We start from the raw sequence: 57,671 nt of genomic DNA on the forward strand, positions 1-57,671 counted from the left end.
CATTTGCATATTTAATTGGTCATTCAAACCCGGAACCTGAGTAAAGTAAATCCCTAACTGCAAATTTCCTAGAGAGAAATTTTTACTCAAAGTATTTGTTTTAAATAAATCAATTTCAATTAAATCTGCGGTTACAGGTTCATTTAATCGTTTATTAAAAAGTTCCAAATTACGAACCAATCCAGTGACTCTAAATTCCTCAGAATTTAGATGACTGACAGCCCTTCTACCCAAATACGTGTTTAAACCAGTAATTAATACTTCCATGAATGAACCATTCAAATTTCTTTAATTAGAGATTAAACAAATAAAAAACACTAAGGTTTAATTACCACCATTTTTTTACACTTACAATTATTGTCCTTTTATTGTCAATATGTAAATAATGTCCATAAAACAAACAATAACCTTATATATTTGTACTTCCTATAAGCTTTTTCGAGGAAAATAATACAAAAAAATTATATCTGTATGGAAAAAAGGGCCGCGTTGATCTGGTTTAGAAATGATTTGAGGCTTCATGACAATGAAGTGTTTTTAGAAGCATCCTCAAAAAGTTCCTTTATCATCCCTATCTTTTGTTTTGATCCCAGATATTATGCTAAAAACCAATACGACTTCTTAAATACAAATGTTATAAGAGCTGCTTTCCAACTAGAAACAGTTAAAGCCCTCAAAGAAAAATTACAGTCCTTAGGAAGTGATTTGATTACTTTTGTCGGCTATCCTGAAGATATTATTCCTCGCATTGCACAAAAATATGAGGTCGATGAAGTCTATCATCATCGTGAAGTTGCTAACAGAGAAACTACAATATCCGAAAAAGTAGAAGGAGAACTCTGGAAAAGTAAAATTAATTTAAAGCATATCATCGGTCACACCCTCTATCATAAGGAAGATTTACCTTTTCCAATCCGTGATATACCAAATTCATTTGCAACATTCAAAAAGAAAATAGAACGGGAAAGTTTTGTAAGAAGATCAGCAGATTACCCTACTAATTTTGTAACAGCCCCTCATCTCGAAAAAACAGCTCTACCTACTTTGGAAGAGTTAGGTTATAGCAAAGAAGAAATAGAACTTGTTAAAAACAAATTCATCGAAGGTGGAGAAGATCTAGCACTTGAGATGATGCAGGCTGTACTGGATGATCCTAGAGGGTCAGAACATGACTATACATTACTATCTCCTTTTATAGCTCTTGGCTCATTATCGCCGATAAACCTATATCATGAAATTAAGAAAAGGGAAAACGGTAAGAAAAACAAACGTTTTGACAAAATCATAGATATGTTACTCTGGAGAGACTATTTCAGATTCATGTTAAAAAAATATCCAAATGTTTTCTTTAAGGAGAAAGGATTTAAAAAAGAACAAATAATGAGTAAAAATGATCAATTACTCTTTGATAAATGGAGATTTGGAGAAACAGAAAATGATTTTGTTAATCAAAGCATGATCTTACTCCAAAAAACAGGATACCTCCCTTACTTTGCTAGAATTATTGTATCGAGCTTTCTTGTGCAAGAATATAATATTAATTGGCTAAAAGGCGCATATTGGTTTGAACAAAATATATTCGACTACAGTCCCGCAACCAACTATGGCAATTGGTCGCATATAGCAGGGGTCGGCACAAGTGAAAAAGATAATACACCAATAGATTGGCAAAAGTTAATTAATACACATTATCCAAAAGGAATTCAAGAACCAGAGGATTATTGGGGTTAATAATAAAATGGCTTATTTGAATAATTAAATAACAAATCATCATATAGAGTCAAATTTTTATTCACAATAAAAACAAGATTAAAATTGAAATTCGTTACTAAAATAATCAATCACAGTACCTAAAACTCTATTTTTATTCCTAACTTTGACACATTCATATTTTTTCAAATAGATGGACAAACTTACATATTTGAGTAACGCTGATTCGAGCTATATCGACGGCTTATATCAAGCGTACAAACAAGATCCAGAATCCGTAGATTTTGGATGGCAAAAATTTTTTGAAGGTTTTGACTTTGGTCAAAATGCTGGCGAAAGTGTTGGTGTTTCTGGAGATGCAACACCAGATCATGTTTTAAAAGAGATTAATGTCTTGAACATGATTAATGGCTACAGAGACCGTGGTCATTTATTTACGCAAACAAATCCGGTACGTGAACGTCGCAAATATTATCCTGGAAAAGAATTAGAGACATTTGGTCTTTCTGAAGCTGACATGAGCACAATCTTTAATGCTGGTGTAGAAGTTGGCTTAGGTCCTGCCAAATTAAAAGATATTAGACAATTAATTGAAGATACTTATTGTCGCTCAATTGGTGCAGAATTCAAATACATCCGTAACCCGGAAAAAATTAAATGGCTACAAGATCGTATGGAGGCTGATCGTAACAAGCCTACCTATTCTTTAGACATCAAAAAAAGAATCTTAGACAAATTAAACCATGCAGTTGCTTTTGAAAGTTTCTTAGGAACAAAATTCTTAGGTCAAAAACGTTTCTCTTTAGAAGGTGCAGAAAGTTTAATTCCAGCTTTAGATGCTGTTATCGAAAAAGGTTCTGAATTAGGTATCCAAGAATTTGTAATCGGAATGGCTCACCGTGGCCGTTTAAATGTACTAACAAATATCATGGGTAAACCTTACAAAACTGTTTTTTCAGAATTTGAAGGTAAAACTTATGCCGAAGACCCTGAAATTAACTTTGGTGGTGACGTAAAATATCACTTAGGCTATTCAACAGATGTTAAAACAGATGACGGTAAAACAATCCATTTGAGTTTAGCTCCAAACCCATCTCACTTAGAAACCGTAGATCCAATTGTTGAAGGTTTAGTTCGTTCAAAAATTGACATGAAATATGAAGGCGATTCTTCTAAAATCGCTCCTATTGCTATTCATGGTGATGCTGCTATCGCTGGTCAAGGTGTTGTATATGAAGTAACACAGATGTCCAAATTGGATGGTTATAAAACAGGTGGTACAATCCACATTGTCATTAACAACCAAATTGGTTTCACAACAAATTATAAAGACGCCCGTTCAGGTACATACTGTACAGATGTTGCAAAAATTACTTCTTCACCTGTGTTCCACGTGAATGGTGATGATGCTGAAGCTTTAGTATATGCCATTAAATTGGCAGTTGAATACCGTCAAAAATATAAAACTGACGTTTTCATTGATTTATTATGTTACAGAAGATTTGGTCATAATGAGGCTGATGAACCTAAGTTCACGCAACCATTACTCTACAAATTGATCGAAAAACATCCTAATCCAAAGGAAGTTTATGCTAAAAAATTAATCGAAGAAGGTAGTATAGATGAAGCTTATTCTAAAAAAATAGAAAAAGACTTCAAAGCAATTCTACAAGAGAAATTAGAAGAATCAAAAGAAGTTGTTAACTTAACAGAAGAAACTCCAATGTTCTCAGGCGCTTGGAAAGGTCTTCGTCCCGCTAAAAAAGGTGAGTCTTTCAAACCTGTAAAAACTAATGTATCGGATAAAACATTCTTACAGTTAGCAAAAGAAATTACAACACTTCCTAAAGATAAAAGCTTCTTCCGTAAAATCTCTCGCTTATTCGAAGATCGTGCAAAGATGATTGAAAAAGATTCTTACGATTGGGCAATGGGCGAATTAATGGCTTATGCTACATTATTAAATGAAGGAAGCCGCGTACGTATTTCTGGTCAAGATGTACAACGTGGTACATTCTCTCACAGACATGCTGTATTAACATTAGAAAATTCAGAAGAAACTTACACACCATTAGCAAATATCAATGGTGGAGATAAATTCTCAATCTACAACTCCCTACTTTCTGAGTATGCAGTATTAGGTTTCGAATATGGTTATGCTTCAGCTAACCCACATGCATTAACAATTTGGGAAGCACAATTTGGAGATTTCTACAATGGTGCACAGATTATTGTGGATCAGTATTTATCATCTGCAGAAACGAAATGGAAACGTTCTAATGGTTTAGTAATGTTATTACCTCACGGTATGGAAGGTCAAGGTCCTGAGCACTCTTCAGCTCGTATCGAAAGATTCTTAGAGCTTTGTGCGGACGAAAACTTGATCTTAGCAAACTGTACAACACCTGCAAATTACTTCCATTTATTACGCCGTCAACAAGTTCGTGAATTCCGCAAACCATTAGTAGCGTTTACTCCAAAATCGTTGTTGCGCCACCCTAAAGTTGTTTCTTCATTGAAAGATTTTACGACCAGCACTTTCCAAGAGGTAATTGACGATGCAAATGTAAATGCAAAAGATGTAAAACGTGTGTTGTTCTGCTCTGGTAAAGTATACTACGATTTATTAGAAAAACAAGAAGCTGATAAACGTAAAGATATTGCAATTGTGAGGTTAGAACAATTATTCCCTATTCCTGAGGAACAGTTGAAAGCTATCCGTAAAAAATACAACAAAGCAAAAGAATTTATTTGGGTTCAAGAAGAAAACGAAAACATGGGAGCTTGGTCTTACTACTGTCGTAAACTAATGAATACTGAAATTGCATTCACTGGATTTGTAGCACGTAAGGAAAGCGGTAGTACTGCTACTGGCTATATGAAACAGCACGTAGCACAACAAGCTAGCATTTTAAATAAATCATTCGAATAAAAACAATTTTTATCCAATTGCGTCTTTTATCAAAAAGACGCAATTGTCTGTAAAGAACATTATATATGAGCTTAGAAATTAAAGTACCAACCGTAGGTGAATCCATTACTGAGGTAACCTTGTCACAATGGTTGAAACAAGATGGCGATTACGTCGAAATGGACGAAAACATCGCTGAATTGGAATCTGATAAAGCAACTTTTGAATTACCAGCAGAAAAAGCAGGTATTTTAAGAATCATTGCTCAAGAAGGTGATACTTTAGAAATTGGTGCTGTAGTATGTACTATCGAAGAAGGTGGTGCTCCTGCTGGTGATGCAAAACCTGCAGCTGCTGCTTCTGAAGAAAAAGCTAGCACTCCTGCTGCAACAGCTAATGTTGCTGATGAGAATCCTGATTCTTATGCTGCTGGAACTGCTTCCCCTGCTGCCGCTAAAATTTTAAGAGAAAAAGGAATTGATCCTGCTACTATTAAGGGTACAGGTAAAGAAGGCCGTATTACAAAAGAAGATGCTGAAAAAGCACAAGTAGCTCCTAAAGCAGCTGCTCCTGCTAAAGAAGCACCAAAGGCTGCTGCTCCAGTTGCTGTAGCTGGTTCACGTAACGAACGTCGTGAAAAAATGACTTCATTGCGTAAAACAATTGCGAAACGCTTAGTTTCTGTTAAAAATGAAACAGCAATGTTAACAACTTTCAATGAAGTTAACATGCAACCGATCATGGATCTACGTGCTAAATACAAAGATACCTTCAAAGAAAAGCATGGTGTAGGTCTAGGCTTCATGTCATTCTTCACTAAGGCTGTTACAACAGCATTAAAAGAATGGCCTGCAGTAAACGCTAGAATTGAAGAAAATGAATTAGTATATTCCGATTTTGCAGATATTTCAATCGCAGTTTCTGCTCCTAAAGGATTAGTAGTTCCTGTTCTTAGAAATGCAGAGTCAATGTCATTACATGAAATCGAAAAAGGAATTGGCGCATTAGCTGTAAAAGCACGTGACAACAAATTAACGATCGACGAAATGACTGGTGGTACATTTACAATTACGAACGGTGGCGTATTTGGTTCAATGATGTCAACTCCGATTATCAATGCTCCACAATCTGCTATCCTAGGTATGCACAACATCATCCAACGTCCAGTTGCAGAGAATGGTCAAGTCGTTATCCGTCCAATGATGTATATCGCACTTTCATATGATCACCGCGTGATTGATGGTCGTGAGTCTGTAAGCTTCTTAGTACGTGTAAAACAGTTATTAGAGGATCCTGCTCGTTTGTTATTAGAAGTTTAATAACAAATAAAAGCTATTAAATAGAAAATCCCGATGAGAATAATTCTCATCGGGATTTTTTATTTAATAAAACTTAAACCCTTAACCTAATAGTGTTCTAATTTATTTACGCTCTTGCCTGCAAAGCCAAGGCGTACAATTTCATTTGTTTCACCATGGATAGCAATCCATTGGCACGAGTCGGCGAAAGATGTTCATTAAGACCGATCTGATTAATAAAATATAAATCAGCATCCACAATTTCTTTTGCTGTATGACCAGACAAAACCTTTACCATCAAACTCACCAAGCCTTTTGTAATGATTGCATCACTATCAGCAGTGAAATAAACTTTTCCATCTTTCACTTCAGGAAATAACCAAACTTTCGATTGGCATCCTTTAATGATGTAATCATCTTTTTTATGTTCTTCACTTATTAATGGAACTTCCTTTCCTAATTGAATGATATATTCATATTTCTCCATCCAATCTGTAAAAAAAGAAAAATCCTCAATTAACTCATCTTGTATTTCGTTAATAGTCATTACTATTTATATTTTTTAAACTAACATATTTGCAGCCCTCTTTAGACCAGCAACTAAAGTATCCACCTCTTGTTTCGTATTGTACAAGGCAAATGAAGCCCTTATTGTACCTGGAATACCGAATTTGTCCATAACCGGCTGCGCACAATGATGTCCTGTACGAACTGCAATTCCTAACTTATCTAAAATAACCCCAACATCATAAGGGTGAGTACCATCAATCAGAAAAGAGATTACCGAACTCTTATGAGCCGCTGTACCAATAAAACGGATTCCTGGTACAGTTTCCAATTGCTCTTGTGCGTAAGTCAATAATTCTTCCTCATAAGAAGCAATCTCATCAATACCGATAGCATTAATGTACTCAATAGCAGCATTTAAACAAATACCTGCTTCAATATTTGGTGTCCCCGCCTCAAACTTAAATGGTAATTCATTATACGTTGTCTTCTCAAAAGTCACTTCTTTAATCATATCTCCCCCACCCTGGTAAGGAGGGATAGCATTCAAAGCATCCTCTTTTCCATATAAAACTCCAATACCCGTAGGGCCATACATTTTATGTCCAGAAAAAGCAAGAAAATCGACATCTAGATCTTGTACATCAATTTTTATATGTTGAATAGCTTGAGCTGCATCTAATAAAACAGGAACATGATGTTCATGTGCTATAGCAATCATCTCTTTAATAGGATTGATCGTACCTAATGAATTTGAAACATAAGTAAAAGAAGCAATCTTAGTTTTTTCAGAGAACAACCCTTTATAAGCTTCGATATCCAGTTCCCCCTGCTCATTCATAGGAATAACCTTTAAAATAGCACCTTTCTCTTCACAGATCATCTGCCAAGGAACTATGTTCGAATGATGCTCCATTGCAGAAATAATGATCTCATCACCAGAACCAATATTCGCTTTACCAAAACAAGTCGCAATTATATTAATACTATGGGTAGTACCTGTAGTGATAATGACTTCATGCTCATGCTTAGCATTTATAAAAGACTGAATATTCCTTCTAGTCACTTCAAAAGCGTCCGTGGAAATTTGACTTAAATAATGAACTCCTCGGTGAACATTACTATTCATATCTGAATAATAATGAGTTATTGCATCAATAACAGACTGCGGCTTTTGAGTCGTCGCTCCATTATCTAAATAAACTAAAGGCTTTCCATTGACTTCCCTTTTAAGTATTGGAAAGTCTGCTCTTATCTTACTTACATCGAAATCTTTCAATTTGTTTTGCTCCATGATATGAGCAAAGTTAACAGTATTTTAGCGAAAAAATGTCTTCGTTATCTACTTTTTAAATATAGCGGTACATTTGTCCCAATTTTTTAATCCACCTCTATACTTGATTTTTATCACATAAACGTATAATCTTTTTTCTAATACAATTAATATTGAACCTATTTAATTATCTTTGTATTGATATGCAAGAATTACCTCTAAATTTACCCGAAGGCTCACGAAAAGAAGTTATGAGCTATTTGGAACCGTTCATGCTTAACGAGATGAGCGATTATTTAAAGCCTGTAGACGAAATGTGGCAACCTGCAGATTTTCTACCAGATGCTTCTAGAGATACATTTTTTGAAGAAATTAGAGATTTACAAGAGAGTGCAAGAGAACTTCCATATGATTTAGTTGCTGTATTAGTTGGTGATACGATTACAGAAGAAGCGTTACCTACATACGAATCGTGGTTAACCATGGTTGAGGATGTAGAGAAAAATGAACAAGGTGGCTGGATGAGATGGGTACGTGCTTGGACTGCTGAAGAAAATCGTCATGGTGATCTTCTGAACAAGTATCTATATTTATCAGGAAGAATTGATATGCGTCAATTCGAGATCTCAACACAATATTTAATAAAAGATGGTTTTGATATTGGTACCGGGGCAGACCCTTACCGTAACTTTATTTACACATCTTTCCAAGAATTAGCAACCAATGTTTCTCACCGCCGCGTCGCAGGTCTCTCCAAAAAGAGCGGTGATAAATTATTAGCAAAAATGTGCGGTGTTATTGCTTCAGATGAAGCACGTCATGCCAAAGCATATATGTCATTTATATCCCATGCATTAGTCGTTGACCCTAGTGAAGTAATGATTGCTTTTGAAGATATGATGCGTAAGAAAATTGTTATGCCTGCTCAATTCTTAAGAGAGTCTGGAGAACCACAAGGGGAAGCATTTGCGCACTTTTCTGATGCAGCACAACGTCTCAATATCTATACAGCAATTGATTATGTTGATATATTAAAAGAATTAAATGCTGATTGGAAAATTGATCAAGTGACCGGTTTAAATGAAAAAGGAGAAAAAGCGAGAGATTATCTAATGAGATTACCAGATCGCTTACTTAGATTAGCAGACAGAATGAAGGTTCCAGAAACGGAATATAAATTTAAATGGATCTACGATCAGAAATAATAAAAAAGCTCGATAATAAATTATCGAGCTTTTTTATTATTTCACAAAATTATGGAGAAGTAGATCATTTCACTCCCCCCATTAATTTCTTCACCAATGGTGATAAAGCAATTAAAACCACCCCGGCTATTAATGAATAAACCCCCAGTTGCTTATAGCTATCCGTATATGTGATTAATTTATCCGCCAAAGAATCACCTTCTCGAGCTTCAGCCATACTAGCTCCTATTAAACCCGCTACATATTGACCATAAGCACTAGCTAAAAACCACATCCCCATCATAATGCCCTGCAGCTTCCCTGGCGACAGTTTAGTCATAATAGATAAACCAATAGGCGATAAACACAATTCACCAACAGTGATCACTAAAAGCGCTAACGTAAAGATATCTAAAGATGCGATTCCATCCTGTGCGAAAAATTTAGTTCCAAATAATACGTAATAACCTAAACCTAGAAAAATAAATCCTAAACCAAATTTAATAATAGTATTCGGTTCCATCTTTCTTTTCGACAGCCAAATCCATAATAGTCCAAAAATTGGAGCCAAAATAATAATGAAAAATGCTCCTCCCGAATTATTAACGCCATTAGGATCTAAATGAAATAATCCACCTAACATGGAGTCATTCAAATTCTTTGCTGCAAAAATGCTCAATGAACCACCACTCTGTTCGTAAATTCCCCAAAAAATGATAGAAAATAAGATAAAGACCAAAGCGGCAATCAATTTATTTCTTTCGACCCTATTCAATTTTGTCATTTCATAGAACAAGTATATTAATGTCAATGGACCGATTAGGTACATAAAAATATCCGTATACTCCGTTTTAGAAACCATCACCTGCACTAACGGTATTAATAATAAAGTCGCTAGATAAACAGCATATTCTGCCCACTTAGGTAATGCCTTAACTTTAACAATAGCATCTGGATGTCCTGGCTTTAAACCGATAGGTCCTAAGTGAAACTTGGTAAAATGAAAATTAATGAGACTGATCAGCATACCAATAGCAGCTAGACCAAAAGCAACATTCCAACGATGTGCCTCATCAATTACTGAAGCTAGCATATACCCCTTTCCAATTGCAACACAAATGTACCCACCTAGGAATGCACCTAAGTTAATCCCAGCATAGAATAATGAAAATCCCGCATCTCTTCGATTATCATCCGAGCGATATAATTCACCAACCATTGTTGAAATATTTGGCTTAAAAAAACCCGTCCCGATAATGATAAATGCTAATCCGAAGAAGAAAAATTGATGTGGATCTGTTGCTAATAATGCACTACCTACAATCATCAAAGTACCACCCCAAAAAAGAGATTTTCTAAATCCTAATATTTTATCAGCAAATAAACCACCGATAAAAGTAAAAGCATATACAAAAGCCTGAGTCGCTCCGTATTGCAAATTTGCTTCCTTTTCTGCAAAATTAAGCTGCGTGATCATAAAGAAAACCAGCATACCCCGCATACCGTAAAAGCAAAAGCGTTCCCACATTTCCGAGAAAAATAAACTCCAAATCTGCTTTGGATATTTTCCTTCAAAATGTTGAACCTGTTCTAATGTTTGTTGTCCTTGTTTTGACATTTCGATTATTATTAAAAAGAGCTTCCTTTTTAGGAAGCTCTATCAGATTTCATTATTTAACACCGTGCATCAATTTTTTAATAATAGGATTAAATACCATTACTAACAAACCTGCTGCTGCTGGAATAGCAGTAAACAAAAAGAAGAAGTGACTTAAGGAATATTCCTGCTGAATAGTCTCCACTTGTCCACCTAATACGGCAGCAACTTTTTGCGCAATCGCAATAGCTAAATACCAGATACCAAACATAAAAGCCAGCATACGGCCCGGTACAAGTTTCGAAACATAAGAAAGACCTACCGGAGAGATAAATAACTCACCCAAAGTGTGGAATAAATAAGTAAGAATTAGAAAAATCATGGAGATTTTAACACCTTCACCAATTCCCCATGAGCCTAAACCAATGACCAAAAATCCAATCGCTACTAAAATTAAACCGTAACCATATTTCATCGCGGCAGAAGGATTATACTTAGACTCCCATAGTTTAGAAACCGTTGAAGCTAAAGCAATAATAAAAAAGGAATTTAATGTTGAGAACCAAGAAACAGTAATCTCCGAAGCTTCTTTAGAAAACTCATTTTTCAACATCCAGATTGCTGCACCCCAAATAAGTACAAAACAAATAATCAAAATGATATTAGATAAAGCAATTTTATTCCATGTCGCTTTTGCTAACTTGATTAATACCCAAGATATAAGTCCCAAAGGAACAATCGTTAATAACGCATTTACAATATTAAAAGTAGTCAAAGCAGCACCAGTTAAACTTCTATCGATATAATCCCGAGCAACTATAACCAATGAAGTAGCTCCCTGCTCAAAACTCATAAAGAAGAATATTAAAAAGAATGCTAGAAATACCACAGCTATCATTCTATCCCTTACAACTTTATCATATCGTCCTATACGAGATGCAATTAAATAGATGAAAAGAACTAAAGCAATAAAGATCATCAGGTATTGACCTCTCAGGAAAGGTAAGTCCAATGCACTAAACATATCTATAATACCATTTTTAGACAATGGATCATTAAAAGCATATAAAAATCCTATGATCGAGATAATAGCTATTAAGATGTAATCAAGAGAAGTAAAAGGATTTCTTTTGTCAGCATCTTCTAACAATTTATCTTCAGCACTTAAGTCTTTCGCTTTACCTAATATCCCTAGATTACCCATCAAAGGTTTAGCAAACACAAATTGTAATGTCCCTAAAAGCATAAAAATTCCGGCTAAACCAAAACCCCAGTGCCATCCTTGTGTTTCAGCAATATAACCACAAAGCATCATACCAAAAAATGCCCCTGCATTGACCCCCATATAAAAGATCGTATAAGCGCCATCTTTCTTTTCAGGTAGATCCTTATACATTTCACCTAATATGGATGGCATATTAGGCTTAAAGAAACCTGTACCGATCACCAAACAGGCTAAACCAATAAAAAACATCATCTGTGTATCAAATGCCATTGAAGCATGACCGATTGTCATGATAATAGATCCAATAATTACAGCTTTACGTGATCCAATATATTTGTCGGCAATAATACCACCCAAAATTGGAGTTAAATACAGCATCATCGCATATGTACCGTATAATGCACCGGCTTGTTCTGCACTCCATGCCCAGCCTCCTTTTAGAACTGCAGCAGTCAAAAACTGGATCAACAATACCCGCATACCGTAGAACGAAAATCGTTCCCACATTTCGGTAAAGAATAGGACAAATAATCCCGATCGTTGTCCTAAAACATTTGATTTATAAAAATCAGAAGTCGTCCCTCCTGAAAATGAAGCCTTAGATGCTTGACTCATATCAATAATTTAAATCTATTTATGCGTATTAAAAAAATGTATTAACAGTCTACAAAGAAACAAAAAACAATCGCATTTTTTACTGAATAATTGTATTATCTCTATTATAAGGCATCATTTAAAAACAAAAAGAGACGTCTCTACTGAAACGCCTCTTCTAAATATTATATAATGAGCACAGATTAATTGATACCGTGCATCATTTTCTTTAACACTGGGTTTAGAATTAATAAAATTAAAGCTGTAGCTGCTGGAACAATGGCAAAAATCATAAAGAAGTATGACATAGAATGTTCAGCAGTAATTTTATCAATATATGAACCTAAGTAACCACCTATAAAATTAGCGATTGCAGATGCACAGAACCAAAATCCAAACAATAGACCTAATAATTTCTTAGGAGATAGCTTACTTACATAAGATAGACCAACTGGCGATAAGCATAATTCTCCTGTAGAGTGAAAGAAATAAGCAATAATCAACCAGATCATACTCACAGTTGCAGTCTTAGCTCCCTGAGGTATTTCACTCGCTCCGTAAGCTAAAGCGGCAAAACCGACACCTACCAAAGCAAGTCCTAACGCAAATTTCACTGGACCTGATGGATTCCATACCTTTTCCCAAAACTTACTAAATGAATTTGCTAATGAAATGATAAAAAAAGCATTCAAGATTTGGAACCATGAAGCAGCTACTTCTGTTTCTGTAGCGCCAAATTCTCTAAAAACTTTCCATAAACCTAAACACCAGATAACTGCAAATGAAATTCCTGTAAATATAATAGTTAATGGGTATTGCTTATAGATACGTTTTGCTAATGCAAACAAGACAACACTAACAATAACCATCGGTGCAATGGTTAAAATGGTATCTATCCATTTAAAAGTAGTAGCTGTGTTTCCCGAAAGAACACGTTGTGTATAATCCTTAGCAAAAATAGACATTGATCCACCCGCTTGTTCAAATGCTAAAAAGAAAACGATACTCGCAATCATTAATATAGCAATTACGATCAATCGGTCTCTTACAACATGAGCAGGAATCACTTCTTCAGGTTCTTCTTCGTGATTTTTTATCTTTTGGTCATGAAAAGCTTTGGTAGCTTTTGGAGACTCACCAATGACACCAAAAATCTTCTGGGCAAAGTAGAATTGCAACATTCCAAAAAACATAAAAACACCAGCTAAACCAAATCCGTAGTGCCAGCCAACCTTCTCTCCAATATAACCACAGAGTAACATACCAAGAAAAGATCCCGCATTAATACCCATATAGAATATCGTGTATCCCGCATCTTTCTTAGCACTAGCATCTGGATAAAGATTTCCAACCATGGAGGAAATATTTGGTTTGAACATACCATTACCAAGAATCATTAAACCAAGGCCAACGTAAAAGAAATTTTGGTTTATCCCTTCAAAAGCCATAGATAAATGGCCCATGGTCATAATCAATGCACCAATTAAAATTGCTTTTTTAAATCCAGTCAACTTATCAGCTATCATTCCACCAATTAATGGTGTCAAATAAACCAAACCAGTATAAAGTCCATAAAGCTTCATGGCTTCCTCATTACTCCATCCCCATCCTTCATCAGCAAGAGAACTGATTAAGAATAATGTCAGTAAAGCACGCATGCCATAATAACTAAAACGTTCCCACATTTCGGTAAAAAATAGGACAAATAATCCCGCAGGATGTCCAATTACCATCTTATCGTCCACACCTTGTTTTTTCAAATGGATAACAAGAGCTTCATCTCTTTCTTGATACATATAATATATTAATAGGGTTATCTAAGTTTAAAATTTTAGCAAATTAACAAAAAGTTATGGATTAATGAATACCGTGCATCATTTTCTTAATCCCCGAACTACACAAAACCAATATTAAGGCAAATATAAAAGAAACAACGGTAAACATACCAAAGAAATAAGACATAGAGTGTGTTGCCGTAATATCATCTATGTAAGAACCTATAAAACCTCCTATAAAATTGGCAATCGCATTTCCGCAATACCAGATACCAAATAGAAGACCAATGACTTTCTGAGGCGATAATTTACTTACATAAGAAAGACCAACTGGTGATAAACAGAGCTCTCCAACTGTCTGAAGAAAATAAGCCAATACCAACCAGATCATACTCACTGAAGCTGTTTTAGCCCCTTGAGGGATAGCTAAACTGCCATAGGCCAACGCTGCAAAACTTAAACCAACAATTGCTAAACCTAAAGCAAGCTTTATAGGCCCCGAAGGATTCCAAACTCTTTCCCAGATACGACTAAAAGAGGTCGCTAAAGTGATGATAAAAAACGAGTTTAGCATTGGAAACCAAGAGACAGTAACTTCAGAACTCAACGAATTGAATTCCCTAAATAATTTCCAACCGCAAAGTATCCAGATAATTAAAAATGAAAGTGCCGAACATATGACAATAAGTGGATACTTGGACCAGATCTTTTTTGCTAACGCAAATAAAACGGCGGAAACGACGAGTATTGGAAATACCGTCAAAGCCGCATCGACCCATTTAAAAATGACCGCAGTATTTCCCTCGAGAACACGTTGAGTGTAATTCTTTGCAAAAATTGTCATTGATCCTCCAGCTTGCTCGAAAGCTAAATGAAAAATAATACTCGCAAACATAAAAATACCTATAACAATTAATCGGTCACGGGTTACATGTGCAGGTGTTTTTAACTCATTAGGGTCATCTATTTCTTTTACTGGATCAACTTGTTGCAATTGGGGCGAATCGCCTATAATTCCAAATATCTTTTGAGCAAAATAAAATTGCAACATACCCAAGAACATGAAAACACCTGCTAAGCCAAAACCAAAGTGCCAACCAACTTTCTCCCCGATATAACCGCATAACATCATACCCAAAAATGCACCACCGTTGATACCCATATAAAAAATAGTGTAACCGGCATCTTTCTTACTACTAGAATCGGGATATAATTTTCCAACCATCGAAGCAATATTGGGTTTAAACATTCCATTACCTAAAATCATAAGTACTAATCCTAGAAAGAAAAAATTAGAATTTATTCCTTCCAACGCCATGGAAGCGTGACCTATGGTCATCGTTAAGGCACCAATTAAAATTGCATTTTTATATCCAAGCAGGCGATCAGCAATTACTCCTCCGATGAGCGGAGTTAAAAACACAAAACCAGTATAAAGACCATACAGCTTCATCGCTTCAGCATTCGTCCATCCCCATCCCCCACTTGAAATTTCACTAATTAAGAAAATTGTCAGCAAAGCGCGCATACCGTAATAACTGAAACGTTCCCACATTTCAGTAAAAAATAAAACAAATAAACCCGCTGGATGACCTTTTACTAAAATGTTTTCTACTTGCAGCTGATGCAAATGCGTGGCAAGAGCATCATCTTTTACCTGACTCATATTTTTGGTTTGTTTTAATATTTGTTTTTCTTTAAATAAGGAGTTGCAAAATACTAATTTAATTCAGTTGCCGTATAAACAATCGAATTTTTCATAAAACTGTTTTTGCCTTATCTTAAGCATTTAAAAGTCATACTTCAACATGCTAGCGACATGAGAAAGATACTAAATGGTCTTAAAGTAATACAATGACACGCAGTTTCTTCACAGCTTAGAAAAATAATCATTCCCGCAGATAAGTCTAATAGAGATTTAAATTCAATAAAAAACCCTTTATTTATGCAAATGCATAAATAAAGGGTTTCAGCTATCTAAAAGTTTTGTACGCTATTATACTTAAGTATTAAATTGTTGGACGTAAACGCTCCAATAATTTTTTTGAAGCAAAAATACCTGCTTCTTCACTGATATTGCTTCCTTCGTATTCGATACCGATATAACCTTTAAATTTAGCATCTTTTACTATTTTAAGCATGCGTGCGTAATCAATTTGAGTTTCATTACCATTTGCATCAAAATCATGTGTTTTAGCACTCACCCCTTTGGCATACGGCATTAAATCCTGAACACCTTGATAACGATCATACTCATAAAAATTACCCAAATCAGGTAAACTTCCACAATTCTTTTTACCTACAGTTTTTAAAGTATCTGCTAACCAATCGCCATGTGATGAAATACCACCATGATTTTCAACGATAACACTTATTTTTGATTTTTTACCATAATCAGCCAAAGTAGATAAACTTTCTACTACAGCTTTTTTAACTTCTTCTGGAGTACCTTTACCAGCGGCATTTACACGTACTGCGTGACATCCCAAAAAGTTTGCCGCATCAATCCATTTATAGTGATTCTCAACAGCTTGCTTACGTTTAGTAGCATCTTCATCCCCTAAATTACCCTCGCCATCGATCATAATCAAAACGTTACGAACACCATTGTCTTTAGCGCGATTATTAAGATCTTTCAAATACGTCATATCTTGTGCTTTATCCTTAAAAAAAGCATTCACGTATTCAACTCCATAAATTCCGAATTTTTTTGCCGCTAATTCAGGAAAATCGATATTTTTAAGATCTCCCTTAAATAATGTTTTGTGCAATGACCACTCAGCTAATGAAATATCGAACCAGTTTTTAGGTGCTGCCAGCAAATCTAAGCTCGGCATTAAGGCCACTCCGGCAGCCGTTAAACCCAAATTTTTGAGAAAATCTCTTCTTGAATTCATAATTATAGTATTTAGTTTAAGTTCTTTATTTTTAAATATTACCCCAACCAGCTGTTAAAACATCAACCAGGTGAATAGTTTTTATTGGTAATCGATATTGATCGATATATGCTTGTAACTGAAGTAAGCATGAGGCATCTGTCGAAATAATGTAATCAGCATGCATATCCATGGCATTTTTTACTTTTTGCTCTGCCATAGCAGAAGAGATTCCTTCAAATTTTACTGAAAATGTCCCACCAAAACCACAGCAAACTTCACTATCCTTTACTTCTACCATTTCTAGACCAAGGACTTTACTTAATAAATGCCGCGGTTCATCTTTGATTTTACACTCTCGTAATGCTGAACATGCATCATGATAAACAGCAATCCCCTCTAACTCAGCACCAAAATAATCCTTCTTAACGACATTTACTAAAAAATCAGAAATTTCAAATATATTTTTCTGTATCGAACGACAGTGTGACTGCTCAATAGAGCCCGTGAATAAATCATTGTAACTATGCTTCACCATTCCGGTACATGATGCAGATGGCGAAACTATATAATGATCTGCACTAAAATCTTTTAAAAATTTTTGCCCAACAACTGTTGCCTCATCCCAAAAACCGGCATTATAAGCAGGTTGACCACAACATGTTTGTTCTGCGTTATAAGTAACTTCACATCCTGCTTTCTCTAACAGTCGAATAGTATTAAAAGCCGTTTCCGGATACAACTGATCTATAAAGCAAGGAACAAAAAGTTCAACTTTCATATGTTAATATTCTAAAATTTAAATTTAGGATTTATTGAACCGCAACAGACGAGCGAGCAGTAACAATCCAATTACAAAAAATAAAGATAAGGATAATGCCGAATATCTAATATTATGTGTCATTTGTTCAATCAGCGCAAACGAAAACAAACCCACCACAATTGCTAATTTCTCTGTAACATCATAAAAAGAGAAAAAAGCCGTTGTATCCTGTATACCTTCAGGAATTAATTTAGAAAATGTCGATCTTGAAAGCGATTGAATTCCTCCCATTACCAATCCAACCAAAGCTGCCAATATATAAAATTGAATTTCGGTTGTTAAAAAATAAGCAGAAATGCAGATACTGATCCAAATAACCACAACTAACATCAACACTCGAACATTTCCAATACGAGCTGAAATAGCCGACATAATAAATGCACCTGCAATTGCAACAAGTTGAATCAATAAAATAGTACCAATTAATTTAGTCGCGCCCAAATGCAATACCTTCTCTCCAAATGCCGATGCGACAATCATTAATGTCTGTACCCCTATACTGTAAAAGAAAAATGCGGGAAGAAATTTTTTGATCTCCTCTATCTGCTGAATATGCCCCCAAACTGAAGAAATTTCTGCTTTTACCTTGTTAATTAATGACAAACCCTCTCCTTTTCGGGTAGCCGGAATGTTAGGAAGATATTTGAAAGGAATAAGAGAAAATCCCAACCACCAAATTCCAACCATTAAAAAGGAAACCCTTGCCGGTAAAGAAGGATCAGTAATTCCAAACCAATCAGGTTTCAATACAATGATAAAACATAAAATCTGTAAGGTAACACAGCCCACATAACCATAGGAAAAACCTTGTGCACTCACCTTATCTTGCTGTTCCACAGAAGCGATAAGAGGAAGATAAGAATTGTTAAATAGAACACCGCCTATATACCCCATCGCCGCAATCACAAAACAAATAATACCAACTTCCAAAGTTTCCAGTTTAAAGAAAAAGAGTCCCATACATGCGACTGCTCCAGCAGTAGTAAAAAACTTCATAATTTGTTTCTTCTTGCCATTTGCATCTGCGTACGAAGAAATAAAAGGTAAAATCAATGCCATGACCAAATAAGCAAATGCTAAAGCAAAATTTGATAATGCCGTATTAACAAATTCAAACCCAAAGAACTTAACCACATCACCATGTTCTTTTGTATTGGTGATTGTTGTATAGTAAACAGGAAAAATCGTTGATGTAATAACCAGATTGTAAGCCGAATTAGCCCAATCAAACATGGCCCAAGAACGAATTAATTTTTTATTATCTTTTTTAATAACAGACATACTGAAGGTTTAGTCGATAAAAATAATAATTAAGCAGTATAAACTGAAATATTAATAATTCTGCCTGATATAAGTCATGATATTAACCATTTCCTTTCTAATAATCGCGCTTCTTTCATCAATAAAATTATTATTTAAAAAAGAAAAAGCAAGTTTTTTTCCAGACCGGGTTATTAAGTATCCACTTTGACAGTAAACTGATGTAATGGTTCCTGTTTTAGCAAACACAAATGGAACACCACGGTCAGTACTGTATGAACGTTTTAATGTACCATCAACGCCACCTGTAGAAAAAAGTTTAAATCGTTGAGATTCATCTGGAAGCTTATTTTTTATAGCCACTAAAACATCAATCATGTTTTGTGGCGTTATCTTATTATAAGAAGAGAGCCCAGATCCATCATGTAATACAATTTCATCCGAGTAATATTTAAAATAATGATCCTTCATCCAGTTGCGAACTAAATAAGTATCAAACATCTTAAATTTCTGTAGTGATATCATCATGAGAATTTGCTCAGCTAGGTAATTGTCACTAGGTAACATCATTTCACGTAAAACATACCGGGTAGCATTAGAGTAAAGAGTTTTTACCTCAGTTGGTTTACTATATTCAATGATCTGAATAGATTTATTTAAAGTGTCTGATAATAATCTAATGGCTAAAGTATCCGAATATTTAAAAGGAATTTCGTTAACATAGTTGGAAGGTACCTTTTCCCGAGATTGTAAGAATTGATTTTCAACAAATGATCTACTTAATGTAAACTTACCTTTATCTAAAGAAGGATCAATCGTTAACTTCTCCTGAAACAAGTATGGAACAAGCTTCAGACCATTGTTCGAATTCTCCCTAAAAGTAACGACATTTCCATAAATTGGAAATGTTGCAATTTCGGGTTGATAATAAGAATCAAAATCATCCATTGTCCAACCTGCAGCAAAAAAACGATTCTGCATAGGAGTTGGAATAAAGAACAGCTTTTTTTCTGTCTTCTTTAAAAAGTTGTAGACAACATGTGAATCCATTTTACTGTGTAAAAAAGTCGGATCACCTGTTCCCCAAAATAAGAGCGAATCACCTTTTTCAACATACTGTAACCCAGGAATTGAATCACCAAGCATTTCTAGAGCTGTATAAAGTGTAAAAACCTTAGTATTAGAAGCCGGTGTAAAATGCTTGTGACCATTAATATCAACAACATAACGATTACTGTCTAAATCGTATAAGGAAAATCCAAAAAAATGATCATTAAGTATTTGAGATTGCTGCAATTTAGCGTAAACATCACTAAACACCTGGGCATTAACATTATAAATATTAATAACTAAAATTAAAACAATAAATATTCTCTTAAAAAATTCCATCCCTGTAAAACTACGAAAATTGAGACATAATACTGGTTTTACTTATTTCCCTCATGGCCATAAATGAGCATGAAGGAAACAGCCAAACAATTATTATTTAACCTAAGTAAACATTCGCTTTCAATATAAAAACAAGCAGAAAGCTATTACACTAAAAAACATTGCTTAATTAATGATCAGCTACTTCAAACATTTCGTATGAGTATTAATGAAAACTTACAGACAATCAATAAATATAAAGTAAAAGGTCCTTATATTTGTTCTTAATGAATGTAAGCAATTTATTAGAAAAAGCCTTAAAATTTGAGTTCTTAACCAAAGAAGAAGGCATATATTTATATCATAATGCAGCCACAGCTGATCTAAGCTATGTTGCAAATGAATTACGTAAAATTCAAGTACCTCATGGAAAGGTAACTTGGCAAATCGATCGTAATGTAAATACCACAAATGTTTGTATTGCAAACTGCAAATTCTGTAATTTCTTTCGCAGACCTGGCCATGAAGATAGTTACATCACAGATCTTGAAACATACAAACAGAAGATTGAGGAAACCTTTATGTACGGGGGAGATCAATTATTGTTACAGGGGGGACATCACCCGGATCTTGGTTTAGAATTTTATGCGACTATTTTTAAACAATTAAAGGAGCTCTATCCAACATTAAAACTCCATGCTTTAGGTCCTCCAGAAATTGCCCATGTTGCTAAACTAGAGAATCTATCTCATATTGAAGTATTAAAAGCCCTAAAGGAATCCGGATTAGATTCATTACCAGGAGCTGGTGCAGAAATCTTAAATGATCGTGTACGACGCCTTATATCAAAAGGGAAATGTGGCGGTAAAGAATGGTTAGATGTAATGCGTGCAGCACATCAAATTGATCTCCCAACCTCAGCAACAATGATGTTTGGTCATATCGAAACAATTGAAGAACGTTTCGAGCATCTTGTCTGGATTAGAGAAGTTCAAACTGAAAAGCCTGAAAACCACTTCGGTTTTGTAGCATTTATTCCTTGGCCATTTCAAGATGATGGTACTTTACTAAAAAGGCTCAGAGGCATTACAAATGACGTAACCGGGGAAGAATATATCCGTATGATTGCTTTAAGCAGAATCATGCTTCCAAATATTAAAAACATTCAAGCTTCTTGGTTGACCGTAGGTAAACGAACTGCTCAATTATGCCTACACGCCGGTGCTAATGATTTTGGTTCCATCATGATCGAGGAAAATGTAGTATCCGCTGCTGGAGCTCCGCATAGATTTACAGCAAAATCTATTCAACAAGCGATCAAAGAAGCTGGATTTGAACCCCAACTGAGAACGCAGCGTTATGAGTTCCGCGAGCTTCCTGAACATATGGTAGAACAAGTCATCAATTACTAAAATCAGTGAAGGATATTATTCGTAACATAGAAGCAATTATATATGCTTCGGAAGACGGCATTACGTCGCAAGATATCAAACATGTATTGCAAGAAGCTTTAGCGATCGAAATTTCAAAAGATGAATTGCAAAATTTAATAGATAAGATCATCATTAAGCATCAAAGCGAAGATGAAGTGTTGGAATTAAAAGTGATTAATAACAGCTACCAATTTTTGACAAAATCAACTTACCATGAAACGATCAATCAATTACAGTTGCATCGGGACAAGAAAAAGTTAAGTCAGGCGGCATTGGAAACTTTAGCAATCATTGCATATAGACAACCTATTACAAAGCTAGAAATCGAACAGATAAGAGGTGTGAGCTGTGACTACTCCGTTCAACGACTTTTAGAAAAAAAACTAATTCAGATTGCTGGGAAGTCAGATTCAATAGGAAAACCTCTGCTGTACAGCACAAGTGCTCAATTTATGAACCACTTCGGCATTAATGGTGTAAGAGACCTACCACAACTTAAAGATATCGTTTCTGTAGACAATGAAATTGGTGAGGTCGTCGAATAACGACATTAGTAATTTTGCTCCGCATTTACAAATCAACGAATAACACTAATAATCAATCTTTTAGATTGATTATTTTTTTTCAAAAAAAGTTTAAAGTTCGAATTTTGTTATATAATTTTACATTATTAAATAAGCAAAAAAAAATATAATTTTATGAACACGGCAATGATGAAAAGTGAATCTATGAATGTAGAAGATGATAAATTTGGTTCATTTAATGGACCTGATGATGATTCTGATGATATCTTAGAAGATGACTTTAATTTAGAAGACATTGACTCTATTGGAGAATTTGACGATTTCGGAGACGAAGACGAATTTTAATCCAAATCAATCACAAAGATCTATAGAAAACAACTTACGTTGTCAGTCAAAAAGTAAGAAGGCTTGCAGATTAATATCTGCAAGCCTTTATTTTATTCATTCCCAAAATTGAATAAAACCTATTTCTTATGCAATTGCTCGTAAAGATCAATAACTTTCTTTTGCAACTCGATAACTTCAGTTTCACGGGATTGCAATTTTTTAGTTAATTCTGCCAATTCATTGATAGCTTCTTTATCCTCTTCCATATCGGAAGTTGATAAAAGCTGAACTACTGACAAATTAAATAATTTCGAAATTTGATTTAAGCGAGAAAGGTTAACATCTGTAATTCCTGTTTCAATTTTTGAAAAAGCTGGAATTGAGATATCTAATCTCTTTGCAACATCCTCTTGGCTCCACCCTTTTTGGTGTCTCAGTAGTCTAATTTTTTTTCCTAGTGCATTCATTTGGTAGATTTTTTTATTTACAAAACAAATATAAAATAAAAAATCTTTTATTCAAAGTGTTAAGGCAATTTTATTAATAATTCTTAAAAAAATGATCCGCCAGCTCGGTCAAATTAACCCCACTGTAATTGCCAGAACTCATCAGCAATAAATTATTGCCTTTTGATTTAAAATTCTCAAGGAAATCGTAGAGATCACCTAAATTCGTCACAATGTCCACGTCTGATCGATTGAACGCGTTTCGGATGTCTTCCAATAGATGTGTAGTACACTTATTTACCTCCTTAATTGATTCCATATTTATAAAAACAACCGGAAGATCCGCTTCATTCATCGTATCTTTATATTGACTGACAAATTTCTCATCCAAACTGTCATAAGCGTTTAATTCAATTATTGCTACCAACTTTTGACTTGGAAATTGCTCTTTAATAGCATGAATACTTGCTTTCAGTTTCTTAGGAGTATGAGCAAAATCCTGATAAACAACAGATCCCTCGAAACTTGCTACAAATTCCAGATAACGAATTGAACTCTTAAAAGTTTTTATGGCGTCAAAGAAATCCTCCTTCTTAATACCAAGCCACTCACAAACCGTATATGCCCCAGCAATGTTTGAAAGGTTATGCTTCCCAAATACCTGCAAAGGAATATCACCTTTTACGGACTTAATATATGTGGTACCTTTATTAATAGCATATTCAGGAATCTGATATCCATGCCGATTAATTTTACAAGATTTAGTATCTGTTATAATCTTTTGCAGATATTTATCTTCTTTGTTATAAATCAGAGTTCCCTTAGACTCTATCGTATTAATAAAGTCTTCAAACTGTTTTAAATAGTTATCGAAAGTTATTGTCGTGCTATATTCGTTCCAATTTATACCGCTAATCAAGGCAATATTTGGTTTATAAAACATAAACTTTGACTTATTGCTCAAGCTAGAAGCTACATTTTCATCACCCTCGATTAATATAATTTTGTTTATTTTTGTAATTTCGATCAAATTATCAAAACCTTCAAGTTGCGCTCCAACTAAATAATCAAAAGGTCTTTCAAGAGTTTTTAAAACATGCATGATCATACTCATGATCGTAGTCTTACCATAACTACCTGCTATGATCACCCTCGTTTTATCTTGAGAAAGTTCTTGAATAAATTCGGGAAATGAATAAATCTTTAACCCTAACTCCTGCGCTTTTATAAGCTCAGGGTTATTGATAAGTGCATGAGCTCCTAAAATTACAGCATCAATATCATCGGTAATTTTTTCGTCAAACCACCCTAGTTGCTCAGGCAATAAACCTGCATCAATGAGATGACTACGGGAAGGTTCCACAATCTGATCATCAGACCCAGAGACCTGATGCCCCTGCCTTTCCAAAGAAATAGCAAGGTTATGCATGATACTTCCTCCTATCGCAATAAAATGTATGCGCATATTATTATTTTACTTTCACGAACTTAGCCGAGCACCAGTTGTCCATTACTTTATTGGAAACAAACTCAAAACCTACAGCTTCTGCACTCGTTCTCAAAATTGATAAATCTTCCCCATCAAAAAAACCACTAATATACAACTCTCCGTTTAATCGAAGAGACTTGCTATACTGCGGAAATTGTTCCAACAATATATTACGGTTTATATTAGCTAAAATGATGTCAAATTCCCGACCTATTATTGTTTCATATGAACCTAATTTTGATTCTATATTACTAACGTTATTCAGTAACTTATTTTCCTCAACACTAGCGATACAAACATCATCAAAATCTACAGCAAATACATGTCTTGCTTCTTTTTGTGATGCTAAAATAGCCAATATACCTGTACCGCAACCCATATCCAAAACTTCTTTATCCTGAAAGTTATTTTCAAGGATATAACGAAGTATCATAGTTGTGGTCTGGTGATGCCCCGTACCAAACGACATCTTAGGATCTATTATTATTTCATAACGAATTTCCGGTTTAGCCGGATGAAAATTAGCTCTGACATAACAATCATTATCAATTAAAATCGGGCTAAAGTTACTTTCCCATAACTTATTCCAATTTTGATCTTGTATATCCACCACTTCATAACGAACCTCGAAACCGTCTTCTTGTTGAAGAATAACTGTTTCCAATGCCTGAAGATCAAGGTTTGCAGTTGGAATAAAAGCTGCAAACCCTGTCTCAGTATCTTCAAAAGTATCAAAACCTATATCAGCTAGCTCGGCAATAAACAAATCCTGTTGCCACTCTTCCCCTACTATTCGCGTAAATATTACCTCACTATATTTCATAATAGATTTTTACTTATTAAAAACTTTAACGATATCTAAGAAGTCTCTTGATTTTAAAGAAGCTCCACCGATCAATCCACCATCAATATCAGCTTGTGCAAACAATTCACCTGCATTTTTAGGGTTACAGCTTCCTCCATATAAAATACTAGTCTCATCCGCAACAGATTGATCATAATGAGCCGCTACAGTAGCACGAATAAAAGCATGAACTTCTTGAGCTTGCTCTGGAGAAGCTGTTAAACCAGTACCGATAGCCCAAACTGGCTCATAAGCCAACACAACTTTCGCAAACTCCTCTTTGGATAGATGAAACACCCCTTCTGCCAATTGTGTTTTTATAATATCAAAAAACTTTCCAGACTCTCTTTCCTCTTTAGTTTCACCAATACAGAAAATTGGTAACAAATCATGCTTTAACGCAGCATCAACCTTCTCACTTAATAAGGCATTTGTTTCTCCAAAATAAGCTCTACGCTCCGAATGTCCCAATATAACATAATCAGCACCTACAGATTTAACTTGACTTGCAGAAATTTCTCCTGTATAAGCTCCAGATGCAGCCTGGTGGATATTTTGTGCACCTACAGCAACATGAGAAGCCGTCTTTGCCAATTGCGCAATACTATGTAAATGAATAAATGGGCTACAAACAACGACTTGTTGGTCACCAACAATTTCATCTTTAGCCATATTCACAACTTCAGAGAACAAGCTAACTCCATCCTGATAATCCAAATTCATTTTCCAGTTTCCTGCTACAATTTTCTTACGCATAATACTTTAGTTTTTAAATGTTGATTGATTAATTTCTATAATTCTTTCAATTAGTCTCTTGTCTAATCTTTTATTTTTTGATAAAAATACAACTTCTAAATCAGAAATAAACTTTTGAAGTTGATAAGCTTCCTTTATGTCCCCGTATAGCCAAGTAAATGACGGAACAAATTTAGGATAAAAATCCGTCAATGCTAACATACATCCTGTACCAATAACAGTTCCGGTATTAAAAGCTGACTGTATTCCAGATCGACTGAAATCTCCCATATATAAACCACACTTCATCAATCCTGTATCACGCAATCCTTTCGATAAATAATCATAAAGCTCAACAGGAGATAAATTATTCTTCAAGTTTGAATTTGTTGTGCCCGCACCAAGGTTACACCAATCACCAATCACCGAACAACCCAAATATCCGTAATGCCCTTTTGCACTAAAATCCCCGATACTTGAGTTCGCGATCTCCCCTCCTACTACTGCACATTCACCAATTGAAACATTTCCGTAAATCGTTGTCCCCATCTTAACAACAGCATGCTTTCCAATATACAATGGTCCTCTTAAATTAGCCCCTTCCATAACGACAGCACCCTCTTCTATATAAATTGGACCTGTCTTTGTATTCAGAGTCACACATTCCATCTCAACGAAATTACCGATATACAATTGATCACCAATCACCGTATTGCTCTCAGAATAAAGTGCACCTGAAAAATGTTTTGTCAAGATCTCAAAATCACGTATAATCTCCGGACCAACATGTAAATACAGATCTTCTATAAATCGGACACGAATGAGGGTCTCATCAAAAGGTATATGGGCCACCCTCACTTTAGAAGGCTCGTCAAAATCAGCCCTTAATGCAAGTAGATCATTACCAGACTTAAGAAACTGGCCCTTCGACAACGAAATTAATTTTTCAAGAAAGGATTCATTGGGAATAACATTTACAGACACAAAGTAGAGTTCCTCTGCTTCATAAGATGATAATGCAATCTGTTCATCGATAGATAAAGAATTGTCTAAGCAATCATATAAAACAACAGCATCTAAAGCATGTTTCCACTTTTCAAACAAGGGAAGTATTCCAATACGTAATGAAGCGGTAGGTTTAACTTCTGTAAAGGGCCACAAAGAATCAGAGTTAAATAGATCCCCTAATCCATTAAAACATTGTAAGTACCTTGACTCTGTTGACTGATCAAATAAGATAACTATCACCCTATAAAAATAACAAAAAAAACTCGATAATGGATATTATCGAGTTTTAATATTGTGCTACCCTTAGGATAACAAAAATTACTTTTTGTTATAACGGCTACGGAATTTATCAATACGACCAGCCGTATCAACCAATTTCATTTTACCAGTATAGAAAGGGTGAGAAGTATGAGAAATCTCCAATTTTACAACTGGATATTCATTACCATCTTCCCAAGTGATTGTCTCTTTTGTATCAACACATGATTTTGTGATGAAAGAATAGTCATTTGACATATCTTTAAACACAACTAATCTGTAATTTGAAGGATGCAAATCTTTTTTCATTTTTATCTTATGATTACGTATATTCAATAATTGAGGTGCAAAGATAATTTATTAAAACCTTATTTGCAAGAATATTCCGTAACAAATATTCCAAATAAGGTATTTATTTTTTACCCTTTACTCCTACTGCAAATATAGTCAATTTTAGCATAAAAAAAGATAATATTTATTCCTTATTTAAGGAATATTGTTTAATTTAAACATAAATTAGAAACTACTTAATTTAACAAGACCACATTATGAGCAAATTAGATGAAAAAATCTCAGCATATATTGCAGAGGCAAAAAAATTAAAACTATCCTTAGAAGACTCTCTTATCGAATCTGTTACAAAAGGGTTAGGTCCTTCTATTTACAAAGCAGATGCTGAAACAATCGCATCTTCTGATCCTGAAGAAATTAAAAGATTAAAAAACAATTTTTTAATCAAAAAATTAGGTCTTACAGATGATGCAAAATTAGATGCGGCTATTGAAGAAGTTTTTACTCAAATTGGCAAATCAAACCGCAACAAATACCGTGCATTAGTATATGCACTGCTTGTTAAGAAATTCAAGAAAGAAAGTTTATACAAATAATTTGAATAAGAGTCATCCAACTCTTATTCAAAAATCAATTCACCAAAGAATTCAGGTAAATGAAAATTAGGAGTTGGATGATCTATTTTATTCCAAGATAAAAAGTGAGGTCGAGGTAAATGATCTCCACATTTATAAAAATTAGCAAAAATCTTATTTTCCTTTAAAAAGGAATTTGTAATTTGATTATGTGTAAAAGCTGTAAATGGAATGTACTGAATCAAGCTCCATTTAGAGCCTGTTTGAGTACGCTCAATAGTACTAAATACATCAACTTGATCAATTTGCTCTTCTGTTAATCGCGAGCGCTCAGTCTTCACATTAGTGCCATACCCAATCAACCCTGCTCCAATAGGATTAAACTCAAAATTGTAATAGTGCTCTTTGTTATCAAATGAAATGAAGAATTCAACACAGCTATCTTCCCAGATATTATCATTGTGTACATGATATTGTGCCTTGATAACTTCTTCCTCGATCTCATACTGAATAATTATCGCCTTTTGATCATACGCTACCCTAAACTTAGCTTGAGGAATATATGGGTAATCTTCATTCCAGTTCGCGACATTTATATTATTCCAAGATGTAGAACGTAATAATTCATTTAAAGATTGATACCCCTTTAAATCACTATGTTCCAGATTAATTGATGATATAATGATTGAATTTGTCATATACAATAATACTAAATTAAAGCAAAAAGAGAACATTGAAATATCAATGCTCTCTACTATTTGATTACTAATCTTGCAAAACTGAACTAATGGCAGTTTTTAACTCCTCTTCTTGTCTTTCCATCTCTTCAACCAATTTCAATTGCGTTTTGGTTCTAACGAGATTATGATCATCATACTTTGTTTTAAAATAATGATCTCCTTCAAGATAATCTGTTAAAAATCGTACACCTTGCATATATGGCAGTAAAAATACGCCTTCTAATAAAGAGTGCACCTCAATATCAGTTAAAAACTCTTTAGCTTCATTTAAATATCCTTCTGCGTATGCTGCATAAAGAGGAATATTTAAAATAATCTTAGACAAGTCTTTCTCATCTTCTTCCACTGGATTAATAATCGTACGAATTGCATCTCCAAAATCATATGCTACATATCCAGGCATGACCGTATCTAAATCAATCACACACTGCGCCTGATCATTTTGATCCAATAATACATTATTAAATTTTGTATCATTATGAGTAATGCGTAAAGGAAGATCTCCTTTAGAAGCTAGATCAAGAATTGTTCGCATACGGTCCTCTCTAGAGAAGATAAATTCTAAAATATCTTTTACGCCCTCAACACGTCCTTGTGAATCAGCCGCAATTGCCTTCCTTAAATTATCCAACCTAAACTGGATGTTATGGAAATTAGGCAATACTTCAACAATTTGAGTAGCATCTAAATCTGCCAACTGTAATTGAAATTGACCAAAAGCTTTCCCTCCCTCTGAAGCTTGCGTTGTAGTCTCCACAACATCGTAGCTTTTGGTACCATCAATAAGAATAAACATCCGCCAATAATCTCCATCTTCATCAAGATGATATAAATCATTTGATTTAGTCGGAATTATAGTGAGTACCCTTGACTCTTGAATTTCAATTGGTAAATGCGCAATTTTAGTTTTTAAATGATCGGTGACATGTTTAATGTTTAACATGAGACCATCGACATTTTGAAAAATATGATGATTTATCCTTTGTAATAAAAAGGTTTTACCAATGGTATTTCTTGTTGTTACACGATATGTATCGTTGATATGTCCTGAACCAAAAGCTTCCACACTTATGATATCTTCACTTAAAGAAAACGCTGCTGCTGCTTTCAGACCATTCATTTGATTCGAATTTGACATTAAAAATTATACTAACTATAAATAATTAAGTTTTTAACTGGACTGCAATATCCCAAATAGTTGTGAAAAGTGCTAATAAAATATCAACACAAACGTTTGTTCTTTTTTTTCATTTTAGACAAACGTTTGCACATTAAGTTTGTATTTCCAATTTTATATATTTGTTTGATAGCGAATTAAGTTATATCACACTAAACTCACAATATAACTTAAAAGGGATATTTAATATCCTGATTATAAAAGAACAAAAATTATGGACAGAAGAAATTTCATAAAATCTACAGCACTTACAACTGCTGGACTGGGTATCCTTTCTAGTACAGATTTATTTGCAAAAGATGGTAAAGTTAGGTTAGCATTTATTGGAGTAGGACTTAGAGGCCGTAACCATGTTGCTATCGCATTAAACCGCGACGATGTTGAAGTTGTTGCAATTTGTGATACACAAGAAGAATCTTTATCACAATGTCGTAAGCAATTTGATAAAAAAGGAATTAAACTTCCGAAAGAATACACAGGCGGTATCGATGCTTACAAGAAAATGTTAAGTAAAGAAAAGTTAGATGCTGTAATCATTGCAACTCCTTGGGAATTCCACAAAGATCAAGCAATTGACTCCATGAAGGCAGGCCTATATGTAGGTTGCGAAGTTATTGCAGGACTAACAGTACAGGATCACTGGGATGTAGTAAAAGCATCTGAACAAACAGGGAAACCTTACATGACTTTAGAAAATGTGGCATATCGTCGTGATGTATTGGCTGTTCTTAACATGCACCGCCAAGGATTATTTGGAGAATTACTTCATTTAGAAGGTGGTTACCAACATGATTTACGTGAAGTTCTTTTTAATGATGGAAAAAGCTACTACGGTAAAGGTGTAGAATTTGGCCCTAAAGCAATTTCTGAGGCACAATGGCGCACAAAATATAACGTAGAACAAGATGGTGATTTATATCCGACGCACGGTTTAGGTCCAATTCTTCCTTTCGTTAATATTAATGCTGGAAATCGTTTTACACACCTGACGTCTTACTCGAGTAAAGCGAGAGGCTTGGCTGCATATGTTGAAAAACAATCTCCAGGTCATCCAAATGCAAAATTGAATTATAAAAATGGTGATATCACCCAAACAATGATTCAGTGTCAAAATGGAGAGACTATCATGTTAACACATGATACGCACTTGCCAAGACCATACTCAATCGGTTTCCGTGTTCAAGGTACAGAGGGAATCTGGATGGACGTTGCACAAGGTATCCATATTGAAGGGAAATCAAAACCTCATACTTGGGACCCTGCAAAGGAATGGGTAGATAAATACGATCACCCAATTTGGAAAAAGTATGAAACATTAGCAACAGGCTCAGGTCACGGTGGAATGGACTGGTTTGTCTTCAACTCTTTTATCCAAGCTACCAAACAAGGAAAACAAACTCCTTTCGATGTTTACGACTCTGTTACAATGAGTGCAGTATTCCCATTATCAACAGAATCAATTAAACAAGGTAATCAAACTGTTGAATTTCCTGATTTTACTTCCGGAAAATGGAAAACAAAGAAAAACACATTCATGCTAGATGATAGTGGATTGTAAAATAACAAAAAGGCTTCTAAATAGAAGCCTTTTTATGTTATAGACGAAGGCTAATGCCCTGACAAAAGAGATCTCTCAATCTTTTTTACATATAAATTTCTAAAAATTTACTACATTTAGCCTAAGTATAAAAAAAACATGCTCACAGAAGTCCTTATTATATTAGCTCTAATTATTCTAAATGGAGTATTATCTGCATCAGAAATTGCAATCGTCTCCAGTAGAAAAGCCCGACTGCAAGCAGCATCTGACAAAAATAACCCTGCAGCTAAAATAGCCTTAGCTTTAAAAGAATCTCCAAACAATTTTTTATCCACTGTTCAAATAGGAATTACTTTAATAGGGATTCTAACAGGTTTTTTTAGCGGCGGAAGTATTGCAGTCTACCTGAAGCAGATATTTGTTCAAATCTCATTTTTAGCACCATACAGTGAACAGTTGTCTGTAGTAATCGTTGTTTTTATCATCACTTTTTTTTCTTTGGTACTTGGAGAACTAGTGCCAAAAAGAATCGGTATGGCTATTCCAGAAAAGTATGCCATGGTCATCGCTTACCCAATGAATCTACTGAGTAAAATAGTTCGTCCCTTTGTCTGGCTACTCAGTATTTCAACAGATTGTATTGTCAAATTATTTAATATCAAAAGCACACACAATTCAGTAACAGAAGAAGAAATAAAAGCATTGGTCGATGAAGGAGTGGATAGTGGAGCTATTGAGGGGATAGAACACGATATTGTAGACCGATTATTAAGCTTAGGCGATAAAAAAGCAATAAATCTAATGACCCATAGAAGTAATATTGCTTTTTTAGACCTAGAAGATAGTTTCGAAGAACATCGACATATCATTATGAACACGGAGCATACCATGTACCCAATTTGCGAAGGTAATCTTGATAACATAAAAGGAGTCGTACATGTAAAAAAATTACTGTCACAATATTTAAAAGAAAAACCGATAGATTTAAACAGTTTGATAGAACCTATTAAATTTGTTAACGAGCATAGCTCCGCTTACAGTATTTTAACAAGCCTGAGAGCATCGCATATACACCAGGCTATCGTAATTGATGAATATGGCTCTACACAAGGCGTTATTACCCTTCGAGATATTCTATCTGACCTGGTAGGTAATTTACCTGAAGATCAATCAATCGACAGACCTCGAATCCGTAAACGTGAGGACGGATCCTATATTGCAGATGGGCAATACCAACTGGATAAGTTTATGGAAGAGTTTGAAATTGGTCTCTCTGAAGAAGACGAAGATGAAATAAATAATATTACCACTTTAGGTGGACTTGTATTTTTGCTCCTTGACCACGTTCCTGAAGAAGGGGAACAGGTTCAGTACAAAAATATAAAATTTGAAGTCCTGGATATGGATGGTAATCGAATTGATAAAATTTCATTCAGAAAAAAAGGAGATGATTAATCATCTCCTTTTTTATTTGTGAGCATCAATAAGCTTATGTAGATCTGTTTTAGTAATCATTCCACTTTGCCTCCATACTTGAGTACCATTTTTAAATAATACAAAAGTAGGAACTCCACTTACTTTATAAATGGATGCTATCTTAGGATTTTTATCCACATCAATTTTTATAATTGACAAACTTTCATCATAAAACTCTTTTACATCTTGTAATATGGGTGCCATGGTCTGACACGGTCCACACCAAGTTGCAAAGAAGTCTACCAGTACAACATTATTTGATTTAATAATCTCATCGAATGTAGCCATTATTTCTCCTCTTTTAATTGTTTCAATGCCTGATATCCACCTCTAATATTTATTACATGCTCAAAGCCCTTCTTCTTCAAAATAGACATAGCAATCATACTACGATATCCAGAAAGACATTGGACATAATAATTCTTATTGTCTGGTAAATCTAGATTAAAGTTACCTAAATCTTTTAATGGAAAATTCATAGCATTGTCAATATGCCCTGTGGCAAACTCTTTTTCCGACCGGACATCTATTATTTGACCTTCGTTTGATAAATCTAAATAAGTCGAAGCATCGACCTCTGGTATAGAATCTAAAAGGTACTGCTTTTTATAACTACGCACACCTCCCTCAAGATACCCTAATATATGCGTATAGCCTAATTCTTCCAATGTTAAGCATACCTGTGCTACTGTTTCCTGATCTGAAAGGAGTATAATCGGTTGGTCTTTGTTGGCTAATATTTTTGGAACCCAAGCTTTAAATGGGCCGTTCCAACCGATAAACACCGACTTAGGAATATAACCTGCTGCAAAATCTTTTACCGACCTGGTATCTAACACCAATGCTCCTGTTGCTTCCAATGACATAAATTGCGTTAAATTCAAAGCTGAAACAGGAGGGATAAGCGAAATAGAAGGAGATCTCTTTTCACTTTCCGATATTGCTTTTCCAAAACCTATCTGTGTAAATGTTAAAATAAAAAATACTGTTGCACACGCGCCAACTATATAAGTTAAATATTCTTTTTTCATCTGTATTAATTTTTAAAAGAAGATAAAGCAATTAAAACCGATACTTTCAACTTCTTTTGTGAATTGATGTGCGATGCTGATCGCTTCCACCAGAAAATAATGATGTATGTTTATAAATTTCAAAGAGGAACATACCCCCTTAAGCATCCTCTGTATTTATTGTCTCAAGATTATGTAATTTCAATTTTTAAAAGGAATAGTAATTTTTTCAAGTTCTTCAATAGTACCATTGAAGATATTTAGATCCACATTCCCGTTAATCCCTCTAACAGTCCCCTTCTCGGAAAACTGCCAAAAATTCCAATGATCTTTAAGATCTTCGACCCAAAAATTATAATTGGCAATCCATAAAATATAATTACTAAATTCTTTTTGAAGAAAATCTGTATAATATTTATCTCCTGAATACAAAATAGGCTTTACCCTATAATGTGATTCAACTTCGTCCAGCCACCGTTTTAAACCAACTTTCAGACTGTCCATAGATTGATGTTTAGGCAATTCCTCAATATCTAGTACAGGCGGTAGATCTCCCGATTCAAGTTTAACAGTCTTAATAAAATTTTTAGCCTGCTTAACGGAATTTTCATTTGGTCTAAAATAGTGATAAGCCCCTCTTAAATTCGCTCTAGTAGCAACTGCTTTCCAATTATCATCAAATCGATCATCCACCTTACTTTCACCCATCGTTGCCCTTACAAAAATAAAATCTATTGGAAATTGATCATTGATTGTATTAACTTCTATCCAGTTAATATCACCTTGATATTGCGATATATCTAAACCAAAAATCTTATCTGAATGGCTCGACATAATCTCCACATTTCGAATATCATATTTAGCCTCTTTATGAGCAGTTCCTCGAGCTTTCCCCAAAGTACTGAGGTAATATCTAATTCCCGCACGATAATGCCATGCAAACGCTAAAAGAACAAGAAGAATAAAAGCTCCAGAAAATGCGATATACTTCCATCTTTTACCATTGTCATCTGTGATCTCGCCTGATTTCTTGCGCTGAACTTTCTTTTTCTTCATTTGGCAATGAATTTAATCTATCTTTTACAAAGAATCAAAATTAAAATAAACATTTTGTATTTTTGTCTATGATTGTTTACAACCCAAAAGATTGGCTTACTTCAACTCTCAAACTCCATAAAACGGATACTTTCCGTAAATTATTTCCATATCTTATCTTAGCATCTTTATATTCTTGGGGCATTGCGTACCTAGAACTGGAATATCTAAAACTAGCTGAAAAAAGTTGGATTAAAAATATCACAATAGTTCATAGCTTACTTGGATTCGTACTCTCCCTTTTGCTTGTATTTAGAACTAATACTGCGTACGACCGTTGGTGGGAAGCTAGAAAACAATGGGGTTCACTAACAAACATCAGTAGAAGTTTATCCTATAAAATGAATGCATTTCTGGAAAGCGATGATAAGGTAAACCGCAGCTTTTATAGGAAAGCAATTCCGCTTTATGCAGAAACACTCTATACCTTTCTTCGTTCGGACTACACCAAATTTATGCTTGATGAAGTGTCACATCCGGAATTAGAAAATCTGGATGATCAAAAACATGGTCCCAATCAGGTAGCATCATTAATTTTTAAAAAAACAAATTCCCTCTATAAAGAAGGAAAAATAACAGGAGATCAATTTCGAATTATCAACAATGAACTTGAATCTTTCACCAATGTATGTGGAGCATGTGAACGGATTAAAAACACACCAATACCGCTATCCTATAATGCATTCATAAAAAAGTTCATCATCCTTTATACAGCAACACTACCCATCGGATACGTCTTTTCAATTGGTTATTTTGTGATTGCAGCAGTACCATTTATATTTTATGTACTAGCATCATTAGAATTAATTGGCGAATCCATTGAAGAACCTTTCGGAACAGATAGTGATGATTTACCGATTGATAAAATCGCACAGAACATCAAAAAACACTGTTATGAAATCTTACTTCCATAGCCTTTAAAAGTAATTTAAGCCTTTTTTTTAACTAAAATATAGCTTAAAAAATTAATCTCCCTCATTTTCAATGGAGTAAAAAATAAGTTTTGGCGACTAAATGAATTTTTCTACTTTTGTGGCGGAGAGCTGGCAGAGTGGTCGAATGCGGCAGTCTTGAAAACTGTTGACTGTCATAGGTCCGGGGGTTCGAATCCCTCGCTCTCCGCCAACAAAAAATAAAGCCCAACTGCAAAGTTGGGCTTTTGTTGTTTTATGAAGTTTATAAAGCTTTATAAAAAACAAAGGAAATGAGTAAAACAATTGGTTATATTTTGTGATGGAGCCTCCCTTTTGAATCTCTCCCAATAAAAAAACCCAACTGCAAAGTTGGGCTTTTGTTGTTTTTTAAGTATTATTTATCCATACTGATTCGTTCTGTTTTTTCTACTTTTTCATCCTCTTTTGGAAAGCCGGAGCGCATGATCTCATCCCACAAAGCTGAACTTACACCGAATCCGTGTTCTGGATCAGAATAATGATGCAACATATGGTGTTGTTTAATTCGTTTAAAAATTCCACTCTTAAAGTTAGCATGATGCATTGCGTAGTGGCATTCGTCATAAATTAAATAACCAATCATAAAACCCGAAAAGAAAGACGCCAATATAATATCCGAACTAAAAAAGAAAGTAAACAAATAATAAACCAATGCTGCCAAAGGTATACTCGCAGATAATGGCATAACCAATCTTAATCTATCCTTTGGATAATCATGATGTACACCGTGAAAAATAAATGCTATTCTCTTACCCCACTTAGTTGTTGGATGATAATGAAAAACCCAACGGTGTAATGCATATTCGAATAAAGTCCAGAAAGCAAGTCCAAAGACAAAATACTGGATATAACTAAGAATACTCATATCTCCAGGACCTAAAGCAGTCCATGAAAAGTAACCAATTATTGGTAAGTAAAATATTAAAGGAACACTCCAATGGACTTTTGTCAATGATTCTAAAAAATCACTTTTAAACATCCTTGAAGATTCAGTGGAATTTGAAACAAAATTACGCTTTGCCATACAATTAATTTATTAATAAAATTGCTACAGATTATCTTTTGCAAAAATAATAATTATAAAAAAATATATAAAACACCATTCATCAAGTTAAAGTCACATTACTGACTTTTTAAACATAAAAGTTAAACCTATAAAAATATCTATAAAAGAAATCTAATTTAAAAATCATTATTTCATCAATTCTTTCAATTCATCTTCACTAAAAGAGTTTGCACCTTTGATATATTTATATATAATTTCTTTTACATCCCGATGCTGAAGACTATATAGGTGGTCAATTATATAAGATTTATCCTTTTTGATATCATTGCTGTAATTTAAAATAGAAGGTGCATGAGTTTGAACACTCCACCTGATAAAACGAAGTTCAACATTACTGGGTTCTTCCTTAATTAAAGTCTCTAATAAATTTTTACCTTTATTAAATTGACCAAGTTTCCGGAATGGATTACCCATATGTTTAGCAAAAACCATTTCATAAACAGCTAAATAACCTCTATCAGTCGTTTCTTTCGCTTTAGCCCGTAGTAAATTCAGATTATTTTCACAAATACTTTCATCTTTCACTGCTAAAGAATACTCTTTACGAATTTTAAGAAGATTCAATTCTTGTGCTGAAGCATGAGAACCGATCATTAAAAAAAATAAAAGAATCTTAATTGTCATAAATAAAAGGTTTTAAAATTAAATGTGTCAGTTTATTCTTGCTCTCTTAAAATTACTCAAAAAAAGTGCTAAATCTTAAAAAATTATCAGATATAATTATCAATGGTTAATAGGTTGAAAATACAACGTCAGTAAACGACTACAAATAAAACTAATGAAACCAAAATTGATTAGGAAAACCAATCTAATTACGAGTTTTGCATCATGAAATTACAATTAATACAAACTCCCTCTTGGTTTAAAGTAACTGGTTCGATAATATTAGGAATACTGCTGGGTTGCTTTATTGGGGAGATTCTTTTTTCTTTTTATCAATTGTTGACGTAAAAAGCAAAAAAAAGAGTTTCATAACGAATAAAAATTTTCTAACAAAGCTTTCATTACTAATTGTTTTTCAGTATATTTAGATTACCGATTATAAATAAAAAAACAGCTGAAGTATGGAAGCAACTTTAGAATATGAAATTTGGGACAGCATTGTTAACAGTGCAAAAACAAGGTTTGATTACAAACATATTTTATCTTTATTCAAAGAAACTGATAGTGAGATCATCGATAAATTTCTATTTCATGTTTTAGTTGCATTCGCATGTGGCGAAGATCATGCAACGATTTCAACAAACCTTTTTAATGAATTACAACAAATTGGTTTTGATTGTAACGAACAACAAATTGATGGGTTTATTGCTGACAAACACGAAACTTTCAGTATTGAAATATATGCCACCTATATTGCTTTTTCACTTTTAGAAGATGGTGAAGATCCTGCAATAATTTCCGCAACAATTCAAGATCTACTGAAGAAGCCAGAGTAAGAAATAATATTTTTTTTCGATTATACGTATAAGTCCTTTGCAAATTTCACCTATTCACTATCTTCGCAAAAAAAAGATGGTAGAAAGGGACAATTCACTGGATATTATACGTAGTGTAGGTTTATTGTGCATTATTCTCGCACATGTAAACCCACCCTTTACAATATTTCAAATCAGAAACTTTGATGTTCCTTTAATGGTATTTATCTCAGGATATTTATTTGGGAACAAAAATCAAACCTTTAAATCCATAACCGATTTTACAACCTATCTATGGAAACGCTTTTTCCGTCTTGTTGTACCCGTATGGATTTTCTTATCGATATTTTACATCATTCAGTACTTTTTCCCCTTATCCTTTAAGATCAATTACACACAGTTTCCAGATATTATGATTTCGAGCTATCTGCTATTAGATGGCTTTGGCTATGTTTGGATTATACGCATCTTTTTAATGATTGCCATCCTAGGGCCATTGTTCAGTAAAGTCATTAAAAATAAATGGCAATTATTGATTTATTATGCCATTTATGAAATGGTCGTTCAGTTTTCAACTGATTTATTTCAACCAGGCGTACAAAAATACTTCAATCAATTTGGCACCTATAGCTTAGGTTTTCTCATTTTCTTCATGCTAGGAGCACAATACCGAAATTATGATGTAAGAACTAAAACACTATTATTTATCATAAGTGCTTTGATAAGTATTGGAGGCTTGATATATTTTAAATTCCACCTGGGAATACCATTTGATATTGGAGCATTGAAATATCCACCACATTCGTTTTATATTTTTTATGCAGTAAGTATTTTCTCACTTATATTTTGTATAAAACCAACTATTCAAAAATTAAACAAACCTATTTTAAATTTCATAGGCTCTTCAACAATTTGGATTTATCTATGGCATATATTATTTCTATTCTTGATCAATTTAGAAAACTGGTATTTAAATTGGATAGCTATTCTCACACTATCCATTATAGCAACATTTCTACAACAACAACTCATTAACAAAGCAATAAATCACTTTAAAATTCCCGCTAAGCAAGCAAAACAAATACGAATTATTTTTTGTTCCTAGTTTTTTAAGTTACAAATGACAAAACTTAACCAGGATAATATCATATTTTAATGTCAAAAATGTACCTTAGCACTATGAGTAATTACGCAGTTATTTTTGATATGGATGGTGTTATTTGTCATACCAATCCCTATCACGCTAAAGCTTTTGAAGCATTTTTCAAAAAATACAATATTGAAAGTAGTGAAGAAGAATTTCAGGAGCATATGTATGGTAAACACAATAGCTATATCATGCAACATTTTTTCAAGAGAACAATAGCTCCTGATGAATTGATCAAGTTAGAGTTTGAGAAAGAAGAACTCTTTAGAATTATTTATAAAGATCAGATCACACCAATAGCAGGTTACTTAGAATTTTTAGAAGACCTCAAGAGAAATGATTTAAAAACTGGAGTGGCCACTTCTGCACCTAAAGAAAATATGGATTTAATCTTAGATGCACTTCATATCCGACCCAAAATGGGTTCGATCTTATGTAGTGAAAATGTTAATCATCATAAACCACATCCAGAAGTTTATCTAACGTCCGCTAATAATTTAGAGGTAGAGCCTATAAATTGCGTCGTTTTTGAAGATTCTTTTTCAGGAATTACAGCTGGTCTGAATGCGGGAATGACAGTAGTTGGCGTATTATCTACCCACACCAAAGATCAACTTCCAACCTGTCATGCATACATCAATGACTACACGGAGATATCAACTGACAAGATTTTAGAATTACTAAAAAGGGCTTGATAAAATTATCAAGCCCTTTTTTCTAATCTCTTTTAAGACCGAATTTTTCGATCTTACTATATAAATGACTTCGCTGAATATCTAAATCATCAGCAGTTTTAGAAACATTCCACGTGTTTTTCTCTAATTTATATTTGATAAACTCCTTCTCCGCAAAATCCTTAAAATCTTGAAAAGAAGCAAAGTTATCTAGATCAACCTTTCCACCATTTTGCGTCGTATGGCTAGATCCATTATCCGTATGTGCATGAGAAGAAATAGCATTCACCGTGTTTGAAGGATTTGCAAATGCAATAACATCCCTATCCGTAATAGATTTATCACTTAAAATAATTAAGCGTTCAATCATGTTACGTAATTCGCGAATATTACCCGTCCAAGGAAGATTACTCAACTCTTTTAATGCAGCAGGTGTAATTTCTTTTATTGGAACCCCATATTCATTACAAATTTCTTCACAAAAATTCTTCGATAATAAAGGAATATCATCCACACGTTCAGTCAATGAAGGTACGTGAATAAGAATTACAGAAAGGCGATGGTATAAATCCATTCTAAAATTCCCTTCATCAATCTCTTTAAAGAGATTCTTATTCGTCGCTGCAACAACACGAACATTCACATCAATTTCCTTATCACCACCTACACGGGTTATCTTATGCTCTTGTAAAGCCCTTAACACCTTAGCTTGGGCAGAAAGGCTCATATCGCCTATTTCATCCAGAAAAAGTGTACCATTGGTAGCTAATTCAAATTTACCAAGACGTTGTTTAATAGCGGAAGTAAAAGATCCCTTTTCGTGACCAAATAATTCAGACTCAATTAATTCCGATGGTATTGCTGCGCAGTTAACTTCAATTAAAGGACCTTCTGCACGATTAGATTTCTCATGCAACCAACGTGCAACAAGTTCTTTTCCGGCACCATTTGCACCTGTAATAAGTACGCGAGCCTCCGTAGGTGCAACCCGATCAATTGTTTCTTTAATACGACTAATCGCTTCAGATTTACCTAAGATTTCTTTGGTTTTATAGCTCGTTACCTTTTTCTTTAAAACTTTAGTTTCAGTAACTAATGAGACCTTCTCTAAGCCATTCCTTACCGTGATAAGTAAACGATTTAAATCAAGTGGCTTTTCTAAGAAATCAAAGGCACCTTTTTTAGCGGCTTCGACAGCAGTTTCTATCGTACCATGACCCGAAATCATAATAAAAGGAAGATCTGGATTTGTTTTTTGGGCAGTTGCCAAAACCTCCATACCATCCATCTTATTCATTTTAATATCACAAAGAACAAGATCAATTTTTTCCTTCTTAATGATCTCTAAGGCCTCAATACCATTATCTACATCTAGTATATTATAATCTTCATACTCTAAGATGTCTCTTAGTGAATTTCTGATTGCCCGTTCGTCATCAATAATTAATATTGTACTCATAAAAGTATTATTACTCTTCCTTAAAGGTTATCTAAATTATTGGTAATATAGTAAAAAAGAAGCAAACCTTATAAGCCGGGTTCTGTAAACCGAAAAAATCGGAGTTTCTACCATTTATCTAGGCTAGTCATCACTAACTAGCTCCATCAACCTACCCATTACGAATCTTAGCCTAAACTAAAAGAAGACGAGCAGCCTTCGAATTTCGCAACCTATTTGGTCTTTCAACACACGAGGTTTACCGCAATGTATGTCGCCATACAAGACCGTGAGCTCTTACCTCACGTTTTCATCCTTACTCCGAAAAGCGGTATATTTTCTGTGGCACTTTCTGTCTGCTGTAACAGCATCCTTCCCGTTAGGAAGCGTGTTGCTCTGCGTTGCCCGGACTTTCCTCTCCTCCTCAAGGGAGCAGCGGTAGAACCAGTTTGCTTCTTCTGCAAAGGTAGGATTTAGATTGATAATTATTCCCTATAAATAAAGAAAAGAATGAAATTTTGAATTTAAAGTGCTTGTGCTATAGCATAACCAGATGCCCAAGCCCACTGAAAATTATAGCCTCCCAACCAACCGGTGACATCAACAGCCTCTCCTCCAAAAAACAATCCCCTTACCCGCTTACTTTCTAGAGTCTTAGCATGCAGCTCTGCAGTAGAAACACCACCACGCATTACCTCTGCTTTATCGTACCCTTTATCTCCAGCAGCCTTGACTTTAAATTTATGAATAGTATCAATAATCAATTTTGCATCCGCTTTACTTAAAGATGCTATTTTAGTTTCTAAAGGAAGAAATTTACCCAGTGCCTCCACCATACGTTTAGTAAAGTAATCGTTCAAGATATTCGAAACCAAACGTTTTCCACCTTCATTACGTTCATCTTTGATTATTTTATCCAATTGAAACCGAGGTAAAAGATCAATATAGAACTCTTCTCCAGCACGCCAATAAGATGAAATCTGTAGAATCGCAGGACCACTTAAGCCCCAATGCGTAAAAAGGATGTTCTCTTCAAAACTAATCTTATGATTATAAACTCTAGAAAAAACTGAATTACCAGCTAAAGAAGCATACCATTCAGCCTCCTTTCCTGTAATAGTTAGAGGTACTAAAGCAGGTGCGGTAGGGACAATTGCCATGTCAAATTTCTTAGCCGTACGAATAGCAAAATCAGAGGCTCCCAACTTCGCGACAGGTAAACCTCCGCTGGCCATAACAACTTTCTTTGTCGTTAACTGCTGAATGCCCTTTTCACTTTCCACTGTTAAGACAAAGTCATCCTCAAGCTTTTCTATAGCTTTAACAACCGTGTTTAATCTTATATCCTGATCCGTTGCAAATAAGATCTTAGTAAAAACGGCTACAACATCTTTAGCCTTATTCGAAGAAGGAAATAATTGTCCCAACGTTTTCTCCTCACCAAATATACCATGCGACTCAAAAAAACTCAATGTATCATCTACCGTCCATTGACTAAATGCAGATCTTAAAAAGTCTGCATTCTCGGACACAAAATTATCGATGTCAGTACCCAAATTGGTATAATTACACCTTCCTCCGCCCGAAATTAGAATCTTAGCTCCAACTTTATCATTTCGTTCAATCACTAAAGTTCGCTTACCTAATAATCCAGCTTGAGCAGCACACATGAGCCCACACGCCCCTCCCCCAACTATAATGGCATCATATTGCTTCATATTTATATATTAATAGCCTATTAGTTCATTATCTAATGAAATGACACGGCGTTCCGCCTGACTTTGTATCCCCAGTTCGATAATACGAATAACATCACGTCCTTGTTCTGCTGTAACAATTAGAGGAGTTTTCCCAAGAATAGCATCTGCTATATTTTGGTAATAATCAGGATAGCTGCCTAATTTCGAAGTAACGGTCTCTTCGATATCTTCGCCATTCCAAAGTAAATTTAATTTACCATAAATAGCTGGATCTTCTTTGCCCCAGTTTGGATCTTCATCAGGAAATGCACCAGCACGTAATAATTCCTCTTGAGGATCAACACCATTTTTAAGGAAGTTTCCGTTTAATGCAAATACAGTGTATCGCGGAGTCGGCTCTTTAGCAAGCATCCCTCCTTTCAAAGAAACACGCATTTCGGGGTAGTAAAGTAGTAATTCAAAATTATCAATTGCCCCCGCTCCAGGTCTTTGAATAGTCAAATCTGCAAATACAGCATTTGGTCTACCGAAGAGTTGTAGCGTCTGGTCAATTAAATGCGCTCCAAGATCATAAAAGATTCCTGAACCAGGCAGATTATCTTCTCGCCACGCACCCGGTCTAAGATGGTTACGGAAACGATCGTAACGAACTTCAAAATTCTTAATCTGCCCCAATCGTTCATCCTTAATCACCTCTTTGATCGTTCTAAAATCTGAGTTGAATCTTAAATTATGATATACAGATAAAATTTTACCGCTTTCTTTTGCCAATGCGATCAATTCATCAGCCTGTTCAGATGTATTGGTAAACGGTTTTTCGACTACCACATGTTTCCCTGCTAGCAATGCCTGCTTAGCAAAAGGATAGTGCATATCATTAGAGGTAGCAATAACCACCAAATCAATGGAATCGTCATTTAATATTTCGTCAGCATGATCTACAGCCAACGCTGTAGGATACTTTTCACTTACAATTAATTTTTGCTCCGCTTTGCGAGCAGTTATTTTTACTAATTCTAGGTCAGCAATAGATCGCATCACAGGAGCATGAAATACTTGTCCTGAAATACCAAAACCAATTAAACCAACACGGATTTTTTGAGCCATCATGAGATAAATTACATACGTTCAGGAACTTCAATTCCTAATAAACTCATTCCTTTTGCAATAACTTTTGCTGCAGAAGCCGAAAGGTGCAAACGGAAATTCTTCACTTCTTCAATTTCTGCCTTTAAAATAGTCTCTTCATGATAAAACTTATTGTACAATTTAGCTACATCATAAATATAATTAGACATCTGCGCTGGACTGAATTCTTGAGCTGAGATTGCTATAATACTTGGAAAATTACCCAAAGTCATAATCAAATCACGCTCATAAGCCGATATGGATACTGGCACCGATACTTTCGACTGTTCATCAAAATTTACTTTAGAAAGAACAGACTTAATACGAGCGTAAGTGTATTGGATAAAAGGACCTGTATTTCCTTGAAAATCAACAGACTCTTTCGGATCGAACAATAAACGTTTTTTGGGATCAACTTTCAATAAGAAATATTTCAAAGCCCCCATACCGATGGTATTATAAAGTGCATTTTTATTTTCTTCAGACAAGCCCTCCGTTTTACCCAGTTCCTCTGTGCGCTCTTTCGCTGTTTCGATCATCTCACTCATCAAATCGTCAGCATCTACAACTGTACCTTCACGCGATTTCATCTTTCCAGAAGGTAAATCGACCATCCCGTAAGATAAATGGAATAAGCCATCTGCCCAAGATTTACCAAGTTTTTTTAAGATCAAAAACAATACTTTAAAATGGTAATCTTGTTCGTTACCGACCACATAAATAGAATCATTCATCTTGAACTCATCGTATTTTAATTGAGCTGTACCTAAATCTTGAGTAATATATACAGAAGTACCATCGCCTCGCAGGACAAGCTTTTCATCCAATCCGTCGGCAGTTAAGTCAATCCAAACAGAGTTATCTTCTTTCTTAAAGAAAACACCACTATCTAAACCCTCTTGAATGATATCTTTTCCTAACAAATACGTATTTGATTCATAATAATATTTATCAAAGTTAACACCCAGTTGCTTATACGTTTTTTCAAAACCAGCATATACCCAGGTATTCATTGTTTTCCAAAGATCAATCACAGCCTCATCACCAGCTTCCCATTGCTGTAACATCGCTTGTGCTTCTTTAATCAATGGCGCATTCTTCTTAGCCTCATCTTCAGTTTGACCTTCAGCTTTGAGTGTTTCTATTTCTTTTTTATATTCTTTATCAAAAACTACATAATATTTACCCACCAAATGGTCACCTTTCATACCCGTAGACTCAGGAGTTTCTTCATTTCCGAATTTTTGCCATGCAAGCATAGATTTACAGATATGAATACCGCGATCATTTACCAGGTTGGCTTTTATGACATCATAACCATAAGCCTTTAAAAGCTCTGCAACAGAATATCCTAATAGGTTGTTACGAATATGGCCTAAGTGAAGCGGCTTGTTGGTGTTTGGAGAAGAATACTCCACCATTAATTTTTTACCATTCGAAGGAAATACCCCAAAATCAGATTTCACGATAGTCTCGTTTAAAAGAGAAATCCAGTATTCATCCGAAAGACAAATATTTAGAAACCCTTTAATAACGTTAAAATCAGTAATAGCTGAGATATGAGTTTTCAAATACTCACCTATTTCCGTACCAGTCTGCTCAGGAGATTTCTTAGAAAATCGGGTAACAGGAAAAGTTACAATTGTAATTTGCCCCTCAAACTCTTTGCGTGTCTCTTGCAGAGCAATTTGATTTTCAGAAATATCTGCATTATAAAGCTGTTTTACAGCTTGAACAGTGACTTCAATAAGTCTGTTTTGAATAGAATTCGCCATGTAATGATTATGTAAAATATGCAACTCCCTGAAATAGAATACAAAAATAATTCACATTCGCTATTCTTGTATTCATATTGAAAGTATATCTTTGCAAAAATAATAAAAAATGCAGAGCTATCAGGAATTTCTTGACCTAAGTGTTGGTTTTCCGCAAGACGGATTCGAAATCATCGACGACGAATTGTATTTCCACGATTTGAATTTAATGGAAATGATAGAAACGTACGGTACGCCGTTGCGTTTTACTTATTTGCCAATCGTCAGCAAAAAAATTCAACAAGCGAAAATTTTGTTTCAAACCGCAATTTTGAAACACAACTACAGAGGGTCCTACAAATATTGTTATTGTACCAAATCTTCCCACTTCAAACATATTGTTGAAGAGGCATTGAAGAATGAGATTCACTTAGAAACATCATCTGCATTTGATATGCCGATGATCGATTCCTTAGAACGTCAAGGTACAGTAAAAAAAGACATTACAGTGATTTGTAATGGTTTTAAGACATACCAATACAAACAGTATATCATCGACATGATCCATGATGGGTATAAGAATATTATCCCCGTCCTAGATAACAAAGAGGAATTCAATCTCTATGACGATGAAATTGAATTGGATGAACCATGTGCTTTAGGTATCCGTATCGCATCGGAAGAACAGCCAGACTCACAGTTTTACACTTCAAGACTAGGTATTCGTATCGAAGAAGTTATAGAATTCTATAACAACAAAATTGCGAACAATCCTAACTTCAAAGTAAAGCTGTTACATTTCTTTATCAATTCAGGTATATCGGATACCCCGTATTACTGGAATGAGCTAGAAAAATATGTTACATTGTTCTGTAAGTTTAAAAAAGTAAACCCAGACTTAGATACTTTAGATATCGGTGGAGGCATGCCTTTCAAAGATTCATTAGTGCATGATTTTGACTATGAGTACATGGTCAATGAAATTGTGAACAGGATCAAGCAGATCTGTGCACAACATGAAGTAATGGAACCGGATATTATTACTGAATTTGGTAAATATACCGTTGCCGAAGCATCAGGTATCCTTTACAAGGTTTTAGGTCGTAAATTACAAAATGATCGTGAAAAATGGTTTATGATTGATGGCTCATTTATTACAAACTTACCAGATGTTTGGGCTTTAAATCAAAAATATATCTTACTTCCGATCAACAATTGGGATTCTGAATATGAACGGGTAAACCTAGGTGGTATTACTTGTGATGGCCAAGATTATTACAATCAAGAAGCACATACTAGTTCAGTATTCATGCCTAAAACACGTAAATTACAATATCTAGGTTTTTTCCATACAGGAGCATACCAAGATGTATTGAGTGGTTATGGCGGTATACATCATTGTTTATTACCATCTCCAAAGCATGTACTGATTCGCCGTAACCGCGACGAAACATTCAATTACGAAGTTTTTGGTGAGGAACAAAATTCAAAACAGGTTATGAAATTATTGGGCTACCAATAAGCGCGTAGTCAACTCACAATAAAAGGTTAGAAATTTTCATTTCTAACCTTTTTTGTTTTATTTAATATCTGTTATTCATGATTAATTTGTATTTTAGGTATATAATACTTTAACCCAACCATAGTTATGACAGATTCAATTTATAATTGTTTATGGTTTGATGGTCAAGCCCAAGATGCAGCAAACTTCTACTGTTCAGTATTTAAAGATGGAAAAATCATCTCATCCAATTCTCTGGTCGTTATTTTTGAAATTAACAAAACTCGATTTATGGGACTTAACGGAGGTCCATCATATAAACCATCAGATGCTGTCTCATTTGTCGTTGAATGTGAAGATCAACAAGAAATCGATCACCATTGGAATATGTTGACCGCAAATGGAGGTCAAGAAAATATGTGTGGCTGGCTAAAAGACAAATTTGGTTTTTCTTGGCAAATAATTCCTAAAAGAATTCATATGCTCATTTCAAATCCAAAAGCAATGGAAGCTTTGGTCAAGATGAAAAAAATTAATATAAAGGGTTTAGAAGAAGCATGCTAAAATAAGATGAATAACAGACTGAGATCGCCAGTAGTGCTACCAGGAAACTCTTATGCTAAAAATAAGATTATTTGTCTACCCGAAGCACCATTATCATTCGACCCGCCAAAACAATATGCATGCAATTGATATTATATCCATATAAAATATAACAAACCATGAAAGAAGAATTTATCAACTTACCTTTAACTAAAAATGATCAATTAAATCATTTTGAACTTCATATAGGAGAATACCAAGCCTTTATCGCATTCAAAGAAAGACCTAGTAAAGTTTGGCTCATTCATACCGAATCCGACCCTCAATTAGCGGGTCAAGGAGTAGCAACTGCTGTCATTGAAAAAACATTACAATACCTGAAAGAACATCATTACACCCTTTTTCCATTATGCCCTTTGGTATACGCGTATATAAAAAAACATCCAGAATGGAAAGAAATCGTTGACCCAAGTTTTGAAGGATTTCAAGAGGATAAGTAGGTATTAATCATATTTTTAGATCATATTAAAAATAAATGTTTCAACAAATTTCAGTTGCAATCCATAAAATTAAGCTACCTTTGTCGCTTACAAATAAATAAATTAGATTGCAATTTCAAGATTTAAAACTCATAGCACCAATCCTTAAGGCATTGGAAGCTGTTGGATATACTACTCCTACCCCAATTCAGGAACAGGCGATTCCTATTATTTTTAGAAAAAATGATTTATTAGGTTGCGCTCAGACAGGTACTGGTAAAACAGCTGCCTTTGCCATTCCTATACTTCAAATGTTAAGTTATTCAAAAGTTAAAACTGCGAAAAAAAATATTCGTGCATTAGTTTTAACACCCACACGTGAACTAGCAATTCAAATTGAAGAAAATTTCAATCAATACTCCAAAGATCTTCCACTTAAAAGTCTAGTTGTTTTTGGAGGTGTCGGACAACAACCACAACGTGATGCCTTGAAGAGAGGTGTTGATGTGCTTATTGCTACACCAGGCCGCTTACTAGATCTATACGGTCAAGGATATATCGATTTAAAACATTTAGAATTTTTTGTTTTAGATGAAGCTGACCGTATGTTAGATATGGGATTTATCCATGACGTAAAGAAGCTAATTAAAATAATACCTGAAAAAAGACAAACATTATTTTTCTCAGCAACAATGCCACCTGAGATTCAGAAATTAGCAAATCATATTCTTGTTGATCCTATCAAGGTTGAAGTAACTCCAGAATCTACTACTGCAGAAAAGATCCAACAGGAAGTTTATTACGTTAAGAAAAACGATAAAAAAGATTTGTTAATCCATGTTTTAAAGGAGAAAAATATAAATCACGTGTTAGTTTTTTCTAAAACTAAACATGGTGCAGATCGCATCGTTAAAGATCTTGCAAAAAAGAATATTCAATCTGCGGCCATTCATGGAAACAAATCTCAAAGTGCCCGTCAAAATGCCCTTAAAAACTTCAAAGATCGTACACTACGTGTACTGGTTGCTACCGATATCGCTGCACGTGGTATTGATATAGATGAGTTGGCATTTGTAATCAACTATGATTTACCCAATATACCAGAATCATATGTACACCGAATAGGCCGTACAGGTAGAGCAGGTAAAGATGGTCAAGCGATTTCATTCTGCGACGAAGAAGAATATGCATTCTTACTAGATATCCAAAAATCCATCCGTATGGAGATCCCTTTAGTTGAGAAGCATCCCTATGCTTTACATATCTCAGGTGTAGCACCAAAGAAAGCTGGTACAGCAAAGAAATCTGGCAGACCATCATCTACATCCAGAAATGGCCAAAGTTCAAATAACGCTAGTCCTGGAGGAAATAGAAGAAGAACGTCATCCGGTCCAAGATCTGAAAATAGAAACAGAACTTCTTCGAGAAGAAGAGATTCTTAAAGCAAAAAATAATTACAAAAAAAGAGAGGCTTAGCCTCTCTTTGGTTTTTTATTACCATACTCCCGATCACGTTCGAAAGTATTCATATGTCTTTCTTTTTTCACAGGATAAACATCGTCAATAATGATCAAAATCCCTGTTTCTTCAACTTCACCAAACTCATCGTTAATTGCTGTCCCAAACGATTTCATCGTTGGAGATAGATTCATATAAGTGTTAATCAGAGGAGGAATATTCTCACCCAACGCACGAACCTTACTATTTAATAATTTATAAGACTCCTTATAATCTAATCCATCGAAAATACCTTCAAATTTAGAAAAATCATTTTCACAATTTAAACTTGGGATTGGTACCACTAAATTTTCATGATCAGGGAAGTGATACTCCATGAAATAAAGCAACAAATCACGGGCTTCTTTATTATAATGCGGATACATGGTCACTTTACCGAAAAGATACTTAATATCTGGATTAATCATCACTAATGCACCTAATCCATCCCATAGATTATCTAAAGAAAAGATTCCTTTGCGGTTATCAATTGCTGGTTGAAATTTTGGTTGGACAAAAGACCTGCCTAATTCAATTGTATAGGGCAAATAATCCGTTTTAAATCGTTCGGAAAACTGAAAATAATGAGCTGTTGATAAATTTGGGACACCATCTTTTACCGAAGCATTGGCACATTTGATGACACGATAGCCTGCAACAACTTCTTCTTCTTCAGGATTCCAGGCAATCAATTGATCGTAGCAATCTTCGCATGTATCATTTTCATCAATATCAATTGATAAACCAGTTCCACCACCAGCACCTCTAAACGTCAATTCTCTTAATCGTCCTATCTCCCGCATCACATTAGGTGCATTATGATAGTTAATCAAATATATTTCGTTATTTCCATTGTTGGTATATCGTATAAAAGCATCTTTACCTAATTCTGCCTTTAACAATTTTCTATCAACAGGAGCAATAATTTCTTGCATAATTCTATTTTTCTTGAGACATTCCGTAAACCAATCGCTTCACCTCTTCAGCCCATTTTTTTTCGCCTTTAGATTGATCAAAATGTGTGTAAGATATTTTTTTGCCAATAACAATCGTCACAGTTTGGTTGCGTTGAGAAAACATTTCATCAGGTAGATAAAGCATTTCCAAATTTGCCTTTAAGCCAATCTTCTGTCTTAGCCTTGCAAAATTATAAAAAAAGTTAGAGTTTTTCCCCTCAATATAGACAGGTACGATATCTTTTTTATATTTCTTTGCCTTATTTATAAAACTTTTCTTCCATTCAAGATCTTCAATTCTTCCGTCTCCCTGTTTTCTAGAAACTAAACCCGCAGGAAATACCAATAAAGCACTATCAGACGCGTAGGCTTCCTCTATGGCGGCGATCCCACTTTTTCCTTGTCCCCCTAATTTATTTACAGGTATAAATAGCGGCTGAAGATTACCGACATTCATCAATATATCATTGACTAAAAATTTAACATCTTTACGGTACTGTCCAATAGCATGCATAAAAGCAATTCCATCTAATCCACCTAAGGGATGATTTGAAGCAAAAATAACGCTTTCATCAATCGGAATATTAGCCGCACCTTTTAGCTCAACATTAACGCCTAGATCTTTAATTAAAGCATCAACAAAATCCAAACCTTTCAAGTCCGAAAACCGAGTCATAATATCATTGATATCGTCCTCATGTATAGTTCGTTCCAAATACTTTAATAAAAAAGATGGAATCCATTTTATCAACTTGGGACTTTTCTTGCGAATTACTTCTCTAACTTCAATAAATTTCCGACTTGCAACCTCACTCATAAAATTTCAGTACTATGATTTAACTTCATTATATATTCAAAATATAAATCGCACTTTTGTAAAAGTAGATAAAATTTGTACAATCCATTATCAATAATATATAAACTGTGCAAAGTTAAAGTAAAAATTTAATGACCTTTAATGCAAGAAAGCTTTTTTATTAATAAAAAAGGTTTTCTTTAAACATTTTACTAAATTTAAGGTCAATAGTATACAGATAAATTATCCATATGTATATAGCGAACATTCCTCTTTCACAAAACACGACGATAAAGCAATCTGACACAATTGCTTTTGCTTTAGATCGAATGGAAGATTTCCAATTTCATTTGTTGCCTGTTGTTGATGGTGATAATTATTTAGGATTTATTTCTCAAAATGATTTACTGAATGCCCTTGATGATCAAAATACAGTTGCTTCTGTTCATTTAAAAACTGACCCAATTTATATCAAGGCAAATCAACATCCATACGATGCGATCCGTTTAATGACAGCTTATAACATAAGTACTTTACCTGTGTTAGATGAAAACAATAAATTTGAAGGAGTATTGACTTCTTTAGAGTTGGTAAAAACGATTTCAGTATTGCAATCACTAAATGATATAGGAGCAATTATTACCTTAGAAATTGGAATACATGATTTTTCTTTATCTAAAATAGCACATCTAGTTGAAGCAGAAAATGCTCAAATTTTAAACTGTTCAACAAAAACAGTCCCTGAAAATGCAACATTGCTTGTGACAATGAAAGTAAATAAGTCAAACATCGCTTCTCTACTATCTTCCTTCGCACGACAAAATTATAAAGTCATTGCATCTTTCAATACACTGCAAGAATTTGATGATTTAGAAGATCGTTACCAACAACTCATGAATTACATCAATATTTAGCAATACGCTAGTTTTTTCTCATCTTTGGCAAAATAATGCAATCATTACTGCTAGAATAAAAAATACTGTACAATATGAGAATAGCAATTTATGGTAGAGAATTTAGTCCTTCAGTTATTCCCCATGTAAAGCATTTACTGGAATATTTAAATGGGAAAAATGTTGAGATTTGGATCTACGACAGCTTTTATACTTTTCTACAAAAACAATTTGACTGTAATAAAACCTTCTCCACTTACAGCTCTAATGAGAATCTGCCAAAAGACACAGATTTTATGTTAAGCCTGGGTGGTGATGGAACTATGTTATCAGCAGTATCACTAATCCATAATTCCGGAATCCCTATTGCAGGCATAAATTTCGGAAGATTAGGTTTCTTAGCATCCATAAATAAAACAGATTTTGAACCTTCAATTGATCAAATTCTAGCTAAAAACTATAAAATACAAAAAAGAGCATTATTAGCCGTAGAATCGCCTGACAGAGAATTATTTGGCGGAAACAGTAATTATGCCTTGAATGATATTACCGTTTTTAGATATGATAGTTCTGCAATGATCACAGTAAATGCGTACTTAAATGGCGAACTTTTAAACTCCTATTGGGCCGATGGTCTAATTATCGCGACACCAACAGGATCTACGGCATATTCATTAAGTTGCGGAGGACCTATCATTATGCCTGGAAGTGGCAATTTCGTAATTACCCCAATTTCACCACACAATTTAAATGTTCGTCCAGTAGTTATATCATCTGAATTTGAATTAGCATTAGAAATTGAAAGTCGTTCCGAAAAATATATATTGAGCTGTGATTCTAAAAATGAAACAATAGAAAGTAATGTCAAACTAAAAATAACTAAAGCGCCATTCTATATTAATTTAATCAGATTAGAAGGTGAAAGCTATTTTGAAACACTCCGGGAGAAACTACTTTGGGGCTTAGATGTAAGAAATTATTAGCGTTAACATGAATTTGTAATCCGCTATTCGTCAAAAAGATTTATATTTACCGCACGATATTTTAAAGAATCTGGTTAATATAAGTTATCCTTATGCAGCAATACTTAAAAATTAATGAAGAAAAAATTGCTTAATGGCAAGCGCAATTTCTTGAGGATATTAGGAAATTACATTTTTCAAATGAAAATCACACCTGATACAAGGAAATCTGACGTAGCACTTCAAACTAATTTAATAATTTAATTGCAGTGGTAGTTTGTATACAACGACATTAAAATAAGTATACACGATTGAAATTAAAACAGGCATCAGGCCAATTTCAACAACTATCTTACGAAAAATCGATACACTTGTAGCATATATTTAGAAATAAATGTTTTTACCAATCGTGAGATAGGCAGAAGTAAAGAAATAGAAAATGAGCATAATAGATCATATTGACAAAAACAATCTTCCTCAACATATTGCTATTATTATGGACGGCAATGGAAGATGGGCAAAAGAAAAAGGAAAATTACGGATTTTTGGTCATCAAAGCGGAGTAAAAGCTGTAAGAGAGGCACTAGAAGCAACTTTACAGGTTGGCGTAAAACACCTGACTTTGTATGCTTTTTCAACAGAAAACTGGAATAGACCCAAGCTAGAAGTAATAGCGTTAATGGAGTTGCTGGTATCTTCGTTAAAAAAAGAAGTGAAAACTTTCCAAAAAAACGGTGTTCGTTTAAATGCAATTGGAGATCTATCTAAGCTCCCTAAAAATTGTCAAGAAAAATTGCAGGAAACAATGAATTTAACTGCCGGCAATGATAAATGTATACTAACATTAGCATTAAGTTATAGTTCGCAGGAGGAAATCGTCCAAGCAACAAAAAAAATAGCAGAAAAAGTTGTTAAAGGAGATCTGAAAATTGAGAATATAACAACCGAGGTATTTCAGGAAAATCTCTACACTTCAAACTTACCAAACCCAGATTTATTAATCCGAACAAGCGGAGAATATCGAATTAGTAATTTTCTTTTATGGCAGATTGCTTATGCTGAATTCTGTTTCTTAGATAAGATGTGGCCTGAATTTGAACAAGAAGACCTTTTTAAGGCAATTCTTGACTATCAAAAGCGAGAAAGAAGATTTGGAAAAACAAGTGAACAGATCTAATCTTTATTAGTAACTTTGCTGACTGATTTTAAACCTTCATATCTGCTGGTTCTTAAATTTTTCTTAATTAACAAAAATTAACAACTGATTGGTGTACTTTAGCATCAATAAAAATTTATAAATGAAGCGCATACTATTTGTTATATTATTTTTAGCATGTACCCAACCACAATTCGCACAAGCTCAAGTGAATGGAACTGCTATAAACCTGAATGACCCCGACCAGATAAGTTATTTATCCCCTAAAGACTATATTATTGGTGGTGTTACTGTTTCGGGAACGCAGCATCTTGACAACAATGTATTAATTACCATCTCCAAACTTGTCGTTGGCCAATATATTGAAGTTCCTAGTGAGGCCACATCAAATGTCGTGAAAGTGATGATGGCACAAGGCCTTTTTGATGATGTCCAATTATGGGCTGAAAAAATAGAAGGTGAAACTATTTTTCTAAACATTCGTGTTAACGAAAGACCTCGATTGACCCGTATAGACATTAACGGTTTAAGTAAAAGTCAAACAGAGGAAGTTCGTAAAAGATTAAAAGATAACGCAGGTAAAGTTGTCAATGAAAACTTGATCAATACAACACGCAATACAATTCAACGTTTTTTAAGAGAGAAAGCTTATTTATATCCAGAAATTAAGATTAGTACTATTAAAGATACTACTCAAGCTAATAATGAGATATTAATTGCTGATGTTGACCGTAAAAATAAAGTTCGTGTTAAAAAGATAACATTTACCGGAAATAAGGAATTCACACAAAAACAGCTTCGTAAGAACTTAAAAGGGGTTAAGCAAAAAGCTTGGTTCCGTATTTTTGGACCTGGAAAATTCAAAGAAGAAAAATATAAAGAAGCAAAAGAAACCTTAGTTGCGAAAATGCAAAACAAAGGTTTCCGCGATGCCGAAATTATCCAAGATTCCGTAATTAAAGTTGATGATAAAAATGTCTTAGTCAATATCGATGTGTATGAAGGCCCTAAATATTATGTTGGTAATATTAAATGGTCAGGAAACGCAAAATATACAGACACAGTTTTAAATAGAATTTTAGGAATCCGTAAAGGTGATATTTTTAGTGAAGAAAAATTAACGACTAAATTGATGGGTGGAGGAAGAAATAGTGATGATATTTCTTCTCTGTATATGAATGATGGTTATTTGACATTCTCAATTGATCCTGAACAAACGCGTATTTATAACGATACAATTGATTTAAATTTACGCGTATATGAAGGTGCACAGTTCACCATCAACAATATTATAGTAAAAGGAAATGACGTGACCAATGATCGCGTAGTATTAAGATCTATTCGTACAAAACCAGGTCAAAAATTTTCAAAAGAAGCTATCATGACTTCTGTTCGTGAAATTGCACAGTTGGGTAATTTTGACGAACAGAAAACAAATCCAGTTCCAGAAAATATTAACCATGCTGAAGGAACCGTAGATATCGTTTATAACGTTACAGAAAAACCTTCCGATCAAGTTGAACTATCAGGCGGTTACGGTGCTGGACAAATTATCGGTACCTTAGGTTTAACGTTCAATAACTTCTCGACAAGTAACTTCTTTGATAAGAGCTCTTGGAAACCACTACCACGCGGTGATGGACAAAAATTGAGTGTTCGTGGACAAACTTCAGGTAAACGTTACCAATCTTATAGTTTCTCATTCTCAGAACCTTGGTTAGGCGGTAAAAAACCAATTTATTTTGGTCTTAGCGCCTATACATCAAGCTCTTCTTACGGAGGTTTTAACTACTATACAGGAGAGCAAATGGTAAAAGATTCAGATCTTAACCGCATCTGGATGACTGGGGTTACCGCAACGTTAGGTAAGCGTGTACAATGGCCAGACAACTGGTTCCAGGTAAATACTTCCCTTTCGTTCCAACGTTACAAATTACAGAACTATTCAAACTATTTCTTGTTTGACAACGGTACTGCTTACAATATTAACTTAACACAGGAAATCAGCCGTAATACAATTGATGCACCGATTTACCCTACTTCAGGGTCTAATCTAAAGTTTTCAGTACAACTAACGCCTCCATATTCATTGTTTAACAAAATTAACTATGAAACATCTGCACCTGAAGTTAAATATAAATGGACTGAATACCACAAATGGAAATTTGATTCACAATGGTATGCAAAGATTGCTGGTAAATTGGTATTCAAAGCACAGGCACAGTTCGGTTTCTTAGGTAG

The 57,671-nt window shown here is 34.4% G+C and carries 52 protein-coding genes, 1 tRNA gene and 1 other RNA gene (2 of these 54 running past the window's edge); 23 read left to right on the plus strand and 31 right to left on the minus strand.

Going from position 1 to position 57,671, the window contains the following annotated elements:
* On the minus strand, positions 1-267 hold the beginning of the coding sequence (locus EDF66_RS17735) for a hypothetical protein (RefSeq protein WP_021189748.1). It extends 603 nt beyond the left edge of the window; 267 of the gene's 870 nt are visible here — the first part of the coding sequence; the start codon lies at positions 265-267; its stop codon lies off the left edge, out of view.
* 204 nt (positions 268-471) lie between these two features.
* Here EDF66_RS17735 and EDF66_RS17740 point away from each other — a divergent pair, with 204 nt between their 5' ends.
* The 3 genes from EDF66_RS17740 (at position 472) to odhB (ending at position 5,940) form a co-directional block, all read left to right on the plus strand.
* The gene (locus EDF66_RS17740) at positions 472-1,731 is read left to right on the plus strand and encodes a deoxyribodipyrimidine photo-lyase (RefSeq protein WP_132844041.1); all 1,260 of its coding nucleotides are present in this window, start codon (positions 472-474) and stop codon (positions 1,729-1,731) included.
* 172 nt (positions 1,732-1,903) lie between these two features.
* Positions 1,904-4,642: a 2-oxoglutarate dehydrogenase E1 component gene (locus EDF66_RS17745; RefSeq protein ID WP_132844043.1), complete on the plus strand. Its 2,739-nt coding sequence runs from the start codon at positions 1,904-1,906 to the stop codon at positions 4,640-4,642.
* Positions 4,643-4,707: 65 nt separating this feature from the next.
* Positions 4,708-5,940 (plus strand): 2-oxoglutarate dehydrogenase complex dihydrolipoyllysine-residue succinyltransferase, encoded by a 1,233-nt coding sequence (gene odhB / locus EDF66_RS17750; RefSeq protein WP_021189746.1) that lies wholly within the window; start codon positions 4,708-4,710, stop codon positions 5,938-5,940.
* Between the two features lie 106 nt (positions 5,941-6,046).
* On the opposite strand, the gene EDF66_RS17755 is transcribed toward odhB, so the two are convergent.
* Positions 6,047-6,466 (minus strand): SufE family protein, encoded by a 420-nt coding sequence (locus tag EDF66_RS17755; protein WP_132844044.1) that lies wholly within the window; start codon positions 6,464-6,466, stop codon positions 6,047-6,049.
* 15 nt (positions 6,467-6,481) lie between these two features.
* Complete coding sequence (locus EDF66_RS17760; RefSeq protein ID WP_207898676.1) at positions 6,482-7,720, minus strand: cysteine desulfurase; 1,239 nt, start codon at positions 7,718-7,720, stop codon at positions 6,482-6,484.
* A 182-nt stretch (positions 7,721-7,902) separates the two neighbouring features.
* On the opposite strand from EDF66_RS17760, the gene EDF66_RS17765 reads away from it, so the two are divergent.
* Entirely contained in the window at positions 7,903-8,904 is a 1,002-nt protein-coding gene (locus EDF66_RS17765; protein WP_132771999.1) for an acyl-ACP desaturase, read from the plus strand.
* A 64-nt stretch (positions 8,905-8,968) separates the two neighbouring features.
* On the opposite strand, the gene EDF66_RS17770 is transcribed toward EDF66_RS17765, so the two are convergent.
* The 8 genes from EDF66_RS17770 to EDF66_RS17805 form a co-directional block, all read right to left on the minus strand.
* Positions 8,969-10,501, minus strand: a complete 1,533-nt coding sequence (locus tag EDF66_RS17770) for a peptide MFS transporter (RefSeq protein WP_132844046.1) — start codon at positions 10,499-10,501, stop codon at positions 8,969-8,971.
* A gap of 52 nt (positions 10,502-10,553) precedes the next feature.
* On the minus strand, positions 10,554-12,320 hold the full coding sequence (locus tag EDF66_RS17775; protein WP_021189744.1) for a peptide MFS transporter: 1,767 nt from the start codon (positions 12,318-12,320) through the stop codon (positions 10,554-10,556).
* A gap of 182 nt (positions 12,321-12,502) precedes the next feature.
* Positions 12,503-14,095 (minus strand): peptide MFS transporter, encoded by a 1,593-nt coding sequence (locus tag EDF66_RS17780; protein WP_021189743.1) that lies wholly within the window; start codon positions 14,093-14,095, stop codon positions 12,503-12,505.
* Between the two features lie 61 nt (positions 14,096-14,156).
* Positions 14,157-15,740 carry a peptide MFS transporter gene (locus EDF66_RS17785; protein WP_132844047.1) on the minus strand — a complete coding sequence of 528 codons (1,584 nt, stop codon included), beginning with the start codon at positions 15,738-15,740 and terminating at the stop codon, positions 14,157-14,159.
* A gap of 343 nt (positions 15,741-16,083) precedes the next feature.
* The gene (locus tag EDF66_RS17790; RefSeq protein ID WP_132772003.1) at positions 16,084-16,971 is read right to left on the minus strand and encodes a sugar phosphate isomerase/epimerase family protein; all 888 of its coding nucleotides are present in this window, start codon (positions 16,969-16,971) and stop codon (positions 16,084-16,086) included.
* A 31-nt stretch (positions 16,972-17,002) separates the two neighbouring features.
* The gene (locus EDF66_RS17795; protein WP_132772004.1) at positions 17,003-17,731 is read right to left on the minus strand and encodes a (Fe-S)-binding protein; all 729 of its coding nucleotides are present in this window, start codon (positions 17,729-17,731) and stop codon (positions 17,003-17,005) included.
* A gap of 24 nt (positions 17,732-17,755) precedes the next feature.
* Positions 17,756-19,054 carry an MFS transporter gene (locus EDF66_RS17800; protein ID WP_132844049.1) on the minus strand — a complete coding sequence of 433 codons (1,299 nt, stop codon included), beginning with the start codon at positions 19,052-19,054 and terminating at the stop codon, positions 17,756-17,758.
* Positions 19,055-19,105: 51 nt separating this feature from the next.
* The gene (locus EDF66_RS17805) at positions 19,106-20,422 is read right to left on the minus strand and encodes a D-alanyl-D-alanine carboxypeptidase (RefSeq protein ID WP_132844051.1); all 1,317 of its coding nucleotides are present in this window, start codon (positions 20,420-20,422) and stop codon (positions 19,106-19,108) included.
* A 266-nt stretch (positions 20,423-20,688) separates the two neighbouring features.
* Between EDF66_RS17805 and EDF66_RS17810 the strand changes: the two genes are divergently transcribed.
* The 3 genes from EDF66_RS17810 to EDF66_RS26115 all read left to right on the plus strand — a co-directional run bounded on the left by EDF66_RS17810 (position 20,689) and on the right by EDF66_RS26115 (position 22,703).
* Complete coding sequence (locus tag EDF66_RS17810; RefSeq protein ID WP_132772007.1) at positions 20,689-21,813, plus strand: CofH family radical SAM protein; 1,125 nt, start codon at positions 20,689-20,691, stop codon at positions 21,811-21,813.
* Between the two features lie 5 nt (positions 21,814-21,818).
* Positions 21,819-22,379, plus strand: coding sequence for an SMC-Scp complex subunit ScpB (scpB, locus tag EDF66_RS17815; RefSeq protein WP_132772008.1), 561 nt, complete (start codon positions 21,819-21,821; stop codon positions 22,377-22,379).
* 153 nt (positions 22,380-22,532) lie between these two features.
* The gene (locus tag EDF66_RS26115; protein ID WP_165902458.1) at positions 22,533-22,703 is read left to right on the plus strand and encodes a hypothetical protein; all 171 of its coding nucleotides are present in this window, start codon (positions 22,533-22,535) and stop codon (positions 22,701-22,703) included.
* Positions 22,704-22,822: 119 nt separating this feature from the next.
* Here the strand turns inward: EDF66_RS26115 and EDF66_RS17820 are convergent, their stop codons facing one another.
* The 6 genes from EDF66_RS17820 to EDF66_RS17845 all read right to left on the minus strand — a co-directional run bounded on the left by EDF66_RS17820 (position 22,823) and on the right by EDF66_RS17845 (position 27,774).
* Complete coding sequence (locus EDF66_RS17820; protein WP_021189733.1) at positions 22,823-23,152, minus strand: helix-turn-helix domain-containing protein; 330 nt, start codon at positions 23,150-23,152, stop codon at positions 22,823-22,825.
* A 73-nt stretch (positions 23,153-23,225) separates the two neighbouring features.
* Positions 23,226-24,596: a Mur ligase family protein gene (locus tag EDF66_RS17825; RefSeq protein WP_132844053.1), complete on the minus strand. Its 1,371-nt coding sequence runs from the start codon at positions 24,594-24,596 to the stop codon at positions 23,226-23,228.
* Between the two features lie 4 nt (positions 24,597-24,600).
* Entirely contained in the window at positions 24,601-25,443 is an 843-nt protein-coding gene (gene prmA / locus EDF66_RS17830) for a 50S ribosomal protein L11 methyltransferase (RefSeq protein WP_132844055.1), read from the minus strand.
* A gap of 9 nt (positions 25,444-25,452) precedes the next feature.
* Positions 25,453-26,220: a triose-phosphate isomerase gene (gene tpiA, locus EDF66_RS17835; RefSeq protein ID WP_132844056.1), complete on the minus strand. Its 768-nt coding sequence runs from the start codon at positions 26,218-26,220 to the stop codon at positions 25,453-25,455.
* A 6-nt stretch (positions 26,221-26,226) separates the two neighbouring features.
* Positions 26,227-27,447, minus strand: a complete 1,221-nt coding sequence (locus EDF66_RS17840) for a putative sugar nucleotidyl transferase (RefSeq protein WP_132844058.1) — start codon at positions 27,445-27,447, stop codon at positions 26,227-26,229.
* Positions 27,448-27,525: 78 nt separating this feature from the next.
* Positions 27,526-27,774 (minus strand): type B 50S ribosomal protein L31, encoded by a 249-nt coding sequence (locus tag EDF66_RS17845; protein ID WP_021189727.1) that lies wholly within the window; start codon positions 27,772-27,774, stop codon positions 27,526-27,528.
* Positions 27,775-28,013: 239 nt separating this feature from the next.
* Between EDF66_RS17845 and EDF66_RS17850 the strand changes: the two genes are divergently transcribed.
* A complete protein-coding gene (locus EDF66_RS17850) occupies positions 28,014-28,352 on the plus strand; it encodes a DUF2853 family protein (RefSeq protein WP_021189726.1) in 339 nt (112 codons plus the stop codon).
* 23 nt (positions 28,353-28,375) lie between these two features.
* On the opposite strand, the gene EDF66_RS17855 is transcribed toward EDF66_RS17850, so the two are convergent.
* Together EDF66_RS17855 and EDF66_RS17860 are read right to left on the minus strand one after the other, a co-directional pair.
* On the minus strand, positions 28,376-29,029 hold the full coding sequence (locus EDF66_RS17855; RefSeq protein WP_165902461.1) for a carbohydrate-binding family 9-like protein: 654 nt from the start codon (positions 29,027-29,029) through the stop codon (positions 28,376-28,378).
* 67 nt (positions 29,030-29,096) lie between these two features.
* Positions 29,097-30,209, minus strand: a complete 1,113-nt coding sequence (locus EDF66_RS17860) for a phosphotransferase enzyme family protein (RefSeq protein ID WP_132844061.1) — start codon at positions 30,207-30,209, stop codon at positions 29,097-29,099.
* A 253-nt stretch (positions 30,210-30,462) separates the two neighbouring features.
* On the opposite strand from EDF66_RS17860, the gene EDF66_RS17865 reads away from it, so the two are divergent.
* Both EDF66_RS17865 and EDF66_RS17870 read left to right on the plus strand, forming a co-directional pair.
* Positions 30,463-31,806 carry a Gfo/Idh/MocA family protein gene (locus EDF66_RS17865; RefSeq protein ID WP_132844063.1) on the plus strand — a complete coding sequence of 448 codons (1,344 nt, stop codon included), beginning with the start codon at positions 30,463-30,465 and terminating at the stop codon, positions 31,804-31,806.
* Between the two features lie 138 nt (positions 31,807-31,944).
* Positions 31,945-33,243 carry a hemolysin family protein gene (locus EDF66_RS17870; RefSeq protein ID WP_132772015.1) on the plus strand — a complete coding sequence of 433 codons (1,299 nt, stop codon included), beginning with the start codon at positions 31,945-31,947 and terminating at the stop codon, positions 33,241-33,243.
* A gap of 12 nt (positions 33,244-33,255) precedes the next feature.
* Here the strand turns inward: EDF66_RS17870 and trxA are convergent, their stop codons facing one another.
* The 3 genes from trxA to EDF66_RS17885 all read right to left on the minus strand — a co-directional run bounded on the left by trxA (position 33,256) and on the right by EDF66_RS17885 (position 35,330).
* Entirely contained in the window at positions 33,256-33,552 is a 297-nt protein-coding gene (gene trxA, locus EDF66_RS17875) for a thioredoxin (RefSeq protein WP_132772016.1), read from the minus strand.
* Complete coding sequence (locus EDF66_RS17880) at positions 33,552-34,295, minus strand: rhodanese-like domain-containing protein (RefSeq protein ID WP_021191937.1); 744 nt, start codon at positions 34,293-34,295, stop codon at positions 33,552-33,554. Before EDF66_RS17880 ends, trxA begins: the two co-directional genes overlap by 1 nt.
* A gap of 180 nt (positions 34,296-34,475) precedes the next feature.
* Complete coding sequence (locus tag EDF66_RS17885) at positions 34,476-35,330, minus strand: glycoside hydrolase family 25 protein (RefSeq protein WP_021191938.1); 855 nt, start codon at positions 35,328-35,330, stop codon at positions 34,476-34,478.
* A gap of 68 nt (positions 35,331-35,398) precedes the next feature.
* Between EDF66_RS17885 and EDF66_RS17890 the strand changes: the two genes are divergently transcribed.
* Positions 35,399-36,283: a bestrophin family protein gene (locus EDF66_RS17890; protein ID WP_132772019.1), complete on the plus strand. Its 885-nt coding sequence runs from the start codon at positions 35,399-35,401 to the stop codon at positions 36,281-36,283.
* A gap of 123 nt (positions 36,284-36,406) precedes the next feature.
* Positions 36,407-36,494: transfer RNA gene (locus tag EDF66_RS17895), tRNA-Ser, on the plus strand.
* A 183-nt stretch (positions 36,495-36,677) separates the two neighbouring features.
* On the opposite strand, the gene EDF66_RS17900 is transcribed toward EDF66_RS17895, so the two are convergent.
* The gene (locus tag EDF66_RS17900) at positions 36,678-37,346 is read right to left on the minus strand and encodes a sterol desaturase family protein (RefSeq protein WP_021188273.1); all 669 of its coding nucleotides are present in this window, start codon (positions 37,344-37,346) and stop codon (positions 36,678-36,680) included.
* 168 nt (positions 37,347-37,514) lie between these two features.
* Complete coding sequence (locus EDF66_RS17905; protein WP_132844064.1) at positions 37,515-38,012, minus strand: hypothetical protein; 498 nt, start codon at positions 38,010-38,012, stop codon at positions 37,515-37,517.
* 440 nt (positions 38,013-38,452) lie between these two features.
* Here EDF66_RS17905 and EDF66_RS17910 point away from each other — a divergent pair, with 440 nt between their 5' ends.
* The 3 genes from EDF66_RS17910 (at position 38,453) to EDF66_RS17920 (ending at position 40,648) form a co-directional block, all read left to right on the plus strand.
* Positions 38,453-38,827 (plus strand): hypothetical protein, encoded by a 375-nt coding sequence (locus EDF66_RS17910; RefSeq protein ID WP_132772021.1) that lies wholly within the window; start codon positions 38,453-38,455, stop codon positions 38,825-38,827.
* Between the two features lie 76 nt (positions 38,828-38,903).
* The gene (locus EDF66_RS17915) at positions 38,904-39,911 is read left to right on the plus strand and encodes an acyltransferase family protein (protein ID WP_132844066.1); all 1,008 of its coding nucleotides are present in this window, start codon (positions 38,904-38,906) and stop codon (positions 39,909-39,911) included.
* Positions 39,912-39,985: 74 nt separating this feature from the next.
* Positions 39,986-40,648: an HAD family hydrolase gene (locus EDF66_RS17920; RefSeq protein ID WP_132844068.1), complete on the plus strand. Its 663-nt coding sequence runs from the start codon at positions 39,986-39,988 to the stop codon at positions 40,646-40,648.
* Positions 40,649-40,670: 22 nt separating this feature from the next.
* Here EDF66_RS17920 and EDF66_RS17925 read toward each other — a convergent pair whose 3' ends face one another.
* The 5 genes from EDF66_RS17925 to argS form a co-directional block, all read right to left on the minus strand.
* Positions 40,671-42,086 carry a sigma-54-dependent transcriptional regulator gene (locus EDF66_RS17925; protein WP_132772023.1) on the minus strand — a complete coding sequence of 472 codons (1,416 nt, stop codon included), beginning with the start codon at positions 42,084-42,086 and terminating at the stop codon, positions 40,671-40,673.
* A gap of 55 nt (positions 42,087-42,141) precedes the next feature.
* An RNA gene (gene rnpB / locus EDF66_RS17930) (RNase P RNA component class A) lies at positions 42,142-42,520 on the minus strand.
* Positions 42,521-42,589: 69 nt separating this feature from the next.
* On the minus strand, positions 42,590-43,783 hold the full coding sequence (locus EDF66_RS17935) for an NAD(P)/FAD-dependent oxidoreductase (RefSeq protein WP_132844069.1): 1,194 nt from the start codon (positions 43,781-43,783) through the stop codon (positions 42,590-42,592).
* Between the two features lie 9 nt (positions 43,784-43,792).
* Entirely contained in the window at positions 43,793-44,875 is a 1,083-nt protein-coding gene (locus tag EDF66_RS17940) for an oxidoreductase (RefSeq protein ID WP_243656078.1), read from the minus strand.
* Positions 44,876-44,883: 8 nt separating this feature from the next.
* On the minus strand, positions 44,884-46,668 hold the full coding sequence (gene argS / locus EDF66_RS17945; protein ID WP_132844071.1) for an arginine--tRNA ligase: 1,785 nt from the start codon (positions 46,666-46,668) through the stop codon (positions 44,884-44,886).
* A gap of 109 nt (positions 46,669-46,777) precedes the next feature.
* Between argS and EDF66_RS17950 the strand changes: the two genes are divergently transcribed.
* From EDF66_RS17950 to EDF66_RS17965, 4 genes are all read left to right on the plus strand, one after another.
* A complete protein-coding gene (locus tag EDF66_RS17950; RefSeq protein WP_132772026.1) occupies positions 46,778-48,169 on the plus strand; it encodes an arginine decarboxylase in 1,392 nt (463 codons plus the stop codon).
* 126 nt (positions 48,170-48,295) lie between these two features.
* A complete protein-coding gene (locus tag EDF66_RS17955; RefSeq protein ID WP_132772027.1) occupies positions 48,296-48,712 on the plus strand; it encodes a VOC family protein in 417 nt (138 codons plus the stop codon).
* Between the two features lie 158 nt (positions 48,713-48,870).
* Positions 48,871-49,191, plus strand: a complete 321-nt coding sequence (locus EDF66_RS17960) for a GNAT family N-acetyltransferase (RefSeq protein ID WP_132772028.1) — start codon at positions 48,871-48,873, stop codon at positions 49,189-49,191.
* A 107-nt stretch (positions 49,192-49,298) separates the two neighbouring features.
* Positions 49,299-50,612, plus strand: a complete 1,314-nt coding sequence (locus EDF66_RS17965) for a DEAD/DEAH box helicase (RefSeq protein WP_021188279.1) — start codon at positions 49,299-49,301, stop codon at positions 50,610-50,612.
* 30 nt (positions 50,613-50,642) lie between these two features.
* Here EDF66_RS17965 and EDF66_RS17970 read toward each other — a convergent pair whose 3' ends face one another.
* Both EDF66_RS17970 and EDF66_RS17975 read right to left on the minus strand, forming a co-directional pair.
* A complete protein-coding gene (locus EDF66_RS17970) occupies positions 50,643-51,602 on the minus strand; it encodes a GNAT family N-acetyltransferase (RefSeq protein ID WP_021188280.1) in 960 nt (319 codons plus the stop codon).
* Positions 51,603-51,606: 4 nt separating this feature from the next.
* Positions 51,607-52,440 carry a 1-acyl-sn-glycerol-3-phosphate acyltransferase gene (locus EDF66_RS17975; RefSeq protein ID WP_132772029.1) on the minus strand — a complete coding sequence of 278 codons (834 nt, stop codon included), beginning with the start codon at positions 52,438-52,440 and terminating at the stop codon, positions 51,607-51,609.
* Positions 52,441-52,670: 230 nt separating this feature from the next.
* Here EDF66_RS17975 and EDF66_RS17980 point away from each other — a divergent pair, with 230 nt between their 5' ends.
* The 4 genes from EDF66_RS17980 to bamA all read left to right on the plus strand — a co-directional run.
* Positions 52,671-53,333 carry a CBS domain-containing protein gene (locus EDF66_RS17980; RefSeq protein ID WP_021188281.1) on the plus strand — a complete coding sequence of 221 codons (663 nt, stop codon included), beginning with the start codon at positions 52,671-52,673 and terminating at the stop codon, positions 53,331-53,333.
* A 74-nt stretch (positions 53,334-53,407) separates the two neighbouring features.
* Complete coding sequence (locus EDF66_RS17985; RefSeq protein ID WP_021188282.1) at positions 53,408-54,295, plus strand: NAD kinase; 888 nt, start codon at positions 53,408-53,410, stop codon at positions 54,293-54,295.
* 418 nt (positions 54,296-54,713) lie between these two features.
* On the plus strand, positions 54,714-55,451 hold the full coding sequence (locus tag EDF66_RS17990) for an isoprenyl transferase (RefSeq protein WP_132772031.1): 738 nt from the start codon (positions 54,714-54,716) through the stop codon (positions 55,449-55,451).
* A gap of 121 nt (positions 55,452-55,572) precedes the next feature.
* A protein-coding gene (bamA, locus tag EDF66_RS17995) for an outer membrane protein assembly factor BamA (protein WP_132772032.1) crosses the window boundary here: on the plus strand, positions 55,573-57,671 show its 5' portion. The gene runs 469 nt beyond the window's last position; the window shows 2,099 of its 2,568 coding nt (coding positions 1-2,099); its start codon is at positions 55,573-55,575; its stop codon lies off the right edge, out of view.

The organism is Sphingobacterium sp. JUb20 (genome assembly GCF_004342035.1).
GTDB lineage: Bacteria > Bacteroidota > Bacteroidia > Sphingobacteriales > Sphingobacteriaceae > Sphingobacterium > Sphingobacterium anhuiense.

What these genes read in the sequence shown, in the direction of transcription:
- EDF66_RS17740 (WP_132844041.1), top strand. Translation starts at nt 472, where the DNA reads ATGGAAAAAAGGGCCGCGTTGATCTGGTTTAGAAATGATTTGAGGCTT.
- EDF66_RS17745 (WP_132844043.1), top strand. Translation starts at nt 1,904, where the DNA reads ATGGACAAACTTACATATTTGAGTAACGCTGATTCGAGCTATATCGAC.
- odhB (WP_021189746.1), top strand. Translation starts at nt 4,708, where the DNA reads ATGAGCTTAGAAATTAAAGTACCAACCGTAGGTGAATCCATTACTGAG.
- EDF66_RS17755 (WP_132844044.1), bottom strand. Translation starts at nt 6,466, where the DNA reads ATGACTATTAACGAAATACAAGATGAGTTAATTGAGGATTTTTCTTTT.
- EDF66_RS17760 (WP_207898676.1), bottom strand. Translation starts at nt 7,720, where the DNA reads ATGGAGCAAAACAAATTGAAAGATTTCGATGTAAGTAAGATAAGAGCA.
- EDF66_RS17765 (WP_132771999.1), top strand. Translation starts at nt 7,903, where the DNA reads ATGCAAGAATTACCTCTAAATTTACCCGAAGGCTCACGAAAAGAAGTT.
- EDF66_RS17770 (WP_132844046.1), bottom strand. Translation starts at nt 10,501, where the DNA reads ATGTCAAAACAAGGACAACAAACATTAGAACAGGTTCAACATTTTGAA.
- EDF66_RS17775 (WP_021189744.1), bottom strand. Translation starts at nt 12,320, where the DNA reads ATGAGTCAAGCATCTAAGGCTTCATTTTCAGGAGGGACGACTTCTGAT.
- EDF66_RS17780 (WP_021189743.1), bottom strand. Translation starts at nt 14,095, where the DNA reads ATGTATCAAGAAAGAGATGAAGCTCTTGTTATCCATTTGAAAAAACAA.
- EDF66_RS17785 (WP_132844047.1), bottom strand. Translation starts at nt 15,740, where the DNA reads ATGAGTCAGGTAAAAGATGATGCTCTTGCCACGCATTTGCATCAGCTG.
- EDF66_RS17790 (WP_132772003.1), bottom strand. Translation starts at nt 16,971, where the DNA reads ATGAATTCAAGAAGAGATTTTCTCAAAAATTTGGGTTTAACGGCTGCC.
- EDF66_RS17795 (WP_132772004.1), bottom strand. Translation starts at nt 17,731, where the DNA reads ATGAAAGTTGAACTTTTTGTTCCTTGCTTTATAGATCAGTTGTATCCG.
- EDF66_RS17800 (WP_132844049.1), bottom strand. Translation starts at nt 19,054, where the DNA reads ATGTCTGTTATTAAAAAAGATAATAAAAAATTAATTCGTTCTTGGGCC.
- EDF66_RS17805 (WP_132844051.1), bottom strand. Translation starts at nt 20,422, where the DNA reads ATGGAATTTTTTAAGAGAATATTTATTGTTTTAATTTTAGTTATTAAT.
- EDF66_RS17810 (WP_132772007.1), top strand. Translation starts at nt 20,689, where the DNA reads ATGAATGTAAGCAATTTATTAGAAAAAGCCTTAAAATTTGAGTTCTTA.
- EDF66_RS26115 (WP_165902458.1), top strand. Translation starts at nt 22,533, where the DNA reads ATGAACACGGCAATGATGAAAAGTGAATCTATGAATGTAGAAGATGAT.
- EDF66_RS17820 (WP_021189733.1), bottom strand. Translation starts at nt 23,152, where the DNA reads ATGAATGCACTAGGAAAAAAAATTAGACTACTGAGACACCAAAAAGGG.
- EDF66_RS17825 (WP_132844053.1), bottom strand. Translation starts at nt 24,596, where the DNA reads ATGCGCATACATTTTATTGCGATAGGAGGAAGTATCATGCATAACCTT.
- prmA (WP_132844055.1), bottom strand. Translation starts at nt 25,443, where the DNA reads ATGAAATATAGTGAGGTAATATTTACGCGAATAGTAGGGGAAGAGTGG.
- tpiA (WP_132844056.1), bottom strand. Translation starts at nt 26,220, where the DNA reads ATGCGTAAGAAAATTGTAGCAGGAAACTGGAAAATGAATTTGGATTAT.
- EDF66_RS17845 (WP_021189727.1), bottom strand. Translation starts at nt 27,774, where the DNA reads ATGAAAAAAGATTTGCATCCTTCAAATTACAGATTAGTTGTGTTTAAA.
- EDF66_RS17850 (WP_021189726.1), top strand. Translation starts at nt 28,014, where the DNA reads ATGAGCAAATTAGATGAAAAAATCTCAGCATATATTGCAGAGGCAAAA.
- EDF66_RS17855 (WP_165902461.1), bottom strand. Translation starts at nt 29,029, where the DNA reads ATGACAAATTCAATCATTATATCATCAATTAATCTGGAACATAGTGAT.
- EDF66_RS17860 (WP_132844061.1), bottom strand. Translation starts at nt 30,209, where the DNA reads ATGTCAAATTCGAATCAAATGAATGGTCTGAAAGCAGCAGCAGCGTTT.
- EDF66_RS17865 (WP_132844063.1), top strand. Translation starts at nt 30,463, where the DNA reads ATGGACAGAAGAAATTTCATAAAATCTACAGCACTTACAACTGCTGGA.
- EDF66_RS17870 (WP_132772015.1), top strand. Translation starts at nt 31,945, where the DNA reads ATGCTCACAGAAGTCCTTATTATATTAGCTCTAATTATTCTAAATGGA.
- trxA (WP_132772016.1), bottom strand. Translation starts at nt 33,552, where the DNA reads ATGGCTACATTCGATGAGATTATTAAATCAAATAATGTTGTACTGGTA.
- EDF66_RS17880 (WP_021191937.1), bottom strand. Translation starts at nt 34,295, where the DNA reads ATGAAAAAAGAATATTTAACTTATATAGTTGGCGCGTGTGCAACAGTA.
- EDF66_RS17885 (WP_021191938.1), bottom strand. Translation starts at nt 35,330, where the DNA reads ATGAAGAAAAAGAAAGTTCAGCGCAAGAAATCAGGCGAGATCACAGAT.
- EDF66_RS17890 (WP_132772019.1), top strand. Translation starts at nt 35,399, where the DNA reads ATGATTGTTTACAACCCAAAAGATTGGCTTACTTCAACTCTCAAACTC.
- EDF66_RS17900 (WP_021188273.1), bottom strand. Translation starts at nt 37,346, where the DNA reads ATGGCAAAGCGTAATTTTGTTTCAAATTCCACTGAATCTTCAAGGATG.
- EDF66_RS17905 (WP_132844064.1), bottom strand. Translation starts at nt 38,012, where the DNA reads ATGACAATTAAGATTCTTTTATTTTTTTTAATGATCGGTTCTCATGCT.
- EDF66_RS17910 (WP_132772021.1), top strand. Translation starts at nt 38,453, where the DNA reads ATGGAAGCAACTTTAGAATATGAAATTTGGGACAGCATTGTTAACAGT.
- EDF66_RS17915 (WP_132844066.1), top strand. Translation starts at nt 38,904, where the DNA reads ATGGTAGAAAGGGACAATTCACTGGATATTATACGTAGTGTAGGTTTA.
- EDF66_RS17920 (WP_132844068.1), top strand. Translation starts at nt 39,986, where the DNA reads ATGAGTAATTACGCAGTTATTTTTGATATGGATGGTGTTATTTGTCAT.
- EDF66_RS17925 (WP_132772023.1), bottom strand. Translation starts at nt 42,086, where the DNA reads ATGAGTACAATATTAATTATTGATGACGAACGGGCAATCAGAAATTCA.
- EDF66_RS17935 (WP_132844069.1), bottom strand. Translation starts at nt 43,783, where the DNA reads ATGAAGCAATATGATGCCATTATAGTTGGGGGAGGGGCGTGTGGGCTC.
- EDF66_RS17940 (WP_243656078.1), bottom strand. Translation starts at nt 44,875, where the DNA reads ATGATGGCTCAAAAAATCCGTGTTGGTTTAATTGGTTTTGGTATTTCA.
- argS (WP_132844071.1), bottom strand. Translation starts at nt 46,668, where the DNA reads ATGGCGAATTCTATTCAAAACAGACTTATTGAAGTCACTGTTCAAGCT.
- EDF66_RS17950 (WP_132772026.1), top strand. Translation starts at nt 46,778, where the DNA reads ATGCAGAGCTATCAGGAATTTCTTGACCTAAGTGTTGGTTTTCCGCAA.
- EDF66_RS17955 (WP_132772027.1), top strand. Translation starts at nt 48,296, where the DNA reads ATGACAGATTCAATTTATAATTGTTTATGGTTTGATGGTCAAGCCCAA.
- EDF66_RS17960 (WP_132772028.1), top strand. Translation starts at nt 48,871, where the DNA reads ATGAAAGAAGAATTTATCAACTTACCTTTAACTAAAAATGATCAATTA.
- EDF66_RS17970 (WP_021188280.1), bottom strand. Translation starts at nt 51,602, where the DNA reads ATGCAAGAAATTATTGCTCCTGTTGATAGAAAATTGTTAAAGGCAGAA.
- EDF66_RS17975 (WP_132772029.1), bottom strand. Translation starts at nt 52,440, where the DNA reads ATGAGTGAGGTTGCAAGTCGGAAATTTATTGAAGTTAGAGAAGTAATT.
- EDF66_RS17980 (WP_021188281.1), top strand. Translation starts at nt 52,671, where the DNA reads ATGTATATAGCGAACATTCCTCTTTCACAAAACACGACGATAAAGCAA.
- EDF66_RS17985 (WP_021188282.1), top strand. Translation starts at nt 53,408, where the DNA reads ATGAGAATAGCAATTTATGGTAGAGAATTTAGTCCTTCAGTTATTCCC.
- EDF66_RS17990 (WP_132772031.1), top strand. Translation starts at nt 54,714, where the DNA reads ATGAGCATAATAGATCATATTGACAAAAACAATCTTCCTCAACATATT.